Below are 57,671 nucleotides of genomic sequence, written 5' to 3'. Positions count from 1 at the left end.
GCAAAGCCGAAGTCGAACTGCAAGGCACGATTGACGAGCTGATTCACTCGGCCGCCATCCTGATCGGTCCGGAGGGCCATCTTCTGCCGGGCACCCATCCGGCACGGTTGAGTTTCGCGCGTCGCGTGCCGATCGGCATCGTGGGCGTGATCGCACCGTGGAACTTTCCGATGCTGCTGGCCATGCGCTCGGTCGCTCCGGCTGTTGCGCTCGGCAATGCGGTCATTCTCAAACCCGATCCCCAAACCCCCATCGTCGGCGGTGCGTTGCTCGCGCGGATGTTCGAACTGGCCGGTCTGCCCGAAGGCGTGTTCTCGGTCGTGAATGGCGGCGCCGATGTGGGCGAGGCACTGGTCACGGCCGAGGGCGTGCGCATGATCACGTTCACCGGTTCGACGGCCGTGGGACGACGGGTGGGCGAACTGGCGGGCAAGAACCTGAAGAAAGTTGCGCTCGAACTGGGCGGCAAGAGTCCCTTCATCGTGCTCGACGACGCCGATCTGGAGGCCGCGGCTTCCGCAGGCGCGTGGGGCTCTTTTCTGCACCAGGGCCAGATTTGCATGGCGAGCGGTCGTCACATCGTGCAACGCAAGGTCGCCGCTGACTATCTCGCCCTGCTTGCCGCCAAGGCCAAGGCTCTGCCCATTGGCGACCCGTATCGCCAACAGGTCGCCATCGGACCGATTATCAATGACAGGCAGGTCGCGCGCGTTCAACAGATTGTCGACGACTCGGTGGCGGCGGGCGCAGCGCTGCTGGCGGGCGGTACGCACGAAGGCCGCTTTTATCGTCCGACCGTGTTGGGCGATGTGAAACCGGGCATGCCCGCTTACGGGCTCGAAATTTTTGGCCCGGTTGCGCCCGTGGTCATCGTCGACGACGAAGAGGAAGCCATTCGCATTGCCAACGATACCGAGTACGGCCTGTCCGCGGCCGTGCAGACCGGTTCGCTCGAACGTGGCTTGCGTGTTGCGCGACGCATCCGCTCGGGCCTTATGCACATCAATGACCAGACCATCCACGACCATGCCGGCATTCCATTCGGCGGCACAGGCGCGTCCGGTAACGGTTCGCGTTTCGGCAGCCCGACGAACTGGGACGAGTTCACCGAATGGCAATGGATGACCCTCAGCAGCGAGCCGGCTCGCTATCCGTTCTAAGCGGGCGACGGTACTCAATTATCTGATGAGGGATGGAATTCAACATGAACGCAAAACTTGAAACGGTGCAATTGACGGCAGACGACTGGCAGGGATCCGATAAGGGCCGCCAGATTCGCGATGGCGTGCGTGAACTGCTTCCTCTGATTCGCAAGAATGCGCTGGAAGGGGAACAGTTGGGGATGGTGCACCCGGAAACGATGCAGGCGCTGCAAAAGACGGGGCTCTTCCTCGCCTCCGTGCCCACGGAGCTGGGGGGCTATGGCCTGGGCGCGCGCGACCTTGCCGAGATCCTCACTGAAGTCGCACAAGGCGATGGCGGTACGGCCTGGGTCACCATGATTGCGAGTGGCCACACCCGCATTGCGCTCACCCTTCCGGAGCGCGCCATCGCCGAAATTTACGAGCACGCCGCAACATGGCCCGGACCGACCATTGCGGGCGGGTCGCTGTTCTCGGAAAAAATCCAGAAGGCGGAAAAGACTCGCGACGCCATTATTGTCAAAGCAGGCGGTAAATGGATGTTTGCCAGTGGCAGCAAGCATGCTGCATTTGCGGCGGTAGGCATCGATTTCGAAGAAGAAGGCGAGCGCCGTCGCGGCATGGTCCTGCTCACGCGGGATCAGTACGAGATTGTCGACGACTGGCACGTGATGGGCATGAGCGCTTCATCGAGCAACAGCCTGACCACGACCCGGGATATTGAGGTTCCGTTGTACCGCTTCCTTGATCTGTCGAAGTTTCCGGAACGCCTGGGCAGTTTCCGCTCGCGTTACGCCGGATTGGGTTTCCAGTTGAATGCGCTTGGCGTCATGCTGACTGTGCCGCTGGAAATGAACTGCGCGGCGTTGGGCGTGGCGAAAGCCGCCTACGAAGCCTTCATCGCGCAGGCCAAGGCGCGCAAGCCCTTCAATCTTCCTTATGCAAGCGTGGCCGATGCGCCAGCAACACAGATCATCGCGGGCAAGGTCGGCGCGAAGATCCGCGCAGCGCAAGCGCTGCTCATGAAGACCGCCGACAAGATCGACCAGCGTGCCAAAGGCGATGGCAATTTCGAGCCCGCCGAGGAAAGCGAGGCCATCATCGATATGGTGTTCGCGGGCAATCTTTGCGGCGAAGCCATCGACGCCATTCAGTACGCCATCGGTTCCGCAACCGTAAGCGACATGAACCCCATTCAACGCTATGTGCGTGACGTGCGCGTGATTCTGACCCACGGTTCGCTGCGCTTCGATCCGGCGGCGGAGATCAACGGCCGTCACGTCATGGGTCTGCCGCCGTTCTCCGCATTCGCTGGCGGTTTGCCTGGTGTCTCCGCCAAGGCGCCTGAAGATAAATAAGGAGAACGGCAAAGTGACCTACATTCCCACAATCGTCGGTATTGGCGGCACGGCGGCGGCCGGCTCATCAACGGAGCAGGCGGTAGAGCATGTGCTGGCTATCGCACGCCTGCTTGGCTGCCGGACCCAATTGATCGGCAGCGAACAAATGCTGGCCCTGCCGCACTACGGGGCTGCGCCTGAAGCGTTGCCCGAGGCCGCGCGAGCGCTCGTCAAGGCGGTGCGGGCGGCGGATGGTCTGGTGATTGCCAGTCCAGGCTATCACGGGTCGGTGTCTGGACTGGTGAAGAACGCGCTCGACTATATCGAAGAGACCGCGAAAGACCAGCGCGTCTATCTCGACGGACTGCCGGTTGGGTTGATCGCGACGGCGTATGGCGGCCAGGCATCGGTGAATACGCTCCATACGCTGCGTACCATCACGCATGCGCTCAGGGGATGGCCAACGCCTCTGGGCGTGGCCATCAACAGCAGCACACGGCCTTTTCAAAACGGCAAATGCGTCGATGAAGTCACCGAAAGGCAACTGGCCATGCTTGGCCAGCAGATCGTACAGTTTGCGATTCAAAGGGCGGCAAGCGTGACAAACGCGCCAGGCGATCTGGCGAGTATCGGCTGATGAGCGGGGCACGAGCGATGTGGAAATGGACCGTGCTTCTGGCGGGAATCAGTGCGCTGGGTCCGCTGACAACCGATACGTACTTCCCGTACTTTCCGGAGTTGAGCGCGGCCTTCGGCGTGTCGCTCGAATCGATTCAGACGACGCTGACGTTCTACCTCATCGGCTTTGCGCTGATGATGCCATTTCAAGGCTCGATCTCCGATGTCATCGGCCGCAGGAGGACGATTCTGGTTGCGCTGGCAACGTTTATCGGCGCAACGCTGGTGTGTGCGGGCGCGCCGACCTTCGAGCTGCTCTGTTTCGCGCGCCTCGCTCAGGGCGTGTCGGCGGGTGTCGGCGTGACCATCATTCCTGCTTTGGTGCAGGAGCGCTTCCCTGCCGCCGAGGCGAGGCGGCAGATGGCGCATGTGTCGATGATGTTCGCGCTTGCACCGGCTGTCGCACCGGCTTTCGGCGGCTGGCTTGCGCTGCGCTTTACGTGGCCCGCGTGCTTCGTCTTTCTCGCGGTAATCGCATTAGCGATGCTGGTTTTCAGCCTGCGCTCGCTTGAGGAATCTTTACCGGTCGAGCAGCGCAAGCGCTGGGAATGGCACCGCATCGTGCTTGCTCCGTGGGCGCTGCTTGGGGAGCGTGACTTTTTGCTACGTGCCGTAGAGCGCACTTGCGCGACAGGCGGATTGCTGTTTTATGTGGCGTCGGCTCCGGACTATGTCCTGAATGTGCTGGAGTTGCCGAAGACGCAATTCATCTGGCTGTTCCTGCCGGTAGTGGTCGGACTGGTCAGCGGCTCGTTCGCAGCAGGACGATGGGCTTTTCGCATGTCGAGCACATCACAGATGCGTACGGGCCGGACCATATTGATGGGTGCCGCCGCGCTGAACGTGGTGTTTGCGTGGCTCCTTCCCGCACAGCTCCCGTGGGCGGTGATTTTCTGTGGCGTCTATGCCTTTGGTGTGGCCATCTTCTTACCCAGTTCGACCTACGACATTCTCGAGCGCTATGGCAACGAACGGGGCAATGCATCGTCGATGCTGGGCTTTGTTCAATCGGTGGCTTTTGCAGCGATTTCAGCCTGCGCGCCATTAGTCGTTTTTGGTAGTGCGTTGCGGTACGCGCTCGCCATGCTCTTCGCGATAGGTGTCGCGGTGTTTCTGTCTCGAATGATGTTCGTTCAAAAACGTCCCCTTGTTTGACCGTATCGCCATTAGTAATTTAACAAAACATAAAAATGAATATTGGAGACAAACGTGAGGTTGCTTACCAAAGCCGTTCTATGTTCATTGATGGGCGCCGCCATGCTGCCCGCGTTAACTGAGGCACAAACGTCCACCACGGCAGCAAGCGATCCCGAGGGAACGCTAGCACAATTGCCGGTTAATGCAATTGGATCACCGCCTTCGCCTTTATCGCCGCCGTTGGCACCCTCGCCCCCGGCGGGGTTCAATGGTCCGCTCAGCAGCGTGGGGCAGGCTCTGGACAATCACGGCATCGACCTTGGACTGGTTTTCCTGTCGCCATACGTGAACAGCTTGAGCACCGGTACGTCACCCGGCCATTCCGCGATTTTCGGCGGATTGAATTTCGTGGCGAAAGTCGATCTGGAAAAAGCTGTTGGTATTCCCAATACGACGATTAACTTTCACGAGGTATTAAATCAACCTTCTTACAATACGGATAAATATCTGCTTCAAACCGCAGCAGCCTATCAACCGTTTCCGGTTCAAACGAATAATGCCGATCTAGTCCGCTTCACGTTGTCACACGACTTTTTCGACAAGAGACTGCACGTCGAATACGGGCGGATGAACACGAGCCAGGATTTTCTGGTCGGCACAATGTGCAGCCAGTGTCTGATGGGGGCATTGTCCATGACGGTGTTCACGCCAGGTCTGACGAAGTCAGTCTGGGGGGCGCACACCACCTTCGACCTGACGCCGCAATGGCATCTTGGCCTGGGGATTGTCGAGGACAACATGGCCAACTGGCAGAACCATTCGGGTTGGGACTGGAGCACGAGTACCCGCACCGGCTGGATCATTTTCGCCAATGCCATGTACGAAGATACGTTCGCAGATACCCGGTATCCCGCGAAGGCGGAATTCGGCCTGTTCCGCAATACCTCGCCCTATAAGGACCCCTTGTACAACACGGACGGTTCCAGCCAGGCGCTCAACTCCACGGGCGATCCGCTGATGCATACCAGCGGCAACTGGGGCCTCTATGCGCAGGGGCGCAAGGTCGTCTGGCGTGAGAGCGGCGGCGGTCCGGTGCCGCGAAATCTCGCAGTCTATGGCGGCGCGCTGGTTGCCCCACCGTCGTACAACGCTTATCCTCTGGAAGCCTATACCGGTGTCGAATATGGCGGCTTTTTCGACAACCCCGTCGCCCTCGTGGGCTCGACATTGCGATGGATTCATTTGAGCGGCGACCGCGCGCTTTACGAAACCGAGTCGCGTCAAGCCTATACCACGATGCTTAACGCCATGTCGGGTGGCGCGGTGCCGATCAGCACCGAACCCACCCATCGGGACAACTTTGCGATCGACGTGCATACCCAATACGGCATCTTGCCCGGCGTGATGGTGGGCGCGTCAGCACAATATGTGATTCATCCCAATCAGGTGATTCCACTACCGGCGACGACGCCGCAACGAAGCGGATGGATTGTGGGAGCGTTTTTGCTCGTGGATCTTGGCCGACTCGCGGGGCTGTCGAAATGACTATCGAAGCCCGCGCGATTGCAGATAAAGGAAACACCATGAATAACCGTGCCACATCTTCACTGGTCGGCGGATTCGCCGCACTGGTCCTGATGCTGTTTAGCGCCATGTCTTTGTTCGTGAGCTTTTTCGCTCTTTTTCTAGGCCCGGTGTCGAGAGATCTCAGCTGGAGTCTGGTGACATTTCCGCAAGGCATGCTGACGTACTCCATTGCCTATTCGCTGGTCGCACCTTTCTCCGGACGCTTGTCCGATCAGGTGAGCGCGTTGCTTGCATTCGTTCTGGGGTGCCTGTGCACGGCCGCGGGTCTGGTGAGCCTGTCGTTCATGACTGGTTCGACCTGGCAATTGGTCGGCAGCGCGACGCTTCTTGGCCTAGGTGGAACACTGGTGGGGCCGCCTACGCTTGCCCGCCGGGTATCGATGTATTTCGAAAAGCGGCGGGGCGTGGCAATGGGCATTATCTTCGGTGCGGGGCCCATGCTGGCCGCAGGCGCACTCAGCCCGCTCATCTCGTCCACGGTTGCCGAACTCGGCTGGCGGACGACCTACCGAGGCATGGCCGTCGCGTGCGTGGTGGCTTCGCTTTTGATGGTCCTGGTGCTGAAACTCGTGCCGCCTGGTGAAGATGCCTCAGGTGAAGAGGATTGCAAAATGGCTCCCGGTCTTGGCGTGCGTGCGGCAGTGGGGCAACGGACTTTCTGGATCATTCTTGCAGTCAGCATCCTCATGACTTGCAGCTTTGGGGGTGTGACGAGCCATCTTGTCGCGATTGCCACGGAGAGCGGGCAGTCTGCTGCGTTTGGGGCGACGCTGATGTCCGCGGCCTTCTTGAGCGGCGTTGCTGGCCCCGTGCTGTCGGGTCTACTCGCCGACTGGTTGAATGGACCGAAGGCATTCCTGCCGTTCCTCGGCGCGGCGCTGATCGGTTACGCCATGCTGTCGTTTCAGGTGGAGGGCGCGGCGATGATGGCGGCCGCAGGTTTGATTGGTATTGGTTTTAGCGCATGGTCGGGACAAACGGCGCTGCTCATCACCCGCTATTTCGGCTTGCGAGCACCGGGTGCGATCGATGCTCTGGTATTTGCATCGGGTAGTATTTTCCTGGGATTAGGCCCCGTGTTACTGGGTGTCCTGCATCGCAGTCAAGGCAACTACCACTTTGCGCTGAATCTCTGCCTGGGATTCCTGGTGATTGCTTTTGCGCTGGTGTCGTTGCTTGGACCGTTCGCCTCGTTCCAGCAGTTGTCCGCGCAAGCATCCAATGAAGCCGAAGACGGCGCCTCGCGTGGCGATGAGGCTGAGATGATGAGTGCTTCGCGATAAGTGGCTTCTGATACCTGTCGCTAGCTGCCCAGAACGAGTGCCGTTGTCGATCGCAGTGATAGACGCGGCACTCATTCGAGCGGCCCTTCAAATGAGGCGAAATCGCGCTCTGTGGAGGAGCGTAACGCTCACCGCATCCCCCCGCTGGCGATGATGTGTTCCCCCGTCAGCCACTTCGCGTCCTCCGACGCCAGAAACACCGCAATCGACGCAATGTCGTCCGGACTGCCCACGCGCCCAAGCGGCGTCTGGCTCACCGCTGAGCTTTCGAATTCCGAGCCGATCACTCCGGCGCTCTGTGCGCCTTCCGTCACGATCACACCCGGATTGATCGTATTCACGCGAATCTTGCGCGGCCCAAGCTCGCGGGCGAGTGAGCCGGTGATGGCATCGACCGCGCCCTTCGTGCCGCTATAGACGGCTGTGGTGGGAGGCGTGAGCGTCGATACAACCGAACTCACGTTGATGATGCTTGCGCCTTCACCAAGATGTCCGACGGCCGCCTGTGTGGTGAGCAGAACACCCAGCACGTTGATGTCGAACTGCCTGCGGTATTGCGCTTCCGTGAACGCTTCGATGGGCGCGAACTCGTAGACCCCGGAGTTGTTGACGAGGATGTCGAGACGGCCATACGTCTCGATCGCCGCATCGACGATACCTTTTGCGTCAGCGGCCTTCGACACGTCGCCACCCACGGCAACCGCCTTTCCACCGGCCGTGGTGATGTCGGACACGACGGCGTCCGCGCCGGTCTTGCTGCTCGCGTAGTTCACGACGACCGACGCCCCTTCTGCTGCGAGCGCCTTCGCGATGGCGGCGCCGATGCCTTTCGATGCGCCGGTTACAACGGCGACTTTCCCTGCAAGCTTGCCCATGATATCGACCTCAGTGTGAATGACAGCGTTAATAGGATGCAGCGTCTGTGCGTTAGCCCGGCCAGGCCGAATGGCGGATCACGGAACAAAAATTCCCGCGATGGAAATGCGGTTCCTTGTCGGCGATAACGTCGGCTTTCACATTGCCGAAGGTGGTCTCCGGTTTGTGTTTGATGCCGTCGTAGAACGCCTGAATGATGTCTTCCTTGAAATGCGGCGGGCGCGGGTGCGCGTGCGTCACGGCCTCGCGTTCTTCGTCGGAAAACTCGTGGTAGGTGAGTCCGAGCACATCCATCTCGACGCCCGCCGTCACCAGCGCGACGATCGGGTGCATATGGCGCGGAATTCCCGGCGTGGTGTGCAACGCGATGGCCGTCCAGACGAGATCGATATCGGCCGCCGTGATGCCCCGGGCCGACAGAAAGTCGCGGGCGGCGTTGGCCCCGTCGACTTCGAATCGCTCCGTGGCGCTGCTGTAGGCAGTGGCGAGGCCCACGTCATGAAACATGGCCCCGGCGTACAACAGTTCCGGATCGAACTTCAATCCGCGTCGCGTACCCTCCAGGGCGCCGAACAGATACACCCGGCTCGAATGATGAAAGAGCAGCGGGCTGGAGGTGTCGCGCACGAATTCGGTTATTTGCCGCGCAAGCTGACTGTCGGGCACAGCGATAGATGACATTGCGGTTCTCCTTCGAGTGTTGAACGGTCGTGCTGCATGGCCGTGTGCGAATGGGCTGCTACTTCGCTGCCGCTACCGCTCCTAGCTTCGCTAAAGCCTCGCGAACGCCCGCGCCGTAGGCAGGGTCCGCCTTCGAGCAGTTGAGGATGTGGCGTTCCTGGATAGGCGCGTCAACACTGGCCATCTGGCGAGCCGTGTTGTCGAACAGCAGTTGTTGCTGGGCGTGGCTCATCAAACGAAACAGATCGCCGGGTTGCGCGAAGTGATCCACGTCCACGCGATGGTCCCAATGCGCGGCGTCGCCTTCGATGCGCAGTGCCGGCTCATGAAGGCCGGGCCTTACTTCCCACTCGCCGGTACTGTTCGGGAAGTAAGACGGCGTGCCGCCGAGGTTGTCGTCGGTGCGCATGGCGCCGTCGCGGTGATAGCTATGGACGGGGCACTTCGGTGCGTTGACGGGGATATGGTTGAAGTTCACGCCTAGCCGATACCGCTGGGTGTCGCCGTAGGAGAAAAGGCGCGCCTGAAGCATCTTGTCGGGCGAAAAGCCAATGCCTGGGACCACGTTCGCGGGCGAGAAGGCGGCCTGTTCGACCTCGGCGAAGTAGTTGTCGGGGTTGCGATTCAACTCGAGAATACCAACCTCGATCAACGGGAAATCGCCTTTCGGCCAGACCTTGGTGAGATCGAAGGGATTGAACGGCAACGCTCTCGCCTGATCGTCGTCCATCACCTGAATGAAGAGCGTCCAGCGCGGGAAATCGCCGTTTTCGATGCTCTCGTAAAGATCGCGGCCATGCGTCTCGCGGTCTTTGCCTACGAGATTTTCGGCTTCGCTATCAGTCAGATTCGCGATGCCTTGCTGCGTACGGAGGTGAAACTTCACCCACGTCCGGCGATTGTCCGCATCGATGAAGCTGAACGTGTGGCTGCCGAATCCGTGCATATGCCGATAACTGCGCGGAATGCCGCGATCGCTCATGACAATCGTGACCTGGTGAAGCGCTTCCGGCAAAAGCGTCCAGAAGTCCCAGTTGCTGTTGGCGTTGCGCAGACCCGTGCGGGGATCGCGTTTGATCGCGTGGTTCAGGTCGGGAAAGCGCAGCGGGTCGCGGAAAAAGAACACGGGCGTGTTATTGCCCACAATGTCCCAGTTCCCTTCTTCCGTGTAGAACTTCACGGCGAAACCCCGAATGTCACGCTCGGCATCGGCGGCGCCGCGCTCGCCGGCCACGGTGGAAAAGCGCAGGAATACCGGCGTCGTCTTGCCGATTTCCGAAAAGAGTTTCGCCTTGGTGTAGCGCGTGATGTCGTGCGTCACCGTGAAGACGCCATGCGCCCCCGACCCTTTGGCGTGCATGCGCCGTTCGGGAATGACTTCGCGGTCGAAGTGCGCGAGTTTTTCGATCAACCAGATGTCCTGCAACAGCGCGGGTCCGCGTGGGCCGGCCGTTTCGATGTTCAGATTGTCGGCAACGGGCGCACCCGTTGCGTGATCCAGACGCATGGGCGTAACGCGATTTGTCATGCCACGACTCCAGGAGGGTTGTGCGGTACCGGCGCAGCGCTGTGGCGTTCCAGGCTGGCGGACACGCGAAGCTATACGGACAATCAGCGGGCTATTTCTGCCGGCGCGGCGAGGCGAGCCTGTCTCGTTGCGTCGGGCACTCGATCAACGGGTGATGAAGGACAGAGGCATCGATGGGTCGATGTGGATGCAGCGTACCTGTTTGGTGCCGGACCCATCTTGGACAATTCAACGATTCGATGGACGATTCGTGGGCGGCTATCGCGCAGTGACGGCGATGACGCGCAAGCGTCGATAACGACGTTCGCACAAAGCTAGCGTGACCGGTTGTGCAGACGCCAGTCCTTGGGACCGCACCCTTCGAGGCGCGAGAACACGCGCGAAAAATGGCTCTGATCGAAAAAGCCGCAGTCCGATGCGATGGTTGCCAGGCTCGCATCGGTTTCCCGCAATTGGGATTTCGCGCGTTCGATGCGACGCTTGAGCAGCCATTGATGGGGCGTGCTCCCGGTGGTCTGCTTGAAGGCCTCGCTAAAGTAGCTCGTGGAGAGATCGCACTGGCGCGCAAGGTCGAGGATGGAGGGATTGCCGTGCAGGTGGGACGCGAAGAATTCCTCGATGCGTCGCATCTGCCACGGAGCGAGTGCGGCGCGGCGCGATCGGCCTGATGAGTCGGCCCTGCCATAGCGTGTGACGACGTGCTCACAAAAGGCGAGGGCGAGGTAATCGATAAACAGCGAACTCGTCAGATCGGGCTGTTGCACCACGGCCTGTAGCGTGTGTGCAAGACGAAACAGCACCGGATCGCTCGCGCCGAGATTAGGCTGGAGCAGTCCGCCGATGCGCCGCAGCCCTTTTTGCTCGGTGAAGGCTTCGATTGCGCTCTGCGCGAGATAGAGCCGCATGTTATCGAACGGCATGTCGAGCCGGCGCGTCGGACCCGAGCGCAAGTCGAGCAGATAGCAGCAACCGGGTCGACAGGATGTCGAACTATCGACGCTACCGCTTGAATTACGTATGCCCGGATCCGGGCTCGAAATCAGCGGCATCTGAAAGACAAAGGCTTCTTCCGGTTGCGGTGTCAACGAGCGCCCCGGTTGCGGACGGGCGTTCGTCAGGCGCGTGAACGAGATGGGCTGTCCCTGCGAAAAAATGCCTGCTCGAACGGTGGGGGCTTCCCGCAATAAAAACCGCTTGGCGAGGACATCGTCTGGAGAAAGCCGCGCCAGACTGGCAGGACTCTTGTCGTTCATTCATCGCGCCTGTGAGTGCGCTCGCACAGGCGTATGTGCCGTTGCCTGGCGGCGGGTTCAAATGAAAGCAGGCCTAATCTAGCGCAGTTTTGTGACTGCCGCGCGCAAGGTGACGGGGCGTCCGCTAGCGTAAAGCGACGCGCTCAGCAATGGTGCAGCGCTCGCCTGTGCGATCCCAGTATGTGCGCAGAATTCGTTGCGTGCGCCAATAACGGGCGGTCTTTGTCACGTCACGCTTACACCCCGTCCGGGGCTGCGGATTTGGCCGCGGAACGCGAAGACAGGGCCTTCTGTGTCGCAAGCGATGCCGGGTCCCAGCCACCGCCAAGCGCCTTGAACGTCGATATCGCGGCTCGCGCGGATTCCGTTTGAGCTTGTGCGCGCGCGTCGGATGCCTGAAGCAAGGTCTCGTTGGCGTGCAGGACGTCGATGAAACTCGCCGCGCCGCTGCGATACGCCGTCATCGAGGAGTCTTTGGCTTTGGCGAGTGACGATTCCGCGTGCGACAGGGTAGCGGCCTGCGATTCGCGATTCACCAACGACGAGAGCGAGCTTTCAACGTCCTCGGTCGCGCGCAGGACGGCCTGGCGATAGCCCGCCAGTGCTTGCGCGTCCGCGCCCTTTGCCGCCTCGACATCGGCATTGATACGCGCGAAGTCGAACAGGCGCCAGCGCAGTCCCACGAGTCCCGCCGCCTGGCTCGCGCCGCCCGTGAACAAGGTGCCGGCCGCGGCGGACGTCGCGCTGCCAATGAACGCGTTCAGCGAAACCGTTGGATAGTATTCGCTGATCGCCGCCCCAATGCGCGCGTTGGCGGCGGCGAGGCGACGTTCGGCCGCGATCAGATCGGGACGCCGTTGCAGGAGATCGGCCGGCGTGCCCATCTCCGAGAGCGACGGTGCAACCGGGATCAGGGAAGGCGGGCTCAATTCTGCCCGGTGGGTCCCCGGCGGTGCGCCCAACATCACGTCAAGGGAGTTCGACGCCGCATCGAGCGCCGCGTTGAGCACGGGCACGCTTGCCCGCACCTGGTCGAGCGTGCCTTGCGCCTGCTGAACCTGATAGTCGGCGGCCGCGCCCTTCGAATACAGCAGTTTCACGTCAGCGAGCAGCGTCTCCTGCGTCTGCACTTGCCGGGTTGCGATATCCAGACGCGCCTGGAGGCCGCGTATCGTGACGTAGTTATCCGCAGTCTGGGCCGCGACGGCGAGCCGCGTGGCCACGGCCGCTGCCTGCGTGGCGGAGTAATCGGCGAGCGCGGCCTCGCGCTGCCGCCGAAGGCCGCCAAAAATGTCGATTTCCCAACCGGCCTCCAGGTTGGTTTCATATTCGCTGCCCCAGCGCTCGTAACCCGGCGTCGCATTGAGCAACTGGCCCACCGGCGTGTCGACGGACTGGTAGGCCCGTGCCGCCGAGCCCGACGCCGTGGCCGAGGGAAGCAGGGCCGCATTGGCGGTGCCGAGGCGCGCGCGCGCCTGGTCGATTTGCGCGACCGCCTGGGCCAGGTCCAGATTCTGGGCCAGCGCCAGCGCAACGTAGTGCGTGAGCAGCGGGTCGTTGAAGCCTTCCCACCACGCGGGCAGATCGGCTGCCGGCATGGTGGCTGCGGTCGCGGAAGGCGGTTGTGTCACATAGTGCTGCGCCAGTGGCGCATCCGGGCGCTGGTAGTCGGGACCGACCGCGCAGGCGGAAAGGGCGAACACGCCAGCGAGGAGAAAAAGTGGACGACGCGAAAACATGATCATCTCGGGAGGGGGTAATTTGTGACCAATATACAATATGGTCACACGTTGTCAACTATCGGGTGAGGGACTAAGCTTGAGACATGAACAAGCCCATCCTCCCCGTCTCCCCATCCCGCGGTCCCTCGGACCACGAAGTCCGCGCGCAGATCGTCGATGCCGCGATGGAATACTTCAGTCGCTACGGCTACGAAAAGACCACGGTGTCCGACCTTGCGAAGGAAATCGGTTTTTCGAAAGCCTATATCTACAAATTTTTCGACTCGAAACAGGCAATCGGCGAAGTCATTTGCGCGAATCGCCTCGCGGCCATGATTGCCGCAGCCAGTGAAAGCGTCGCAGACGCGCACAGTGCGACGGAGAAATTTCGTCGTATGTTCAAGGCCTTACTAGCGTCGGGAAACCAGCTCTTTTTCCAGGATCGCAAGCTTTACGATATCGCGGCCGTTGCGGCCGCCGCGCCCTGGCCTTCAGTCAAAGGCTATGAGGAACAAATCCGGCAATTGCTTGCCGAGATCGTGCGACTCGGGCGGGAAACCGGTGAATTCGAGCGCAAGACGCCGCTCGACGAAGCCGTCAATGCGATCTTTCTGGTGATGAAGCCGTACTTCAATCCCCTGTTGCTCCAGCACAATCTCGATTCCGCCGAGGAGGCGACGGCCCAACTCACTAGCCTGGTGCTGCGCAGTCTTGCACCCTGAACGCGATAGTGACTATTGACTAATTTGGTCACTAGAACCAGAATGAGGTCTCCTGTTATCTGCAAGGGGCGACCTCATGTTCCGGCATCGTCAATTTGTCTACACACTGAGCCTGGTCTCGCTCGCCCTCGCGGCGTGCGGGGAACGGCATGTCACTGACCCGCGCACCGAGGCGCCGCTCGTGCGCACCAGCGCCGTACAGGCCGCGCCGGGCGCGAGCCGGTCGTTCTCGGGCGTAGTGGGCGCGCGCGTTCAAAGCGATCTGGGTTTCCGGGTTCAGGGAAAGGTCATCGAGCGTCTGGTTGACGCGGGGCAGACGGTCAAGCGCGGCCAGCCCCTGATGCGCATCGATCCGATCGACCTCGGTTTGCAGGCCCGATCGCAGCAGGAACTGGTGGACGCCGCGCAGGCGCGCGCCACGCAGACGGCCGCCGACGAGGCCCGCTATCGCGATCTCGTGGCGGCAGGCGCGGTATCGGCATCGACTTATGAGCAGCTCAAGGCGGCTGCCGATGCCGCCAGGGCGCAACTCGTCGCGGCGAAAGCGCAGGCGGTGCTCGCCAGCAATGCTTCCGGCTATGCGGTCCTCGTGGCGGATGCAGACGGCGTGGTGGTCGAGACGCTGGCGGAACCGGGCCAGGTGGTAGCGCCCGGGCAGATCGTCGTGCGGCTTGCGCATGCCGGCCCCCGCGAGGCCGTCGTGCAACTGCCCGAGACCTTGCGGCCCGCGCCGGGCTCGATCGCGCAGGCGACGCTTTACGGCGCGACCGGGCAGCCGGTGCCCGCCACGTTGCGTCAGCTCTCCGATTCGGCCGACCGGCTGACGCGGACGTACGAGGCCCGATACGTTCTCGAAGGCGCGCTGTCCAACGCGCCGCTGGGCGCCACCGTGACCATCGACCTCGCTGGCGCTGCGGCTCAGAGGCAGGCTGCGCTTGAGGTTCCGGTCGGCGCATTGTTCGATCCGGGCACCGGCACCGGTGTCTGGACCGTGGACCGATCGAAGCTCCGCGCGACCTGGCACAAGGTTCACATCACCGCCTTGAGCGACGACACGGCGACGGTGACCGGCGATCTTCACCAGGGCGACCAGGTCGTCGCACTCGGCGCGCAGTTGATACACGACGGAGAGCCGGTGCGTCTTGCCGATGATGCGCTGGCGGCGGCCTCGGACGCGAGAGCAGGAGCACAGCCATGAGCGGCTTCAATTTGTCGGCGCTTGCGGTGCGCGAGCGCTCGGTCACGCTGTTTCTGATCATCCTGATTTCGATCGCGGGCATCGTTGCCTTTTTCAAACTGGGGCGCGCCGAAGATCCGCCCTTTACCGTCAAATCGATGACGGTCATCACGGCATGGCCGGGCGCGACCGCCCAGGAGATGCAGGACCAGGTCGCCGAGCCACTGGAAAAGCGCATGCAGGAGTTGCGCTGGTATGACCGTACCGAGACCTATACGCGTCCGGGCCTGGCGTTCACCACGGTGACCTTGCTGGACAGCACGCCGCCCGCCGAGGTGCCCGAGGAGTTTTACCAGGCGCGCAAGAAGCTCTCCGACGAAGCGGGCAGCCTACCGCCGGGCGTGATGGGTCCGCTCGTCAATGATGAGTATTCCGATGTAACGTTCGCGCTGTTCGCGCTCAAGGCCAGGGGCGAGCCGCAACGATCCCTCGTGCGCGACGCCGAGGGCTTTCGCCAGCGTCTCCTTCATGTGCCGGGCGTCAAGAAGGTGAACATCATCGGCGAGCAGGCGGAGCGCATCTACGTCTCGTTTTCGCACGACCGGCTCGCGACGCTGGGCGTGACGCCTCAGGATATCTTCGCATCCCTGAATAACCAGAACGTGCTGACGCCGGCCGGTTCGATCGATACGGCGGGTGCGCAGGTTTTCATTCGTGTCGAAGGCGCGTTCGACAAATTGCAGCGGATTCGCGACACGCCGATCGTCGTGCAGGGCCGAACCTTGAAGCTCTCCGATGTGGCGAGCGTCGAGCGCGGTTACGAAGACCCGGCCACCTTCGAGATCCGCAACAACGGCGAACCGGCGCTGCTTCTTGGCGTCGTGATGAGAGATGGCTGGAATGGCCTCAACCTGGGGCAGGCGCTCGATACGGAGGTCGCGTCTATCAATCGCGGCTTGCCGCTGGGGATGAGCCTCACGAAGGTGACCGATCAGGCGGTCAACATCCATTCAGCCATCGACGAGTTCATGGTCAAGTTCTTTGTCGCGCTGCTGGTGGTGATGATCGTCAGCTTCGCCAGCATGGGGTGGCGCGTGGGCATCGTGGTGTCGGCTGCCGTGCCGCTGACGCTCGCAGGCGTCTTTGTCGTCATGGCCGCAACCGGCAAGAGCTTTGACCGCATCACCCTGGGCTCGCTGATCCTCGCGCTGGGCTTGCTCGTCGACGACGCGATCATCGCCATCGAGATGATGGTCGTGAAAATGGAAGAGGGTTATAGCCGCGTTCAGGCGTCGGCCTACGCATGGAGTCACACGGCGGCGCCGATGCTCTCCGGTACGCTCGTCACCGCCGTCGGCTTCATGCCGAACGGCTTCGCCCGTTCGACGGCCGGCGAATATACCAGCAACATGTTCTGGATCGTCGGCATCGCGTTGATCACTTCGTGGATCGTGGCCGTGGTCTTTACGCCTTACCTCGGCGTCAAGCTGTTGCCCAATATCCCGGTGATCGAAGGTGGTCATGGCGCGATCTACAACACGCCTAATTATCAGCGCTTTCGCCAGCTTCTCGTGCGTGTGATCCGGCGCAAGTGGATGGTCGCCGGGATCGTGGTGGCATCGTTCGTGATCGCCGTGATGGGCATGGGGCTCGTGAAAAAGCAGTTCTTCCCGACGTCCGACCGGCCGGAAGTGCTCGTGGAAGTGCAAATGCCCTACGGGACGTCGATCGAGCAGACATCGGCGGCAACGCACAAGGTGGAAGCCTGGCTTGCGAAGCAGCCGGAAGCGAAGATCGTGACCGCCTATATTGGACAGGGCGCGCCGCGTTTCTATCTGGCCATGTCGCCGGAGCTTCCGGATTCGTCGTTCGCGAAAATCGTGATCCGCACGACTGACGAGAAGGAGCGGGAGGCACTCAAATTCCGTCTGCGCAAAGTCATTGCCGAGGGCCTGGTTCCGGGGGCGCAGGTTCGCGTCACCCAGTTGGTGTTCGGCCCTTACTCGCCGTATCCCGTTGCGTTCCGCGTCATGGGTCCAGACGCTCAAACGTTGCGCACCATCGCCGCGCAGGTCGAACAGACCATGCGCGCCAGCCCGATGATGCGAACGGTGAACGCCGACTGGGGGCCGCGCGTGCCCACGGTGCATTTCACGCTCGATCAGGATCGTCTCGGTGCGTTTGGACTGACGTCCAGTTCCGTCGCGCAGCAACTGCAATTCCTGTTGACCGGCATTCCTGTCACGAGCATTCGCGAGGACATTCGTTCTGTAGAAATGATCGCGAGATCGGCTGGCGATATCCGGCTCGATCCGGAGCGCATCGAGGCGTTCACCTTGATCGGCAGCGCGGGGCAGCGCGTACCGCTCTCGCAGATCGGCAAGGTCGAAATCCGGATGGAAGATCCGATCCTTCGCCGCCGCGATCGAACGCCGACGATCACCGTGCGCGGCGACATTGCCGAAGGACTTCAGCCGCCCGATGTATCGACGGCGATGCTCGCGCAACTTCAGCCGATTATCGCGAAGCTTCCGGACGGCTACCGGATCGAGGAGGCCGGGTCCATCGAGGAAGCGGGCAAGGCGACCAAGGCGCTCGCGCCGCTGTTTCCGATCATGATTGCGCTCACGCTGCTCATCATCATTTTCCAGACGCGCTCGATTGCGGCGACCATGATGGTGTTTGCGACCAGCCCGCTGGGCTTGATCGGCGTTGTCCCGACACTGTTGCTGTTCAACCAGCCATTCGGGATCAACGCGCTGGTGGGGCTCATTGCGCTCTCGGGCATCCTGATGCGCAATACGCTGATCCTGATCGGCCAGATCGAGCAGAACGCGCGTGAAGGCATGACGCCTTTCGATGCCGTGGTGGAGGCCACCATCCAGCGCTCGAGACCGGTCGTCCTGACCGCGCTTGCGGCGATGCTTGCCTTCATTCCGCTGACCCATTCCGTGTTCTGGGGCACGTTGGCTTATACGCTGATTGGCGGGACGTTTGCCGGGACGATCCTGACGCTGGTGTTTCTGCCGGCGATGTACTCGATCTGGTTCAGGATCAGGCCCGATGCAGGGGAAAGTCACTCCGCGCTGGAACCGAGCGCCAGCGCGATCACGTAGCGTTATGCGCAGCCGGGCGAGGCGTCTTTCGCCCGGCGATTTGCGCTTGTCCCCGACCGGGCGCGCACTACCTCACACTTACTCAAGATTGGCGTGCCTCTGCGCCATCTCTTCTTCGCCAATTCCCTTCTTGATCTTGAGCTGGCACACCACCGCTTCGCAGAGCAGGAAGAACACCTGTTCGAACAACGTCCGCATCGGCTGAAGGCTCTGACCGTGCTCGCGGTTCACGAGTCCAGCGGGGGCGGGAATGCGTACCGTCACGTCCGCGCTCATCGAACGTCCGCCCGCACGACGTGCTGTAAACAGCGCGACGCGTGCGCCCGCTTGCCGGCCTTGTTCCAGCACCGCCGAGACGCTCCGGGTCTCGCCCGATCCTGAAGCGACGATGATCAGATCCCTGGCCGCGACCGGCGGACAGGGCAATCCGCCCGCCATGTAGGCCTGGAAGCCCAGGTGGTTGAGCCGCATGCAGAACGCCTGCAACAGGATGCCCGACCGGCCCGCGCCCAGGCAGAACACCCGCGGCGCGCGCTCGATTTCGGCGACGAGCGAGTCGAGGTCCGCGGCTTCGACGTCGCGGAGGGAGGCGTGGATTTCACCGAGGATCTCGCCCGTCAGGCTCGGTATCTCCAGTTGCTTCAAGTCGGTCATGGTCGCACTTCATTCCCTTCAGGTTGGCGGAGTTCGGCGGCTGACAAGGTCGGGGCCGGTTCGCGGCGTCGACGTTCAGTGTGGTAGCTCCATCTATTGGGTAAACTATAACATCAAACTTTCTTGATGGTGAAGTTATACCATTTTCATCGGTGCATTCCCTGGGTCGGACAAGCGCAGTCTGCAATGGAAAACGCCGCTATGGCGGTAAATGTGGGCATTTATACGAATATTTTCCCCGCTGACAGGTGCCCTTGATGCGATTTGTTGGTGGTAATCCTAAAACATTGATGTTGCATCCGTAACTTTTTGCGGGTAAAGTGCGCCCATGGTTGAGCGATGCCGCGCAATCGACGCACGGCAAGCGGCTCTCAACTTTGGCGTTCCGGGCCGGCTGGCCAGCTTTGGCGCCATTCCTTGTACACAGATATAAGGCGATCAAGATGGGAGACACACCAATCCTGGAATTGCGCGGGATCGAGAAGCGGTTTCCGGGCGTCATTGCGCTCAAGGACATGGGCTTCTCGGTGCGCAAGGGTTCGGTCCACGTGATCTGCGGCGAGAACGGAGCGGGCAAGTCGACGCTCATGAAAATCGTCAGCGGCATCTACCAGCCCGACGCAGGCGAGATCTTCGTCGGCGGCGAAAAGGTTACGATCGACAGCCCGCTGACCGCACGCCGGTTGAAGATTTCGATGGTCACGCAGGAGCTGAACTACATTCCGGAAATGACCGTTGCGCAGTCGCTGTTTCTGGGCGACGAGCCCAGAACCCGCATTGGCTCGATCGACTGGAAGAAGGTCTACCGGGACGCGCGCACGCTCCTGGAACGAGAAGGCCTGCCGTACAGCCCCGACACGAAGCTCAAGGACCTGAGCGTGTCGGACCTGCAAATGCTCGAAATCATGAAGGCGGTGTCGCGCGAAGCGAACATCATCATCTTCGACGAGCCAACCTCGGCCATTACGTCGAAAGAAGTCGATGTGCTCTTCAAGAAGATCGACGAGCTTCGCGCAAAAGGCGCCGGGATCGTTTATATCTCCCATCGTTTCGATGAACTCTACAGGATTGCTGACGATATTTCGGTGATCCGCGACGGCAGCCACGTTGGCACGCGCCCGGCCAGCGAAATCGACATCGACACCATCATCCAGATGATGGTGGGCCGCAAGCTCGACAACGTTTATCCCGAGAAGCCGGCACGCCGCTTCGGCGACACAGCACTAGAAGTCAAGGGTCTCGGCGACGAAACGCGCTTTGCGGATGTCAGCTTCAAGGTGCGCAAAGGCGAAATCATCGGCCTCGCGGGGCTAATGGGCGCGGGCAGAACGGAAGTCGTGCGCACCGTGTTCGGTCTCGATCCGTACACGCAGGGCGAAGTCCGCGTGCACGGCAAACCGGTGCGGATTCGCCACGTTCAGGACGCGATCCGTTTGAAGATCGCCATGCTGTCCGAGGACCGCAAACGCTACGGCATCGTGCCGATGCGCAGCATCACCGAAAACACCGGCCTCGTTTCGCTCGGCAAATTCTTCAAGCGTGGCTATCGGGATGCGAAGGCCGAAAAGCGCCTGATCGACAGTGTCAGCAGCCGCATGAAGGTCAAGGCGCCGAACTTCAATACGCAGATCGGCCTCTTGAGCGGCGGCAACCAGCAGAAGGTGATGCTCGCGAAGTGGATGCTGTGCGATCCCGACATCCTGATTCTGGACGAACCGACGCGCGGCATCGACGTCGGCGCGAAATTCGAAATTTACAAGATCATTTTCGAGCTTGCGCAGGAAGGGCGGGCCGTGGTGGTCATCTCGTCTGAATTGTCGGAATTGATCGCCATTTGCGATCGCATCTACGTGATGGCGAACGGACGCATCAGTGGCGAGTTGCAAGAGGCTGAATTCAGTCAGGAAGGCATCATGCGCCTGGCAACCCTTGGTGGAGACGAAAATTGAACACGGCAACACGTAACCCTCCCGCGCGCTGGACGCTGTTTTCGAATGGCCGTTACAGCATTTACCTGATTCTGGTTGCGATGATTGTGGTGAGTTCGATCATCAGCCCGGTTTTTCTTTCTACTACTAACTTCCTGAATATCTCTCGCCAGATTTCGATTACGACGATTCTGGCATTCGGGCAAACGCTGCTCATCATCTGCGGACTCATCGACCTCTCGGCGGGTTCCGTGCTTGCCTTGTCGGGGCTGCTTTCCGTGATGTTCTACAAGGCGACGGGCATGTTCGTGCCGTCGATGATCGTCGGCATTGCGATTGGCTCGGCATGCGGCCTGGTGAACGGCTGGATTGTCACGCGCTTCAATACGCCGGCGTTTATCGCGACGCTGGCGATGCAGACGGCGGCACGCGGCGGCGCGTTGATGTTGACGAGCGGACAGAACATCTACGAACTGGACAAGTTCACCGGCTGGGGGCAGGGCTCGGTGCTCGGTGTGCCGTCGCCGGTCATCTTCCTCGTCCTGATTGCCTTGCTGACCTGGTATGTGCTGAATCACACGCGTCTTGGCCGCTATATCTACGCCATTGGCGGCAATCAGGAAGCCGCGCGCGCTTCGGGCATCCGCATCACCCGCATCAAGATGGCCGCGTTTCTGCTCAACGGCGCGCTCGTGGGTCTGGCAGGCGTGCTCTATATGTCGCGCGTCAACGCCGGTCTGCCCAACGCGGGCATCGGTTTCGAATTCGACGCCATGACGGCGGCCATCATCGGCGGCACGAGTTTCTCGGGCGGTATCGGCACGGCGATCGGCACGCTGGCGGGCGCCTTCATCATGGGCTTCCTCGGCAACATCATGAACCTGCTGGGTGTGCAGTCGTACCTCCAGCAGATTATCAAGGGCGGCATCATCGTCCTCGCCGTCGCTTACGACATCTCGTCGAAGCATGGCAAGAAAAAGAAAGCGGCGAAAAGCGGTCAGGCCGACAAGGCCAGGGCCGTCGCCGGTTGAGCGCGTCATCGTTTTTTCTACTCACAAGAAGCCTGCATAACGTCTAATCTGAAGGAGACAAAAAAATGAAGCTGAAGAAACTGATGGTCTGCGCGATGGCGCTGGGTGTATTTGCCGCAAGCGGCGCGGCCATTGCGCAGAACGCGAAATACCGGGTCGCCTATCTTGCGCGCGCGCAGAGCGATTCATTCGCGGCGTGGCTGGCGAATTCGATGGTCAAGGAAGCGAAGAAGTACCCCGATATTTCGTTGACGGTATTCGACGGTCAAAGCCAGAACTCGGTGATGCAATCGAATATCGAGAACGCGGTCACGAACAAGTACGACCTGGTCATCATTCAGCCGTACGACCCGGCCGTGCAACTGGGGCCGGTCAAGTCCGCGATGGCCGCGGGCGTCAAGTTCGTTGCGACCAATCCGAAGTTCTCGGACGACTCGGTGCCGTCGGTCGATTCGAGCCCGTATCTGCTGGGCCAGGTCAACGCGCAACTGGCGCTCAAGCAGGTGCCGAAGAACGCGAAAGTGGTGGTGCTGCTCGGGCCTCCGGGCAACCCGCACTCGCTGGGCCGTCGCGATGCATGGCAGAAGGAGTTTTTCGCCAAGCGCCCGGACGTGAAAATCGTCGCCGAGCAGACGGCGAACTGGAACAAGGACGAGGCGATGCAGTTGATGGAGGACTGGATTCAGGCCAATCCCAAGATCGATGCGGTCATTTCGATGAACGACAACATGGCGGCCGGCGCGGTGGAAGCGCTTAAGGGCTCAGGCATGCAGCCGTTCCCGCTGGTGTATGGCACCGATGGCACGGCCGAAGCCTGCCTGCTCATCAAGGACGGCAAGATGACGTCGACGGCCCTGCAAAGCGCGGACGAACTGGCCGTGAAGTCCATGAAAATGGCGCATGACATCCTCACCCATCAGAAGACCGACCTTCACGAAGTCGAAGGCACCGTGCTGTACACGAAGCAGAACGTGAACGAATGCATCGCGCTTCACAAGAAGCTGGGCGACATCAAGTAACGGTCGAGCATCGGCCGACCGCACCCTCTACTGAAAGGAATGGATATGAAAGCGCTGGTTCTCGAGGAAAAAGACAAGCTACAGATTCGCGACATCGCCATCGAAGAAGCGCTGGGACCCGACGACGTTCGCATCAAGATTGCCAATGTCGGCGTTTGCGGCAGCGACGTGCACTACTACAAGCATGGCCGTATCGGCGATTTCATTGTGAACGAACCGATGGTCCTCGGGCATGAAGCGAGCGGTGTAATTGCCGAGGTAGGCCGTGCCGTGAAGAATCTGAAGGTCGGCGACCGCGTGGCGATGGAGCCCGGCATCTTCGACCCGAATTCGCCGCAAGCCATGCAAGGCAACTATCACCTCGATCCGGGCATCCGCTTCTGGGCCACGCCGCCGATTCACGGCGTGCTGCGCGAATCGGTCGTGCATCCGGCCAGCCTCACGTTCAAGCTGCCGGACAACGTCAGCCTGGAAGAGGCCGTGCTGGCCGAGCCGCTGACCTCCGGCACGCACGTCGCCCGCAAGGTGGGCATTGCGCCGGGCGACACCGCCATCGTGACGGGCGCGGGCACGATCGGCTCGTTGATGGCGCTTGCGCTGCTTGCGTCTGGCGCTAGCCGCGTCATCATCACCGACGTGAAGCAGGAGAAGCTCGATTTTCTGTCCGAGCATTACGGCGATCGGCTCATCACCTGCAACGTCGCGAAACACGACCTGAAAGCGTTCGTCGACCAGCACTTCCCGCACGGCGCGGATCTGTTCGTCGATTGCAGCGGCAACGCGAAAGCCATCGCCGCCGCGCCGCATTGTCTGCGCCCGGCAGGCAAGCTCGTGTTTGTCGGCATGCCGCAGGATCTCGTGCCGATGGACATCGTCGCGATGCAGGTCAAGGAAATCGAAACGGTCGGAATCTTCCGTTATGCGAACGATTACGAGCGCTCGATCGCGCTGATCGCGTCCGGCCAGATCAACGTCAAGCCATTGATTTCGCGCCGCTACGCGTTCAAGGACAGTATCGAGGCGTTCGATCTTGCCGCGTCCGCGCAGCCGGACGTCATCAAGGTTCTTATCGAACTCGAATAACATCAATCATCAACAGGAAATAGAGGTCTCGAATGTATCTCGGCATCGACTGCGGAACACAAGGTACGAAAGTCGTTTTGCTAGACCCTGAAAGCGGCGCCCTCGTGGCCCGCGGTCATGCCAGCCATCCCATCATTTCGGAAGCCAACGGCCGCCGGGAGCAAAAGGCGGAGTGGTGGATCACGGCGTTGCGCCAGGCGCTCAAGCAACTCTTTGCGCAAACGTCGCGCAGTCCCGCCGATGTCTCGGCAATCGCGGTTTCTGGTCAGCAGCATGGACTCGTCATGCTGGATGGCAAGGGCGAGGTGGTGCGCGACGTCAAGTTGTGGAACGACACGGAAACCACCGAGGCGAACGAAAAGCTCTTTCACGCGGCTGGCGGCGAGCGCAGCATTCGCAAGCTGATCGGCACGACGATTCCCGTGGGCTTTACCGCGTCGAAGGTCGCGTGGGTGCGCGAGCACGAGCCGCAAACGTGGGAGCGGGTGGAGCATGTGCTGCTGCCGCACGACTACGTCAACTTCTGGCTGACCGGTGAGTACGCAACCGATGCGGGCGAGGCTTCAGGGACGGGCTATTTCGACGTGGCGTCGCGTACGTGGTCGAAGCCCATGACCGGGCTGATCGATCCGACCGGGCGGCTAGAACGCGCATTGCCGCGCATCGTGTCGCCGCTGGAAGCGATCGGCACGCTGAGAGCCGAAGTGGCCTCGGAGTTCGGCTTCTTGCCGGGCACGCTGGTGGCGTGCGGCTCCGGCGACAACGTCATGGGCGCGCTGGGCACGGGCAACGTTGCCGCCGGGCGCGCAACGCTGGGTCTCGGCACGTCAGGTGTATTGAATCTCCACGCCGACAAGCTGACCGATACCGTCGATCCCAGCATCTACGTTTTCTGCGGGCTGGACGGCGGCTGGTTGCCGACGATCGCGACGATGAACGCCACGTCCACGACGACGTTGCTCCAGCAACTATTCGAGGTCGAGATCGCCGAGGTCGAAAGCCTGATCGCATCGGCGAATCCGGGCGCGGGCGGCGTGCGCATGTTCCCGTATTTCAGCGGCGAGCGTATTCCCGCGTTGCCGCGCGCACGCGGCGTCATCAAGGGTTTGTCGGCGGATAACATGACACGCGCCAACCTGATGCGCGCCGGCGCGGAAGCGGTCGCGTTCGGTTTGAAGTGGGGCTATGAACTGCTTTCGCAGAGCTTCGAGCGCGCGCAGCAGTTTCGCCTGACCGGCGGCGGCGCCAACAGCGCGGCGTGGCGCCAGATTCTCGCCGACGTATTCGATATCGACGTCATTCGCGTCAAGTGCGACGAAGGCGGCGCGTATGCCGCGGCGCTTCTGGCGCTCACGGTGCATCAGCGCGCGAGCGGCGCGAACGTCACGCTTTACGACGTATGCGAGCGCTACGTCGAACTGGACGATACGCGCGTGGCGCAACCGCGTCGTGAAGTCGCCGAGCGCTACAAGGCATTGTTTGCCGCGTTCACGGACACCATCGCGAACGAAGACTTCGAGGCGAACTGACCGTGGATATCGCCTGGCAACAATCGTGTCTTATTGCGCCGTCGCTCATCACGTTCGATCTCTGCAATCTCGAACGCGAGGTGCAGGGTATCGCTGCGGCCGGGTTGGACGTGGTGCATCTGGATGTGCTCGACGGGCATTTCAGCCCGAGCATGCCGCTAGGCATCGAGACGATCGCGCAACTGCGCAAGAAGACCGACCTTGCGTTCGATGTGCACGTCATGGCTACGCGGCACGATTACTTTATCGACGCGCTGCTGAAGATCGGCGTGCAGCAACTGACGTTCCAGATCGAATCGGAGCCGCACGTCGACCGCATGCTCGGTTACATCAGGTCGGCCGGTGTGCGGGCGGGTGTGGCATTGAAGCCATCTACGCCGCTCTCTGTGCTCGACTACGTGCTGGAGCGTTGCGACACCGTTCTGCTGATGCTGACCAATCCTGGCTATGCGGGCGTGCCCGGAGAGTCGCAGGTGCCGTACGCGCAGCGCAAGATTCGGGCGCTACGCGAGATGATTCGCGAACGTGGCCTCAACACCGCGATTGAAATCGATGGCCGCGTATCGAAGGACACCATTCGCCAGTTCGCGCCTTCGACGGTGGACATGTTCGTCGCCGGGAGCCAGTGCATTTCCCGCGAGTCGCCCGCAACGGGCCTTGCCGAACTTGCCGAACTACGCCGCAGCGTGACCACAACGACTTCGGCCGCCGCGGGCGCATAAGCAGCCGCCTCGCGCCTCACTCCTCACTCCGCGATGACGACCTTGAGGCCTTTGGCTTCGAGGTCGAACCGGTAACGCTCGGGCACGCCGGTATCCGTGATGACCCTGTCGAACTCGTCGACATCGGCGAAGCTGCACGTCGACACCTTGCCGAACTTGGACGAATCCACCAGAAGGATGCGTTCGACACTGCATCGCATGGCGGCCTGCTTCCACGAGCAGTCTTCGACATAGCTACAGGTCAGGCCGTGCTTCAGCTCATAGCCCGTTGCGCCGATAAACGCCTTGTTCGCGCGGTATCGCTGCATGGCCTGTACGGCGTCGGGACCGGAAAACGTGTACGACTTCGTCGACAGCACGCCGCCAAGCGAAATCACGGTCGTTTCCTCGCGCCGCGCCAGCACGTTGATGGTGTTCAGGCTGTAACAGATGAAGGTGTAGGCGCCATCGGCGGGCAGGCACTCCGCGAGTTGCTGGACGGTCGTGCCCGAATCGAGGATGACGACGTCTCCCGGCGTGAGCAGCTTGCTGGCCGCGAGCGCGATGCGCCGCTTTTCCTCGGCATGCTGGCCGCGTTCGGTCTGGGCGTTGTAGCTCGCGACCGTGCTGCCGTTCTCGAGCGACGCCACGCCGCCGTAGACCGCCCGCAGCTTGCCCGCGTCAGCCAGGTCGCGCACATCGCGGCGTATGGTCATCTCCGACACATCCAGCGCCTTGGCCAGATCGCCAATGCTCATGAAATGTCGGGAATCGAGCATCCCAAGGATTTGGTCGGATCGTTGCTCTTTGCTCGCCATAGATAGGGGAATGTGTGCGCAGCGCCCAGGGGGAACCCAGGCGCAGACGGGTTCGATATGTGTTCGACGTCGAACATTTTACCTCAATTACAACGCTTACGAGCCAGTCCAGGCGGCAAATGGTTCGAGTTCCAACAGAAGGCGACAGGGTGGTTCCCGTTGCCGGGCGGGAAATACGAAGGGCCAGACAGCACCGGGGCTCGCAATTCCGGCGCGAACATCCGCGGAAAATCCGTTTTCTCCCAGGTTTACCCCTGATTCTCAAACATTGATTAATGTTCATAGTTCTAACATGAAGTTGAAACTATAACTTTTGTGGGTTAGCATGTGGTCGATGTAGAACATTTGACGGTGAACCTGCGAACACGCAGACGCTGCCGAGCGACAAGGAAAAGTCGTAGCGCCTGGCGCGGGTTCGCCCTATCAGGAGACAAACATGAGCAGTCTTGAATCGCCTGGGACAACAAAGCGCCCGGTGCGCTTACCGCCCGAAGCCGGGATTGCGGCCGTGTTCTTCGTGGTCATGCTCGGCGGCTTCATTGCCACGCCGAACTTCCTCACCGTGTCGAACATGATGGTGCTGTTGCTCAACGGCGCCGTGATTGGCTTTCTGTGTCTGGGGCAGTCGTTCGTGCTCTTGACCGGCGGCATCGACCTTTCCTGCGGCTCCATCGTCGCGATGACCTGCGTCGTTGCCGCGCTGCTCATGCAGAGCCTGGGGCTGCCGTGGCAACTTGCCGTTCCGCTCGTGCTGGTGATTGGCGCGCTGGCCGGCATGGTGAACGGCTGGATCATCGAACGCACGGGCGTGCCGCCGTTCATCGTCACGTTCGCGACGATGGGCGTCGCGGCGTCTATCCCGCAGATCATCACCGGTGCGGAATCCATTCGCGTCACGCAAATCGGCTACGCGCTGATCGGCCAGTCGAGACCCTTCGGCGTGCCGTTCCCGGTGCTGGCGCTGCTGGTGGCGATTGTCCTCGCCGCGCTACTCCTGAAACGCACCGTCACGGGCACGCATATCTATGCGGTCGGCGGCAATGCCGATGCCGCGCGCCTGTCCGGCATCAGCGTTCCGCGCGTCACCTTGTTCGTGTATTCGATCTCGGGCCTGTGCGCCGCGTGCGGCGGGCTCATCTACGGTTCGCGCCTCATGACGGGCTATCCCACGGCCGGGCGCGGCGACGAATTGTTCTTCTCGATTGCGGGCGCCGTCGTCGGCGGCGTGAGCCTGTTCGGCGGCAGCGGCAGCATCGTGGGCGCGATGATCGGCGCGATGATGATTGCGGCCATCTCGAACCTGATGAACGTGCTCAACGTCAGCGCTTACTGGCAGCCGCTCGTGATCGGTTTGATCATTCTGATCGGTGTGACGCTGGATACGATGCGTTCGAACAAGCGCCTCAGCTTCCCCTGGCTCAAGGCCCGTAAAGAGCGGAAGTTCGCCCAACACCCCGACTCCTTGAAAAGCACGTCCTGACAGGTGAATAGCATGCGCAACGAAAAAATTCTGGTTCTCGGCATCCTCGCTGCGGCGCTCGCGCTGGCTCTTGCCGGCTGTAATCGGCAACCCGAGGTCAACGCCGCAAGCGGCAAGAAAACGCTCGGCGTGGTGCTGCCGAATCTCACGAATCCCTACTACGTCGCCATGAAGAAAAGCTTCGAGGAGAGCGGCGCGGCGAAGGGGATGAACGTCGAAGTCTCGATTGCCGACAACGACGACGCGCGCGAACTCTCCGAAGTGCAGAGCTTCGTCCAGAAGAAGGTGGATGCCGTCGCGGTGAACTGCGTGAGTTCGGGCCCGTGCGTATCGGTGATTGCCGAGTTGAACAAGGCGAACATTCCGGCGTTCGCCATCAACATCCTGCCGGATGCCGATGGGATGAAACAGCAAGGCGCGCACGTCGTGCAGGGCGTGCAGACCGACCAGAAGGCTGGCGGCGTGTTTATCGGCCAGCAGCTTGTGAAGGACCTGGGTGCGAAGGGCAATGCGGTCATCGGCATCGTTGGCGAGCCCACCTCCATTGCGGCCAACGCGCGTGACGACGGCTTTAAAGAGGCGATCGCCTCCAACCCGAATCTGAAGGTCGTCGCACTGGTCAACGGCAAGGTCGAAGAGACGACGTCGTTGAAGGTCACCACGGAGATGCTGCAAGGCAATCCCAACATGACCATCGTCTATTCCGATACGGAGCCTTCGGCGCTGGGCGCGCTCGCCGCCATCAACCAGCTTGGCCTCAAGGACAAGGTGAAGCTCTACGCATTCGTCGACAAGGAAGGCGTGAAGCAGATCCAGTCGGGCGATGTGCTGCGCGCGGGTGCGATCCAGGAGCCGGTGCGCCTGGCGTCCCTGCTGGTCGACAGCGTGGGCGACCAGCTTTCCGGCAAACAGACGACCGCGATGGTCAACAGCCCGCCGCTGCTCGTCAACAAGGACAACGCCGGTCAGGTCGTTGGTCAGGCCTACTGATTTTCGTGTGGGCGTGCAACGCCACGCCATCTCGTTTCGCCTGTGAGGCGTGAACGTATTGGGAATGAGCGATGAGCAATAGCAACCGACGGTATCGGGCACGTGACATCAAGGTCTCCTTTGCGGGAGTGCCGGTATTGCGAGGTGTCGACTTCGACGTGGTGCCAGGTGAGATTCACGGCTTGTTCGGCCACAACGGCGCAGGCAAGTCCACGTTGCTCAAGATCCTGGCGGGCGTGAACCGGCCGGACGCCGGCGAACTGCTCATTGGCGACGAATCCATCGCATTGTCATCGCCGCGCGATGCCCTGCATCAGGGGATCGCCTGCGTGTATCAGGAGCTTCGTCTTATCCCCGGCATGACGGTCTGGCAGAACATCTTTCTGGGTCGCGAGCTGAGAAAGAACGCTTGGCTCGACGAAGTGGCAATGAAGAACCACACCCGTCAGGTGTTGGACGAGTACAAGCTGAAGATCGATCCGCTGAGCCTGGTTCGCGATTTGTCGCATCCCGACAAGCAGATGCTGGAAGTGGTCGCGAACCTGGACCGCGATGCGCGCTTTCTCCTTCTCGACGAGCCGACCACAGCGCTCGAAGGCGCGCAGGCCGATGCGCTGCTCAAATCGGTTCAACGCATTGCGCGCGAGAAGCAGATTGGCGTGGTGCTCGTTTCGCACAAGCTGGACGAAGTGCTCGGTGTGTGCGATGAAGCCACGGTCATGTGCGGCGGTAAGGTGATCTATCACGCGACGCACAACATCGCGAAGCAGGACATCGTCGACGCGATTGTCGGCGACGCCGCGCCTTCGATGGATGAGGGCGAGCGTACGTCGAAGACGGATGTCGATAAGCGCGCCGCGCCGTATCTGGATGTGCGCAATCTGTCGACGTCCCGCTTGCGCGATGTGTCGTTGCAGGCGTGGCCGGGAGAAATCGTCGGTATCTACGGACTGGCTGGCGCAGGGCGCACGCGGTTCTGCCGCACGCTGTTCGGTCTGGAGGAGGTGACGAGCGGCGAGGTCTTGATTGCAGGAAAGCCCTATCGCGCGCGCAGCCCGGCAAATGCGATCAGCAAGGGCGTGGGTTACCTGACCGAAGAGCGCAAGAAAGACGGCATCGTGCCGCTGATGTCCAGTTTCTCGAATGCGACGCTGCCCATTCTTCGGCGTTTCAGGAAGCGGGCGCTCGTGAACCATCGCGCGGCCGCGCAAAGCGCGAACCAGATTCTGGTCGAGATGAACACGCGCGGGAATCTGCGTGGGCCGATCAAATCGCTGTCCGGCGGCAATCAGCAGAAGGTGCTGCTTGCGCGAGTCATCGGCCAGGACGCGAAGCTCGTGCTGCTCGACGAGCCGACCAAGGGCGTCGACATAGGCGCGAAAGCCGATATCTACGCGATTATCCGGCGCATGGCCGCAGAAGGGCGTTGTGTCGTCGTGGTGTCGAGCGAGGAAGAAGAACTCCTGGAGATTGCCGACCGCGTGCTCGTGTTCCACCACGGGCATTGCGATGGCGTCTCCGTGCAGGGCGAGGCGCTAAGTATCGCGGGCTTGCGCAAGGCTGCGTGGAGCGGCAATACGCAAGCGCTCGCCTAGCTTCACCGCCCGAGTATCTCCACCAGCAATTCCCGCAGCCAACGATTCCCGGCGTCGCCGTCGTAGAGTTCATGCCAGTGAATGGTGGACTCGAAGCGCGGCAGTTCGATCGGCAGCGGATAAATGACGAATTGCCCCGATTCGTTGAACGCTTCGGCGACGCCGCGCGGCAGCGTCACCATCCAGTCGGTACGTCGAAGAATGTCCGGCGTCACGTTGAAGTGCGAGACGCGCAAGGCGATGCGCCGATGCAAGCCCCCTTGACGCAGCGATTCCTCGATCAGGACATGGCTGCGATCCGCCGACGCGACCGCCACATGGGACATCTCCTGAAACTGCGCCGCGGAAATCCGCCGCGCAGGCAGCCCCCGGCGCTTACGCGTCATGCACGCGTATTCCTCGTTGAACAGCAGCGCGTGCTTCGTCGTCGCCTTCAACGACGGCAAATTGCCGATCGCGAAATCCAGCCTGCCTAGACGCATACGCTCTTCCACTTCCGTGAGCAGCACGGCTTCGGCCGCGATGTGCACGTCGGGCGCGATGGTCTGAAGCCGCTCGCAGATAGCCGGAAGAAAAACCTGTTCGCCCACGTCCGACATCGAAATGCGGAATTCACGCGTGCTCGTGGCGGGATCGAACGGCTCGCTCTGGCGCAACGCCTCGCGCGCGGCGGCGAGCGCGATGCCGACCGGGTCCTTGAGCCGCTGCGCGAACGAGGTTGGCACCATCCCATCAGGTGTCCGAACAAAAAGTGGATCGTCGAACAAGGCTCGCAATCGCCCTAATGCATAGCTTGTCGCTGGCTGCGACAAGCCGAGACGGTTGCCCGCCTGCGTGAGACTGCGCTCTTCGAGCACCGCCTGAAACACGCGAAAGAGATTCAGATCGACCTTATTAAAATCCGCCATATTTATGCCGCCCATATTATTTATGAATTTGACGGATAGTATAGGCAAACCTAGACTCGATCGCACCCACATATCCCCCAAGGTGTTTGATCGTATGAATACGCAGGTCGATCCACTGCTCGCGGCCGCGCCGCACATCGCGCCGCATCGCACGCTTCCCGCCCTGTTGAAGCAGCGCGTGGCGCGCAATGGCGAAGCGCCCCTTTTTTCCGACCGCAGCACGAGCTGGAATGCGCGCGAGGCGCTCGACGCCGCCGCGCGGCGCGCGGGTGCGCTGAGCGCCCACGGCGTGTGTCGCGGAGACCGCGTCGCGATTCTGTGTTCGAACCGCATTGAATTCATGGAGACGGTGCTGGGCTGCGCGTGGCTTGGCGCGGTGGCGGTGCCTATTAACACGGCTTCGCGCGGCATGCAGTTGCAGCACATCCTCGCCAATTCCGGTGCGCGTTTGCTGGTTGCCGAAGCGGCGCTACTCGACGCCGTGTTCGCACTGTCCCCGCAAGCGCTTGCATTGGAGGCGATCTGGGCGATTGGCGCGACTGGGCCAGTCGATGCGGGTGCAACGGCCTATGCCGTGAGCGACTTTCCGCCGCCGGGCGCAGCGCTCGAAGCCGTTGCGCTGGACGATGGCGATCCGTTCGCCATTCTCTATACGTCCGGGACCTCGGGTTTGTCGAAAGGCGTCGTGTGTCCGCACGCGCAGTTCTACTGGTGGGGCACCCATACGGGCGGCGATCTCGAAGTGCGCGCGGGCGATGTGCTCTATACCTGCCTGCCGCTGTTTCACACCAACGCGCTCAATAGCTTTTTTCAGGCGCTGATGCACGACGCGCAATTGATTGTCGATCGGCGATTCTCGGCGAGCGGCTTTTTCGACGCATTGATCGAGACGCGCGCGACAGTCACCTTCGTACTCGGCGCGATGGTGCCGATTCTCCTCTCGCGGCCGCAGTCGCCCAAGGAGCGCGAGCATCGTGTGCGTGTCGCGCTCGCGCCGGCTGTGCCCGCGCAATTCCAGAGCACGTTTACCGAGCGCAGCGGCATTGGCCTGATCGACGGCTATGGATCGACCGAAACGAATTCGGTGATCGGCGGCAAGCTGGCGGAGCGTCGTGAGGGCTATATGGGCAAGCTCGCTGCGGGATTTCACGCGCGTGTCGTCGATGCGCACGATCAGCCGGTGGCCGACGGCGAAGCGGGCGAGCTCATCTTGCGCGCCGACGAGGCATGGGCGTTCGCAAGTGGTTATTTCGGCATGCCGGAGAAGACCGTCGAGGCATGGCGCAATCTTTGGTTCCACACCGGCGACCGCGTGGTGCGCGATGCCAATGGCTATTTTCGATTCGTCGATCGCCTCAAGGACGTGATCCGCCGACGCGGCGAAAACATCTCGTCGTTCGAAGTCGAGCAGGTTTTGCTGAGCCACCCCGCAATCGAACTGGCCGCGGTATTCGCGGTGCAGTCCGCACTTGCAGAAGACGAAGTGATGGCCGCGATCGTGCTGCGCGAAGGCGAAGTGCTCGACGCGCTCGACCTCGTGCGCTTTTGCGAGCCACGTTTGCCGTACTTCGCGGTGCCGCGTTTCCTGGACTTCCGCGATGGTCTGCCCAAAACGGAGAACGGCAAGATCCAGAAATACCGTCTGCGCGAAACCGGCGTGACCGCCACCACCTGGGATCTGGAGACCTCGGGTTATCGCCTGAAACGCGCGTAAGCGGCCCAACTCAGAACAACGTTCGCCGTGCGGCGAATTCCCTGCAATTCCATCGAAATACTCAGTGCACCCGCTGCACACCAGGAGCCACAGATGGCAAGTCTGCAATCCCTGTCCCACCCGGACTCGCACGCCGAAGGCGCTTCGAGCGCGTCCGCGGCGCACGTCGACGACAAATCGCTCAAGCGCATCGTGCTCGCCTCGGTGGCCGGCAATGCGCTCGAATGGTATGACTTCTTCCTCTACAGCACCGCCGCCGCGCTCGTGTTTGGCGAGCTGTTCTTTCCGAAGGGCACCGATCCGCTCGTCGGCACGCTCGGGGCTTTTGCGGGCTTTGCGGTCGGCTTCGCGGCGCGTCCGTTGGGCGGCGTCGTGTTTGGTTATGTTGGCGACCGCTATGGGCGCAAGGGCGCGCTGGTGTGGACGCTGTCGATCATGGGCGCCGCAACGTTTCTGATCGGCGCGCTGCCGACCTATGCGCAGGTCGGCGTATGGGCGCCCGCGCTGCTGCTCGTGCTGCGCGTGTTGCAGGGCGTGGCGGCCGGTGGCGAGTGGGGCGGCGGCGTGCTGATGATCAGCGAGTCCGCACCGCCGGAAAAGCGCGGCTTCTATGCTTCGCTCAGCCAGATTGGCGTGGGCGGCGGGTTCGTGCTCTCCGCGGCAATTTTCTTCGTTGTACAGACGTTGCCGAAAGACGCCTTCATGAGCTGGGGCTGGCGTGTGCCGTTCCTGCTGTCGATCCTCATTTTCGGCGTGGGCGTCTATATTCGCTCGCGCCTGCCGGAAAGCGCGGAATTCGCGCAGAACCAGGCCGAGGGCAAGCACGCGGGCATGCCGCTCGTCGAAGTGATCCGCAAGCATCCGCGCGAAATCCTGCTGGCGATGGGCCTGCGCGTGGCCGAGAACGGCGGCTCGTACATCATCCTTGCGTTTTCGCTCGCCTACGGCAAGTTCATCGGCGTATCGAATCAGGTGATGCTCGGCGGCGTCATCGTATCGATGAGTGTAGAACTCCTGACGATGCTGCTGTGGGGGAAGTTGTCGGATCGCATTGGCCGTCGCCCCGTCTATTTTATCGGCGCGGCCGGGCTCGTGGTGATCGCGTTTCCGTTCTTCTGGCTGATCGACAGTCATGTGGCGGCGCTCGTCTGGCTGGCCTTCCTGCTCGGCAATGCGGTCTGCCACGGCGCGATGGTCGGCACGCAGCCCAGTCTGATGAGCGAACTCTTCAGCACCGAAGTGCGCTACACGGGCATGGCGCTCGGTCATGAAGTGGCTGCGGTCTTCGCAGGCGGCCTCGCACCGATGCTGGCGACGGCGCTCCTCGCGCACTACCACGCCGCGTGGCCGGTCGCGCTCATGATGATGGCGATGGGGCTGATCACCGTTGTCGCGCTGGCCTTCACGCGCGAGACCGTCAAGCGCCGCGCACACGCATGAGGACCGCTACGATGACCTCCAGCAATTTCGACGGCGTGGCGATTGCCGGTGCGGTTGAGTTGCCGTACAGCCGTCAACCCGGCGACGGCAACACGGGCGACCTGCTCGCGCGTGCGTTCGGTCTGTTGCTCGAACGTGCGGGCGTGTCGCCCAAACAGGTCGACGGTTTGGGTGTCGCGTCGTTCACGCTCGGCCCCGATCATGCGATCGATATGGCCTGGCGGCTTGGCCTGAGCCCGCGCTGGTGCATGGACGATTGCCACGGCGGCGCGAGCGGCATCAACCTGCTGCAACATGCGATCCGCGCGATCCAGCATGGCGATGCGAACGTCATCGCCCTGGTCGCGGGCGACCGCTTCGAGCCAGCGGACTTTCGCCAACTGGTCGAGCACTACAACCTCACGACGCGCACCTGGCTACGCCCCTTGCAGAACGGCGGCCCGAATAGCGTATTCGCCATGCTCACGCGTCGTCATGCGCGGCGCTACGGTCTCACGCGCAGCGATTACGGCGCGGTGTGCGTCGCGCAGCGCGCGTGGGCCACGCAGAATCCGCAAGCGGTCTATCGCACGCCGATGACGCTCGGCGACTACCTCGATGCACCGCTTATCGCCGATCCGCTCGGACGCTTCGATTGCGTGCCGGTGGTGAGTGGCGCGAACGCGATCCTGCTTACGCGCGATGATTTCGCAGGCGCAACGCCGACGGTGCGCGTGCGTGCGCTCCAATGCCTCTACAACGCCGACCATCAGGAAGGGGACGGTCTGCAAACGCCATTGTCAAGGATTGCAGACGATCTCTGGCAGCAAGCCGGTTTCGGTCCCGGCGACGTCGATGTTGTTTCGGTGTACGACGATTATCCGGTGATGACACTCGTGCAGCTAGCCGATCTAGGCTTCGCGCCCGATGGCGATCTGCGCGCGCTCATCACGCGCATCGGCTCGCGCGCGCTCGCGCTCAACACGTCGGGCGGGCAGCTTTCCGCCGGGCAGGCGGGGGCGGCGGGCGGCATGCACGGGCTTGTGGAGGCGATCACGCAGTTGCGCGGCGAAGCCGGCGAACGGCAGGTGGCGAATGCGTCGCGCGCCGTCGTGAGCGGCTATGGAATGGTCGAGTACCGCTTCGGCATGTGTGCAAACGCGGTCGTGCTGGAGCGGACATGAACGACACCACGACGACACTCGATGTTCACCAATGTACGCAATGCGGCAAGACGCTGTTCCCCGCGCGCTACTTTTGCCCGGCCTGCGGTGGTGCGAACTGGCGGCGGTACGTCGCGCAAACCGGCACGGTGATGGAAACCACGATCGTGCGCCATCGTGCGGGAGCGCCGGGCGCAGCGCCGTTGTATCTGGCCACGGTCCACACGGATGCCGGCCCAGCTGTGATTGCATGCAGCGCCACGCCGCTCGCCGACAAAACGCGTGTGAGCCTGATGGTCGATGCCGCGCATCGCATCGTCGCTAGCGCGCTCGACACCCCTGAACCTTCTGGAGATCGATATGCCGATCAATGAATGCGTCGCCTTCGTGACCGGTGCGAACGGCGGCCTGGGCGACGCCTTCGTGCGCACGCTCCTCGCACGCGGCGCGGCAAAGGTCTATGCCGCGGCGCGATGCGTCGACACGCTGAGCCACGACGATCCACGCGTCGTCCCCGTCGAACTGGACGTCACCGATACCGCCCAGGTGCAGCGCGCCGCCGCGCTGGCCAGCGACACGACGCTGCTAGTCAACAACGCTGGCTTGAACCGTCTGCAACCGGCGCTGGCCTGCACGGAGGCCGACGCCGCGCGCGCCGAAATGGAAGTCAACTACTTCGCACCACTCGCCATGATCCGCGCGTTTTCGCCCGCGATGCAAGAGGGCAGCGCGATCGTCAACGTGCTGTCGATTCTCGCGCGCGTCACGCTGCCGTCGATGGCGACGCTATGCGCCTCCAAAGCCGCCGCGCTGCGCATGTCGGAAGGCGTGCGCGCCGAGCTGGCGCCGCGCGGTATTCGCGTGATGTCGGTGCTGCCTGGCGCGATCGACACGGCCATGAGCCGCGACTTTCCGCCGCCGAAGCTCATGCCGCGCGAAGTCGTCGACGCGGTGTTGAACGCGCTCGATGGCGAGGCGAGCGAAATCTATGTCGGCGAGATGGCCGCACAGATCGCCAAGGGCCTCGCGAACGATCGGCACGCGACGCAACGTCAACTGGCGGGCGCGGTTTGAGCGACCACCTTTTCCAGAACTCATGAAATCATGGAGCGCAACGTGAGCGGTACATTCATCGATATTCCGTCGAACGACGGTCAAACATTCTCCGCCTACCTCGCGACACCTCAGCAAGGTTCCGGGCCCGGCATCGTGCTGTTGCAGGAAATATTCGGCATTAACGGCTACATGCGCAGCATGGCCGATCTGCTCGCCGAAGAAGGCTACGTGGTGCTCGTGCCGGATCTCTTCTGGCGCATGAAACCGGGCGTGAACCTCGCCTACGAAGGCGCGGATCTCGAACAGGCGCTGCAATACAACACCCAGCTCGATCTCGATCTCGCCGTGCAGGATGTGTCGGCCACGATGGCGGCGCTACGCGGACTCAAGCAACAGGTGGGCAAGATTGGCGCCGTGGGTTTTTGTCTGGGCGGCAAACTCGCGATGCTCACCGCTGCGCGCACCGATATCGATTGCGCGGTCAGCTATTACGGCGTGGGCCTCGACGCCTTTCTCGACGAGATTGCGTCGATCCGTTGCCCGATGGCCTTTCATTTCGCGGCCAACGATAGCCTCTGTCCGCCGCCTGTACGCGAACGGATTCAGGCAGCAATGTCGCGCAATCCGCTGATCGACCAGTATGTCTATTCCGATTGCGATCACGCCTTCGCGACGCCGGAGCGCGCGTCCTACGACAAGCCCGCAGCCATCATGGCGTGGTCGCGCACGATCGCGCTGCTACGCAAGGTGCTGGGCCCCGTCTACGATTTGAACACGCTGTGGGAGGCGCATTGCTACCACGAGTTCGCCACGCGCGACGTCGACGCCATCATGCCGACGATGGTCGCGCAGCCCTACGTGAACCATGTCCCGACCATGACGGGCGGCGTGGGTCACGACCAGCTCAAGCGCTTCTACAAGTATCACTTTGTCGATGCGAATCCGCAGGACACGCGTCTGATCCCCTTGTCGCGCACGATTGGCGCAGACCGCATCGTCGACGAGTTCGTCTTTTGCGCGACGCATGATCGCGAAATCGACTGGTTGCTGCCGGGCCTCGCTCCCACCGGGCAGTACTTCGAAATTCCGATGCTCGCCGTCGTGTGCTTCCGGGGCGACAAACTCTATAACGAGCACATCTATTGGGATCAGGCGTCGCTGCTGGTGCAGATTGGCGTGCTTGACCCAACGGGCTTGCCCATTGCCGGTGTGGTGACGGCGAAGAAGATGGTCGACGAACGACTGCCCAGCAACACGCTGATGAAGAACTGGACGTCGAGCGAAGGCAAGCCCATCTAAACCCGCGTATCCGCCCGACCGAGCTTTACGGCATCAGGCGTTCGGCCCGCATTGGCCGAACGCTCCGATAACGATTGTTGCCCAACCCCACTGGAGATCTCATGAAAAAGTTTTCTGCCATATCGTTAGGAATGCTATTCGCTGCGCAGGCCGCACACGCGCAAAGCAGTGTCACCATTTACGGCATCATCGACGACGGCCTGACGTGGTCGAGCAATCAGGGCGGCCACAGCGCATGGCAGATGCAGGCGGGGATTTCGCAAGGCAACCGGTGGGGCTTGCGGGGGACAGAGGATCTGGGCGATCAATGGTCCGCGCTGTTCAGACTGGAAAACGGCTTCAATGGCAACACGGGCACGGCGGGGCAGGGTGGCCGGATGTTCGGGCGACTCGCCTATGTCGGTTTGTCGAACACCCGTTACGGCACGATCACGCTCGGGCGCCAGGGCGAGGCGATCGGAGACTACATCGGGCCGTTCACGGCAAACGGATCGCTGGCCGGAGGCATCCTGTTCGCGCATCCCGGCGATATGGACAACGTGGGCATCGACTATCACCTGAACAACGCCGTCAAGTACGTGTCGCCCACGATCGGCGGATTGTCCGCGATGGCGCTGTACAGCTTTGGCGGCGTGGCGGGGGACTTCTCGCGCAACAGTGCGAAGTCGTTCGCGCTTCAGTACGCGTATGGCGGCTTGCAACTCGCCGCGGCCTACACGACGATCAACGATCCCGCCGATGCCGTGACCGAAGGCCTATGGACCGCGTCGAACACCGTCAACGGCAACTATGGGGCGGCCGCCGGGCAATACTCGGTGGCGGGTGTCGGTGCGGCTTACACATTCGGCGCGGTGCGCGTGAGCGCCGACTGGACGCATACCCGTTTTGGCGATCTCGATGCATCGCTCGGCGCGAAGATTGGCGGTCACGTGACATTCGACACCGGCGAACTGGTCGGCAGCTATTTCGTCACGCCCACGTTGCAACTCGGCACGGCCTTCAGCTATACGAGCGGCAATGTCTCCGCGACGGGGCAGACGCCGCACTACGCCGAGGCGGACGCGAGCGTCGACTACTTTCTGTCCAAGAACACCGACGTCTACGCCAGCGCCACCTGGGTGCATGCGGGTGGCGGCGCGGTGGCCGATCTTGCGCCCGTGTTGTCGGCGTCGAGTTCGGCGAATCAGGTTGCGCTGCGCGTCGGCATGCGCAAGAAGTTTTGAGGCGCTTGCAAAGAGCGGATCGTTAAGCTGCGTGAGTTGGATAGCGACGGGATGCCCGTCGATATCCAATCGCTTGCTCGAACTATCGTTTGAGGGAACCCACTGCGGTTCGGATACGCCGGAGTGCCTCCGTCAATACGACTTCCGATGTCGCCGTCGAAATCCGAAAGAACGGCGAGAGACCATACGCCGTTCCCGGCACCGCAGCGACGTGGGCTTCTTCCAGCAGGAAGCGGGTGAAGTCCTGGTCGTCGGCAATGCGCTCACCATGCCGCGTGTGGCTTCCGATGAAGTCCGCACAGCCGATGTAGGCATAGAAGGCGCCTTCCGGCGGAGCCAGTGTCAATCCCGGTATGCTACGGACTCCTTCGGTAACCAGATCGCGCCGGGATTCGAATGCCTGCCGGAAGCGTTCGACTTCCTCCTGCGGACCTTCCAGGGCGGCTTGCGCAGCGCACTGGGCGACCGTGCAAACCGAGGTGCACGACTGGCTTTGCACCGTGGCCATCGCCTTGATCAAATCGCGTGGTCCCGCGGCGTAGCCCACGCGCCAGCCGGTCATCGCATAGGCCTTGGATACGCCATTGACGATCAGGCTGCGCTCACGCAGTTCCGGGCACGCGTGACCGAACGACACAAAGCGACGGCGATCGAAGCGGATATGCTCGTAGATCTCGTCGGAGAGAATCAGAACGTGCGGATGTTTGTTGAGGACGGCGCCGAGCGCCTGCAATTGCGCTTCGCTGTAGACCGCGCCGGACGGATTGCCAGGCGAGTTCAGGAAGAGCCACTTTGTCCTGGGCGTGATGGCCGCTTCCAGCACTTCCGGCGTCAAACGGAAGCCGTTTTCTGCGGTGCAAGCCGGCGTCACGGCGACGCCGTCTAGCAGTTTGACCATCTCCGGATAGGAGACGAAGTAGGGCGCGGGCAAGATGACCTCATCGCCTTCATTCAACGTTGCCAGCAGCGCGTTGAAGATGATCTGCTTGGCACCGTTGGCCACAGCGATCTCGTCGATCGCGTATTCGAGGCCGTTTTCGCGTTTTAACTTCTGCACCACGGCGCGGCGAAGTTCCGGCGTGCCAAGCGAAGGGGTATAGAGCATACGTCCTTCACGTGCCGCTTTGAACGCGGCTTCGGTCACGTGGAGGGGTGCCGCGAAATCGGGCTCGCCGAGACCCAGGTCGATCACATCGACACCGGTTGCGGCCAGTTCCCTGGCGGCCTGGGAAACGGCCATCGAGGCCGAGGGCTTCACCGTTGACAGCCGTTTGGCGATGCGGGTCATGCGCAGGCCTCCTTTGCAGTGCTCTTTTGCGCCGCGAGCGCAGCCGCGCGCATTTGCGACAGGGTTTGGCGTGGCGTAAGCGCTTCAGCCGAAATGTTGAGATCGAGGACCGCGCCACTGCTGGATGCCATCGCGCGTTCAAAAGCGGCCGCGAAGTCGGCGGTGGTCTCCACGCGTTCGGCATGGAAGCCATAGGCCCTGGCGAGCGCGACGAAATCGGGGTTCGTCATCGTCGTTCCCGAAACGCGCGCAGGATAGTGGCGTTCCTGATGGGCGCGGATCGTGCCGTAAATGCCGTTGTTCAGGATGAGCACGATCGGCTGGGCGCCCGCCTGCAAGGCTGTCGCGAGTTCCGTGCAGTTCATCTGGAAGTCGCCGTCGCCTGCGAAGCACACGACCGTGCGCTCAGGGAATGCAATGCGCGCGGCTACCGCTGCGGGCAGCCCGTAGCCCATCGCGCCCGATTGAGGCGCAAGCAAACGGGCTTTCGGCCCGAACTTGAAGAACTTGTTCGGCCAGACGGTGAAATTGCCCGCGCCGTTTGTGAGGATCACGTCCTCGGGCAGACGCTTGCGCAACCAGGCGCTTACCTCGACCATGTCGACGGGCGAAGGTTGGCTCGGTGCGTCAAAGGACGCTTCGTAGGCCACTCGGGCCGTTTCCAGCCAGTCGCTCCAGTTGCCCCTGACGGGCTGCACTGCACGTGCGAACGCATTGGGACCCGCGTGAATGCCAATGGCCGGCTGATAGATCTTGCCGATCTCCAGATCCGAACCGTGTACGTGGATGAGCGTCTGTTTGGGCGCGGGCGCGCTAAGCAGCGTGTAGCCATCGGTCGTCATCTCGCCGAAGCGGACGTTCACGGCCAGGATCACATCGGCCTCGGTCATGAGACGGCGCACGTGTGCAGGCATGCCGACCCCAGCCTCGCCACAGAACACCGGCGAAAAATTGTCGAACTGGTCCTGATAGCGGAAGGCTGCCACCACGGGAATGCCGGAGCCTTCGGCGAAGCGTTGCAGCGCGGCGCGGCCCGACTCGCTCCAGTTGCAGCCGCCCATCAATAGCAGCGGGCGCTTTGCCTTCGCCAGCAGTGCTTCGGCATCGCGCAGCGCGTCGGCTTCGGGGGCGGCCTCGGCGATATGGGCTGGCGCCTTGATGGGCGCGACGTCGGTGCGGGACGTCAGCATGTCTTCGGGAAGCGCGATCACCACCGGTCCAGGGCGGCCTGTGGTGGCCGTCTTCCAGGCACGCGCGAGGATCTCGGGAATCCGTTCGACGTCGTCGATCTCGACGGCCCATTTGGCCATCGTGCCGAACACCGCGCGATAGTCGATCTCCTGGAAGGCCTCGCGGCCCTTCATGTCGGTGCCGACCTGGCCGACGAACAGCAGCATGGGCGCGCTGTCCTGCATGGCGGTATGCACGCCGATCGACGCATTGGTGACGCCGGGGCCGCGCGTGACGAAGCAGATGCCTGGGCTGCCCGTGAGCTTGCCGTAGGCCGCCGCCATGAATGCCGCGCCGCCTTCATTGCGGCAGAGGACGAAATCCAGGCGCTCGGCCGTATCGTGGAGTGCATCGAGTACAGCGAGATAGCTTTCGCCTGGGATACCGAAGCTTTTGCTGGCTCCAAGTGCGATCAGACTTTCGACCAGGAGCTGGCCGCCATTGCGTGTCATCGTAATTTCCTAATCGTTAGCGAAGTTCGTGCCGGGCGTGTGAAGAACCGCGCCGGGGTTCATCAATTGCGCTGGATCGATGGCCTGCTTGATTGCCGCCATCAGCGCGCGCTCTGGCGTCGCGCGCAGGGCGTCGGCCAGCGACACCTTGGCGCGCCCGAGGCCGTGTTCCGCGGCGAAGCTGCCGCCCAGCGCGCTGGCTAGCGCGCCGATTTCGCGGCCAAGCTCCGGCGCCAGGTCGCCGAATCCCGGAGCGTTGAGCGGCGGGCTCAGGTTGAAGTGGGTATTGCCGTCACCAAGGTGGCCAAAAGGATTGACGCGTACACCAGGAAGCATGTGCTCGCACAATTCGCAGGCTTGCGCGATAAAGCGGTCCAGCAGGCCGGGAGGCACGGAAACGTCGTGCTTCAACTGCGGGCCTTCGAGGCGCTGGCCTTCGGGCTGTTCCTCGCGCAAGCGCCAGAGCGCGGCGCGCTGGGTTTCGTTGACCGCCAGGACGCCGTCCAGCACCTCGCCGGTTTCCAGCCCTGCGGTCAGCGTCGCTTCAAAAAGCGCATCGAGCGGCACGAGCGGAGAACCCGCCGTCATTTCCACGAGCAGATACCACGGAGCGCGTTCGGTCAGCGGATACGTCAGGCCATGCACATGGCGCAGCGCCATGTCGAGGCCAAGGTCGCAGAAGAACTCCAGCCCGCTGATGAATTCGCCTGCGTCGGCCCGCAGGCGCTTGCCGAATGCGAGCAGAGAGGGAACGTCAGGCAGGGCGAGCAGCGCCGTGGCGCGGATGCGGGGAGCCGGGTAGAGCTTCAGCACCGCGCGGGTCACGACACCCAGGGTGCCTTCGGCGCCGCAGAACAGACGCCGCAACTGGTAGCCCGCGTTGTCCTTCTGCACGGCGCGCAGGCCGTTCCAGATCTGGCCGTCGGGCAACACCACTTCGAGGCCAAGGACAAGGTCCTGCATCATCCCGTACCGCAACGCATGACTGCCGCCCGCGTTGGTCGCGATCAGGCCGCCGATCTGTGCGGAGCCTTCCGCGCCGAGATGCATCGGGAAAATCAGCCCGTCTTCGGCGAGTGTCTCGTGCAATGCGGCAAGCACGACGCCCGCTTCCACCTCGATGCTCGCGGCGGCGGGGTCGGGGCGCGCGATCTTCGTCATGCGCGAGAGCGACAGGATGACGCCGCCGGGCTGTTCCAGCACAGCGCCGCCGCACAGACCGGTATTGCCGCCTTGTGGCGTGACGGGTACGCCGGCCGCATGGCAGGCGGCCACAACCGCTGCGACCTGTTCCGTCGATGCGGGGCGGGCCACGCCTAGCGGCGTCGCGCCGTAGCGGTCGAGCCAGTCGCGGCTGTAGGCGTTGGCATCCGCGCCGCTGAGCCAGCCCTGTGGGCCAAGCAGCGCGGCCAATGTGGCCGCGAGGTGGGTGTTCGTGCTCACGACATCACCCCGCGAAAACGTAAGCCGTCTTGACGGTCGTGTAGAAGTCCATCGCCAGCGTTCCTTGCTCGCGCGGTCCCAGGCTGGAGGCCTTGCGGCCGCCAAACGGCACGTGATAGTCCACGCCGGCCGTGGGCAGATTCACCATCACCATGCCGGCGGCCGCGTTGCGTCGAAACGCCGTGGCGTGCTTGAGCGACGTGGTGCAGATGCCAGCGGAGAGACCAAACGGCGTGTCGTTGGCAACGGCCAGCGCTTCATCGAAATCGGCGACTTCGATCACTGATGCGCAGGGGCCGAAGATCTCCTCGCGCGAGGAGCGCATGTCGTTGCGCGCGCCGATGAACAACGCCGGACGCTGGAACCAGCCTTCGCGGTCGAGTGGCTCGCCGCCACGCACCTCGCAACCTTCGCGCGCGGCCAGCGCCACGTAATCGAGATTGCCCTTCAGTTGCGCCTGCGAGACGACGGGACCGATCTGCGTGTTTTCGTCGAGCGGGTCGCCGATGCGAAGCGCGGCACGCGCTTCATCGAGCGCGGCGACAAAGGCGTCGTGAATTCCCTTCTGGACGATGAGGCGCGACGAAGCCGTGCAACGCTGCCCGGTCGAATAGAACGCGCCATTCAGGCAGGCCTTCACGGCCATGTCGAGATCGGCATCGTCGAGCACCACCATCGGGTTCTTGCCGCCCATCTCCAGCTGAACCTTCTTGAGGCCTTCCGCGCAGCCCAATGCGATCTGCCTGCCGACCTGTTCCGAACCGGTGAAGGAGACGGCGGCGACGTCCGGATGATCGACCATCGCGCGACCAAGCGTGGAACCCGAGCCCATCACGAGATTGAAGACGCCTGGCGGGCAGCCCGCCTCGACGAGAATCTGCGCCAGAACGTGCGCGCAGGCGGGAGTGAGATCGGCGGGCTTGAGGACGACGGCATTGCCCGCGGCGAGGGCGGGCGCGGTCTTCCATGCCGGAATCGCAATCGGGAAGTTCCACGGCGTGATGAGCCCGACTACGCCGAGTGGGCCGCGCGTCACGTCGACTTCTACGCCTGTACGGGTCGAATCGATCTTCTGGCCTGCCAGGCGCAGCGCCTCGCCAGCGAAGAAGTGAAAGATATGGCCTGCCCGCGTGGCCTCGCCGGTCGCCTCGGCCAACGACTTGCCTTCCTCGCGTGCCAGCAGCCGGCCGATTTCGGCCGCACGCGCGAGGATGAGGCTACCCACGCGTGTGAGCACATCGGCGCGTGCCTGAGGGCCAGCGGCTGCCCAGCCTGGTTGCGCAGCGCGTGCCGCCGCCACGGCCGCGTGGAGATCGTCGCGCCCGCCGCGGGCATACAGCCCGATTAGTTCGCTCGGGCGGGAAGGGTTGCGATTCTCGGACACCTCGATGCCCTCAGTCCATTCGCCGCCGATGAGATTGCGATGTAGGTTTTCCACCCGTTTGCCCTTTAATTGGTGTCGGTCATCCGCGACAGACCGTGTGCGCAGATGTCATGAGAGTTAACACCTATGCCGTATGACGTATTATGACTCTAGCACAGGGCGCGCGCGTTTGTACACGTTCCCGGGAGTGGGGTTAACCGGGAGGCAAGCGTTTCGATGTGTGGTGGAAGATAGGGATTGGTGTTGTTTTTAAAGGGTTTAATCGACTGATAATGGCTCTGGTCGAGCCAGGCCATGATGGTGTTCGAAGCAAAGGGCGTGGTGCCGTCGAACCCACGCGGCATAAGGATTTCGAGGTTTTTTCCTCGTATTTTGCACAGTTCGTGACACTGTCGTGTGCGTAAAACCCCTTATTTTTGACTCGTTGACATATGACGTCTCACCTAATATTTTTCGTTCATTCGAGGTTCACTGCACGACGCACGCGATAGCTCGACTCATCCGTGCCCTCGAGATCGCGATGTTTTCAGCCGTTCCGGAAAACGTCACGCCCGCACCACGGGCAAACGTAGTTCAACGAGTTATTTCAACCGACCTGGATAGGCAGAGGTATGTCATGAAAGATCCGCTTGCACTCAAGGGCACCACGCTGGCTGTTTCCTTGACGATGAGCGCCGTTTTCTTCAGCCCGGCGGCACACGCCGGCGACGTCGTGATTGGTTTCGCTGCGCCGCTAACCGGCGCATCCGCTCACTACGGCGTCGACCTCAAACGCGGTGCAGAGCTTGCGCTCGACGACGCGAACGCGCAGAAGCTCGTGATTGGCGGCCAGCCGGTCCATTTCGTGCTCGATGCGGAAGACGATCAGGCCGATCCGCGTATGGGCTCGCAAGTGGCACAGAAGATGGCCGACTCGAAGGTGTCGGGCGTCGTCGGTCACTTCAATTCCGGTACGACGCTGCCCGCTTCGCGCATCTACAACACGGCCGGCATTCCGATGGTCTCGCCGACCGCGACCAATCCGACGCTGACCTCGCAAGGCTTCGCCAACGTGTTCCGTGTCGTCAACTCCGACGCGCAAATGGGACAGCTTGCGGGTCACTCCGCGGTACAGGCGCTCAAGGGCAAGAGCATCGCGGTGATCGACGACCGCACGGCATTCGGACAGGGCATGGCCGACGAATTCGTGAAGGGTGTCGAGCAGGCGGGCGGCAAGGTGGTCGATCGCGAGTTTTCGAACGACAAGGCGGTGGACTTCAAGTCGCAGCTCACGCGCATGAAGTCGTTCAATCCCGATGTGGTCTTCTGGGGCGGGCTGGACCAGCAGGCCGGCATGCTCGTGAAGCAGATGCGTCAGCTCGGCATGCGCGCCACGCTGCTTGGCGGCGGCAGCTTCGAGAACGAGACGTTCCTGCAGGTGGCGGGCGCGAGCGCGAATGGCTCGGTTTCGTGGGACTACGGTGTGCCGCTGTCGAAGATGAAACAGGGCGCGGACTTCAACAACAAGATGAAGGCGAAGTACAACGAAGGCGTGGTGGCCTATGCGCCGGCCGCCTATGACGCCACGTGGGTGTTGATCAACGCCATGAAGAAGGCCAATTCGACCGATCCGAAGGTCTACGGTCCGCTGATCAAATCGGTGGCGTTCACGGGTATTTCGGGGAATATCGCCTTTATGCCCAATGGCGACATGAAGGATCCGGCGGCAACGTTCTACAAGGTCGTCGACGGCAAGTGGGTCCCTCAGGCAGTGGCCTACGGCGAAAAGGTCGAGCCGCTCCAGAACTGATCGCAGCCTGAAGGTCGGGACGGTGTGAGGCCTCGCACCGTCGCAGACCGCTATTCATTACCACAACAATTCAATCCGTAAAACAAAGGTTTGGGGAATTTAATGAGGAATACGTATAAAGTCGCAACGCTTGCCTCCGCACTCTGTGTCGCCGCGCACGCCAACGCACAAAGCACGGTCACGCTCTATGGCATCGTCGATACCGGGTTCATGTACGTCCACAACAGCGCCGGTCAATCGACCCAGATCATGATGGCGAGCGGCACGGAGTCAGGCTCGCGCTGGGGCTTGAAGGGTAGCGAGGATCTGGGTGGCGGGCTTGCCACGATTTTCCAGATCGAGAATGGATTCAGCTCGACGTCGGGCGCGCTGGGGCAGGGCGGCAAGCTGTTTGGACGTCAGGCCTATGTCGGGCTTTCCCAGGCTAACGGGTGGGGTACGGTCACGCTGGGCCGCCAATATGATCCGCTGATCGATCTGGTTCAGCCGGTGCAGGGCGACTGGTATCTGGGCGGCTTTTTCACGTCGCCTGGCGACGTCGATAACGCCGACAACAGCCAGCGCATCAATAACGCGGTGAAGTGGGCCAGCCCGACGTGGGCCGGTCTGCAATTGTCCGCGATGTATTCGTTCGGCGGCGTGGCGGGGGCAACGGGCTCAGGCCAGACGTACAGCGGTGCGCTTGCGTGGAGTGCGGGCAGGCTAGCCCTTGCCGGCGGGTATCTGCATATCGACAACGGCAATGCAGTCGCTTCGACGCGCGGCACGAGTTCATCCGACTCGTTCTTCAACAGCAGCGTCAATGCCGCTTACGCGTCGGCGCGCTCGATCAACATCGCGCGGGCTGGCGGTCATTACACGATCGGGTCGGTCATTCTGGGGGGCTACTACAGCTACTCCGAATATTCGCCGGATGCGTCGTCGACGTTCACGCGTTCGGAGAAGTATCACAACGGCTCGGTGTATGCAGTCTGGCAAATCACCCCGGCGTTGCTCACGGAAGCGGGCTACAACTATATGCGCTCGCTAGGCGATTCGTCGGCGAAATATAACCAGTTCAGCCTCGGTGCCGACTACAACCTGAGCAAGCGCACCGACGTTTATGGCGTCATCTCGTACGCGCATGCGAGCGGGACCAATGGCGCGGGGGCCGCACAGGCCGTGATCGGTTCGATGGATATCGACTCGGGCAAGAGTTCGCAGGCGATTGCCACGATTGGGCTGCGCCACAAGTTCTGATTGACTTCGGGTGATGTGTCAGTCGCTGCTTTCCGGGCCAAAGCATCGGCCTGGAGCAGCGACTCTGACTTTGCGCAGTCCGTTATTCGGCGCGCGTGCTGGACAGGTTGTGATACCGCTCGAGGCTTTCGTTCAAATGACGACGCATGGCGCGTCGTGCGGCGGCCTCGTCCTGCCGTTCGATGGCGTCGAGAATGTCCGCGTGTTCGCGCTGGATCTTGCGGATATAGGTCTTGCGCTCTTTCGCGTTGGCCTTCGCGTGCTTGAGGCGAAGATCGATCGTGATTTCCTGCCCGAGCGTGCGCAGGATGGAGGCGAAATGCGGATTCTTGGAACAGGTGGCGATGGCCAGATGAAACTCGAAGTCCGCACGCGCGCATTCGGCATCGTCTTCCGCCGACACGACTTCGAGTCGTGCATAGACTTCCTTGAGCGAGCGAAGATCCGCAGCGGTACGACGTTGTGCCGCGTAAGCCGCGCATTCCGTTTCCACGCCGATACGCAATTCGAGCACGTGCATCGAATTGTTGAGCGTCGTACCGTCAATGAAATCGGGTTCTGCCGACTGGCTGCTGCTTTCGGCAACAAAGACGCCCACGCCATGACGCGAGACGAGACGCCGCCCGAGTTTGAGCGAAGCCACGGCCTCGCGCACCACGGTGCGGCTCACGCCAAATTCATTGCAGAGTTCGGGTTCGGTGGGAAGCTTGGAGCCGGGGGTGTACTCGCCACGGTCCATCTTGTCGTTCAGTGCCTGAATGACCAGCTCTGTCAGGCTGCGCCGCTTTCCCGAGGTAGCGGCATTTTTCAGTAGGGTTTCAGCGTCCAGAGTCATTCCAGGTGCACAGCGAATCAGGGGAGCGCTGCAATTGACGGATGCAGACTTACCGCGCGGCGCGGTAATCGTTTGTCTGACCTGCGCCGTATGACATATTACGACTTTACCACAGTCGGGAATCGTGGGTTGCCGCCCCCAATATTGTTCGGGGGCGGCACGAGACCGCTTAGGCGTAGATGTAACCGCCGCTGACGATCACGTTTTCACCGGTGGCGTAGGTGTTGCGCGCACTCGCCATCATGACGACCCACTGCGCGATTTCTTCGGGCTCCGCTGCGCGGCCAAGCGGATTCGCGCTGGCGAGTTCGCCGAGAAAGCCCAGTTTCTTCGCGCGATCGGTGGCGAAGCCAGCGGGCGCCACGGAGTTCACGAGGATGCCGTCTTGCGCGACTTCCTGCGCGAACGATTTCGTGAGGCTGACCACGGCTGCCTTGGTCGCCGCGTAGTGCGCGTTTTGCGGATGCGCCTTGAACGCGTCGACGGACGTGATGTTGACGATACGGCCCGCAACATGCGCTTCGACCTTCGGACGGCTGCGCATGTGTTCGATCGCGGCCACCATCATGTGATAGGTGCCCTTGATGTTGACGGCGTTTTCCAGATCCCACTCGTCGTCGGTGATCTCGAGAATGGGGCGGCGCGGATAGATCGCGGCGCTATTGATGAGGCTATCCACGCGGCCCAGCGATTCGAGCGCATGCGCGAACACGGCCTGTGCCGTATCCTTGCGCGTGATGTCGCCCTCGGCGCCGAAAACCTGATGGCCTTCCGCCCGCAAATTCGCGACGGTTTCGTCGAGCAGGGGGCCGTTCTTGTCGATCAGCGCAATGCGTTCCGCGCCTTCGGCCAGCATCAGTTTGGCGACGGCGAGACCCAGGCCGGATGCGCCGCCAACGATAACGACTCGTTGATTCTTCATGATTCGAGTATCCCGTTTCAGTAAGGAGTTTCAGTCGACCGAGACGATCTGCGATCCGCCGGCAGCCTGGTCAGTGGGAAAGACTTCCATGCGCGACACGTCCACGGCTTCGGGCAGGGTGAGCGCCGTTGCGATCAGTTCCGCGATGTTCTCGGGTTGGATCGAGCGATACGCGTCGTAGAGCTTCTCGTTCGCACCCTGTTCGCCGAGCGCCGTACGATAGAGATTGGTCTGCACGCGGCCCGGGGCGATCTCCGTCACGCGCACTTTCGTGCCAAGCAGATCGCAACGTAGTGAATCGCAGAACATGCTGATCGCAGCCTTCGTAGCGCCGTAGACGGCCGTATTAGGATGCGGAAAGCGGCCCGCGCTCGATCCGACGAAGAACAGATGTCCGCGCTTGCGTGCGACCATGCCTTTGAGCGCGAGTTGAGCGACGCGCAGCGGCGCGCGCAGATTCACGTCGATCATTGCGTCGATATCGGCGGGATCGGTATCGCTGAACTTTGCGATGGCCGGCAGCAGACCGGCGTTGTTCACGACCACGTCGATTTCTGTGCTATCGAACAGTTCGTGCAGCGACGACGTGTCCTTCAGGTCGACCGCAACCGGAATGACGTGGCACTCAAGCGCGAGCGCTTCCAGCGCTTTGGCGTCGCGTCCCAGCGCGTAGACCCGCAGGCCCGCATTCACGAGACGTTGGGCGATGGCGCGTCCGATGCCGCTGGACGCACCCGTCACCAGAGCGGTCTTGTAGGGTAGGGAACTCATGTTGACGACTTTCCGCTAATTTCAATCGATGTTTCGAGGGCGATGGACAGAGCCATCAGATCACGCCTTCTTCTAGGAAGGGCTTGTTCTCGACCACGCGCTCATAGCCGAGCGGGGCGAGATCGAGCGAACGATAGCCGCCATAGACGATCAGCTCGCTCAAGCCGCGGCCGATTGCGGGCGACTGTTGCAGGCCGTGACCGCTGAAGCCGTTCGCGAACAGAAAATTCTTCACCTCGGCATGCGGGCCGACAATCGCATTGTGATCGAGCATGCAGAAGTCGTAGTGACCGGCCCACGAATTGACGACCTTGATCGCTTCGAAGGCGGGAATACGTTCTGCGAGCGCGGGCCAGATGACTTCTTCGAACTCCGAATGGTTGACTTCGAAGTCGTTGACGTCGGCGAGAGGATCGGGGTCTGGGTAGCAGCCCGTGAGGTAATACTTGCCTTCGGGGCGAAAAAAGATGCCCGTCGTGTCGATGGTGAGCGGCACGATACCTTCGAGCGGCGTACGGCAGTCGAAGACGAACAGCGAACGCTTGCGCGGCTCGACGGGGATGTCGAGGCCCGCGAGGCGCGCCATCGCCGGGCCGCGCGTGCCGGCTGCGTTGACCATCAGCCCGCAGCCAATGGTTTCGCCGCTCTTGAGGACGACGCCGGTGATGGTCGAGCCTTCGCGCAGGACATCGACCGCTTCGTTCTCGATGTACTCGATTCCGAGCGAACGCGCCTTCTTGCGCATGCCTTGCAGCAGTCCGTAGCTGTCGAACCAGCCTTCGCCCGACTGCCCATAGACGCCGTTGACTAGGCCTTCCATGTTGAGCCACGGAAAGCGCGCCTTCAGCTTCTCCGGGTCGAGCAGCACGACGTCGGCGCCGCACGCCTGCTGGGTGGCGCAATTGCGCTCGAACATCGGCGCGCCGGTTGCATCGCCCAGATACAGGTAGCCGTTTTCCTTGAAGCCGAGTTCGGGCGCGTCGCCATTCACCGCTACGCGGTCGTGAAAGTTGCGGATGAATTCCGTGCCGAACTGCGAAATCTGGATGTTCAGCGGATTAGAGAATTGATGACGGATCGAGGCGCTCGACAGCGCGGTCGCCGACTTCGCATACGACCAGTCGCGTTCGATCACCAGAACCGAGCCGTTGAAGTCAGGGTTCTCCGCGAGGAAGTACGCCGTCGCGCTGCCTACGACTGCGCCGCCTACGATCACCACATCGTAGTGAGACTTGAGTGCGTGCTGTGCCATCTCAGTGTGTTTCCAGATAGATCGGTGAGGAAGCGGCGTTCAGTTCGATTTCGGATCTTCGAAGTGGCCATCGGCTGCAAACTGGCCGCCTTGAAAGCGCACGGCCGGATTACGCGGATCGCCCACTTCCGTGTTTGCATAGACTTCCGCGCGATAGGCATCGGCGGAATCCTTCGGGCGGTAGCCGAGGTAGGCAGCCTGCGTGTTGTCCCAGAAGTTCGCGCTGTTGTTCGAGTTGCCATACACGATCATGTGACCGACGCTCGGCGTCATGATCGACTGCACGCACATATGCGAGAAGTCTTCATACGAGAGCCAGGTCGCGAGCATGCGGCGATCGACCGGCTTCGGGAAGCACGAACCGATGCGCAGACAGACCGATTCGATACCGAACTTGTCGAAGTAATAGCGCGAGAGGTTTTCAACAAACGTCTTGCTCACGCCGTAGAGACTATCGGGGCGTTGTGGAGCGTTCGCATCGATCGTCTGCGTGCATTCGTAAAAGCCGATGGCATGCACGGAGCTTGCGTAGATCACACGCTTCACGCCCGCCTGGCGTGCGCCTTCGTAGATGTTGTAGCTGCCGACGATATTCGAATCGAGAATCACCTGGAACGTATTCTCGCGCGGCGCGCCGCCCATGTGGATGACCATGTCCACGCCCTTGAGCATCTCGAACACGGCGTCGCGATCCGCGAGGTCGCAAATGAAGTGCTTTTCGTTTTCGCGCACTTCGCCAAGCGAATGACGCCCGTTCAGGCTGAGCGTCTCGGCATACGGACGCAGGCTCTCGCGCAGCACGGAGCCCAGCGCGCCGCCGGCGCCCGTGATCAGGATGTTCTTGAACGGCGGTTTGGTGATGTCGGTCATACGTGGCTCCTTACTGGTGATTCTGGGGATTCGATGCCGAAAGCGCGTCGAGCGTGAGACCGTAGTCTTCGCGCAGTTGCGCTTCGGAAATGTATTCGTTGCGGATGTCGCGCAGCAGCGCGTCGTGCTTGCGTTGCGCGGGCGCGCCCACACCGCCGCCGCCCGGCAGCGAGAGCGTAACGCGCTCGTGTTCGGCGACGAATTGCGTGCCTTTGCCCTTCATGCGCGTGCCGTCGGAAAGCGTGACTTCACCGGCTGCGCCTTCCTTGCCGCCCGACTGGCCGCGCGCGGGGTGATCGATGCGGTCGAACATGGCGTTGAAGCGGAATTGATAGCCCTCGCGCGGGCCGATCTCGACGATCTGGCCCAGGCCGCCGCGATGCTCGCCCGCGCCGCCCGAACCCGAGCGCATTTCCTTGCGCCAGACCACGATCGGGCCGACCTGTTCGGTGGCTTCGACCGACATGGCGTGCACGCCGCTCGGGAACGCCGTGGCCGAGAGGCCGTCGAGCTCCGCGCGTGCACCCGTGCCGCCGCTGTTGAACATCAGGATTTCGCTGCCTTTGAGGCCCGAATCTTCGCGCACGGGACGCGCGCTCACATGCAGATTCCAGAGTGCACCCGCGCCTTCGGCAGGGACCTGGTTCGGCAGGATCTTGTTGAGCGCGCCAAGTACGAGGTCAGGCACGAAGTGGCCCAGCACGTGACGCACGGCAACCGGGCTCGGGCGCTGCGCATTGAGAATGCAGCCCGCGGGTGCCTGGACGCGGAACGGCTCGAGCGAGGCCGCATTGTTCGGCACTTCGGGCGCGATGATGCACTTGAGGCCGTAGCACGCGTAAGCCTTCGCATACAGCAGCGGCACATTGATGCCGTACGGGCTCGACGGCGACGTGCCCGCGAAATCGGCGAGCAGGTGATCGTCGGCGACCGTGAGCGTGACGTTGAGCTTGACCGGCGTGTCGTAGCCGTCGAGCGTCATCTCGTTCGTCTGCACGGCCTTGGGCAGCGCCGCAATGCGTTCGAGTGTGGCCTCGCGGCTGCGCGCAAGAATGAATTCGCCAATCCCTTCGACGTCCTTGAGATTGAACTCCTTGAGCATTTCGAGGAGGCGCTTGTGACCCGTCTCGTTGCACGAGGCGAGGGCGTAGAGATCGCCCACGACCTTGTCGGCTTCGCGCACGTTGTTGCGCAGGATGTTCACGAAATCGCGATTCACTTCGCCGCGCTCGATCAGCTTCATGATCGGCACAAACAGGCCTTCTTCGTAGATCTCGCGCGAGTCGGGGCCGAAGCCGCGACCACCGATATCCACGACGTGCGCCGTGCTCGCGAAATAGCCGATCAGTTCGCCATTGTGAAACGACGGCGACACCACGGTGAAATCGTGCAGGTGGCCCGTGCCTTTCCACGGATCGTTGGTCAGGTACACGTCGCCTTCATACATGCGCTCGACGCCGATGTCGTTCATGAAGTGCTCGACGGCTTCGGCCATCGTGTTCACGTGACCCGGCGTGCCGGTGACGGCCTGCGCGAGCATGCGGCCCTGCTTGTCGAAGATGCCGGCGGACAGATCGCCTGCTTCGCGCACGCTGGTGCTGAACGCGGTGCGAATGAGCGCCAGGGCCTGTTCTTCCACGACGGAGATCAGGCGGTTCCACATGACCTGCATGTGAATCGTATCGAGGTTGCTGAGAGACATGCGTTACTCCTGATTGGCCTTGGCGGCAGTCAATTCTTTGGCGACGACGAGCAGGCAGCCATCGGGCTGGACCATTGCATCGAAAGAGGAGGTGATGAGCGTCGACGTTTCTGGCTCGACGATGATCGCCGGTCCCGTCACGCTTTCACCGACCTTGAGCGAGCCGCGCTCGACGATCGCCGCTTCGACGAAGCGATGCAGCGCGGCGTCGAAGATCTGGCGGGTTTTCGGCGCTACCACGGCGTCGCGCGAGGTGACCAGCTTCAGGCGCTCGACCGGCGGCAGCGGCGAGCTGGCCTTCACGGCCCAGCTCACGATCTCGATGTCGAGTCCGTCGATCGGGCGGCCGAAATACTGCGTATAGGCGCGCGTGAAGGCCTGCGCGAACGTGGTTTTGTCTTCGGCGGTGAAGCGGCGATACGGGAAGGCCACAGGAATTTCCCAACCCTGGCCGACGTAGCGCATGAAGGCTTTCACTTCGACTTCGGGTTCGGCATCGCCCGAACCCTGGCGTGCGAAGCGCAGCGCCTCTTCGCTCAGTTCGCCGACGATGTCGTTGAGCACATCGGCGTCGAACGTATTGAAACGCATCGTCGCGCTGCGCACGCTTTCATAGCCGAACGGCGCACGCAGGAAACCGATCGCCGAGCCCACACCCGCGCCAGGCGGCACGATGAACTTCTTGATGCCGCTCTTTTCGCACAGGCGCGCAGCGTGCAGGGGACCCGCGCCACCGAACGTGATCATCGTGTAGTCGCTGATGTCCTTGCCGCTTTCCACGGCATGCACGCGCGCCGCGTTGCTCATGTTTTCGTCCACCACCTCGGCGACGCCGTAAGCGGTTTCCGCAGGGCTCAGATTGATCGAGCCGCCCACCTTCGCCACCATCGCGCTGGCCGCGTGATCGGTCGAGAGGGGGATGCTGCCGCCCGCGAAGTTGGCGGGGTCCAGGCGCCCGAGCAGCAGGTCGGCATCCGTGACGGTCGGCTGGTCGCCGCCGCGCTGGTAACACGCCGGGCCCGGCTCCGAAGCCGCGCTGTGCGGACCGACGCGAATCTGGCGCATCACGTCGAGCGAGGCGATGGAGCCGCCGCCCGCGCCGATCTCGACCATCTCCACGACCGGGATCGAAATGGGCATCCCGCTGCCTTTCTTGAAGCGGTACGTGCGTGCGACTTCGAACGTGTTCGCTGTTTTCGGCGTGAGGTCGTCGATCAGGCAGATCTTGGCGGTGGTGCCGCCCATGTCGAACGACAGCACCGTGTTCAGGTCGTAGCGAGCCGCAATATGTGCCGCGAAGATCGCGCCGCCTGCGGGACCGGATTCGACGAGGCGCACGGGGAATTCCGAAGCGCTTTCGATCGACACGATGCCGCCGCCCGAGTGAATGATGAAGATCGGACAGACGGCGCCCGCTTCGCGCACCTTGTCGAGCAGGCGGTCGAGATACGACTTCATGATCGGGCGAACATAGGCGTTCGCGCAGACCGTGTTGAAGCGCTCGAACTCGCGGATCTGCGGCGAGACTTCGCTGGAAATCGACACGGAAACATGCGGCAGACGCTTTTCCAGCGCATTGCGCATCATGCGCTCGTGCGCGCCATTCACATAGGCGTGAATGAAGCCGACCGCCACGCTTTCGTAACCGCCTTGCTCGATGCGATCGACGATTGCGTCGATCTGCGCTTCGGTAGGCGCGAGCAGCACGCCGCCTTGCGCGTCGACACGCTCGGCGAGCGTGAAGCGGTCGCAGCGCTCGATGAGCGGCGGCGGCAGCTTGATATTCAGATCGTATTGCTCGAAGCGGTTCTCCGTGCGCATCTCGATCGTGTCGCGAAAGCCTTCCGTGGTGATGAAGGCGGTCTTTGCGCCGCGCCGCTCGATCAGCGCGTTGGTCGCGAGTGTCGTGCCGTGGATGATCACGCCGATATCTTTCAGCGCGATGCCGGCCTTGTCCGCCACGATGCCCACACCCTTGATGATGGCGCGCTCCGGCGCCGTGTAATCCGTGAGCACCTTGGTGGAAAAGAGCTCCCCACCCAATTCCAGTGCGACGTCGGTGAAGGTTCCACCGATGTCCACACCCACTCTTGCCTTGTCGTGACTCGCCACCGTGACTCTCCTGTTCATAACCCTATCCAGCGTGGACATGTTATCCACGAATTCCTCACAACAAACGCCTTCGAGGCGCCGTTTTCCATCCCTCTACCGGTCAGTCCGGGCAGTCGTTGCTGCGACGTTTTGACGGGTTTTTTGTTTCGTTGACATATGATGAGTGACGTCTTACAGTGCTGTCAACACGAACAAATTAAATTGCTGGGAAGAACGGCCGGGCTGCTCGGTTTGGGGTCTTGCAAGCCGTTGTTTTTATGGTGATTTTCTGGATTTTTGTTAGGCGCGGAGTCAGGCCGGGGAAGCGCTCTCAGTGTAAACGCCTATAGGTCGAAATTCTGATGGATTTTACTTTTCACCGGAATTTTCTGAATTTGTAGTCCTAATTTTTCGCGCAAGGTATCGCGCCTTTTGGTGCTTAGGGTTCGCAAGCATTCGAACCATGCTTGTGTGGCCGGGCTACCCCAATCGAATGGGGTCTAGGGGAGTGTGTCGGTGGATATATTCGTTCAGCAGATTCTCAATGGTCTT

46 protein-coding genes (1 of these 46 running past the window's edge) are annotated in these 57,671 nt (G+C 62.0%); 27 read left to right on the top strand and 19 right to left on the bottom strand.

Annotation, left to right across the window (positions count from 1 at the left end; all coding sequences use genetic code 11):
• The 6 genes in view from U5782_RS32315 to U5782_RS32290 are tightly spaced (at most 54 nt apart) and all read left to right on the top strand, a layout consistent with a single transcriptional unit that may run on beyond the window.
• Positions 1-1,160, top strand: the 3' portion of a protein-coding gene (locus tag U5782_RS32315; protein ID WP_415914441.1) for an aldehyde dehydrogenase family protein. The gene continues 334 nt to the left of window position 1, outside the view; 1,160 of the gene's 1,494 nt are visible here — the last part of the coding sequence; its start codon lies off the left edge, out of view; the stop codon is at positions 1,158-1,160.
• Positions 1,161-1,204: 44 nt separating this feature from the next.
• Entirely contained in the window at positions 1,205-2,500 is a 1,296-nt protein-coding gene (locus U5782_RS32310; protein ID WP_322047944.1) for an acyl-CoA dehydrogenase family protein, read from the top strand.
• Between the two features lie 13 nt (positions 2,501-2,513).
• Entirely contained in the window at positions 2,514-3,119 is a 606-nt protein-coding gene (locus tag U5782_RS32305; protein WP_322047943.1) for an NADPH-dependent FMN reductase, read from the top strand.
• 17 nt (positions 3,120-3,136) lie between these two features.
• Positions 3,137-4,315, top strand: a complete 1,179-nt coding sequence (locus U5782_RS32300) for a multidrug effflux MFS transporter (RefSeq protein WP_322047942.1) — start codon at positions 3,137-3,139, stop codon at positions 4,313-4,315.
• A gap of 54 nt (positions 4,316-4,369) precedes the next feature.
• Positions 4,370-5,842, top strand: coding sequence for a carbohydrate porin (locus U5782_RS32295; protein WP_322047941.1), 1,473 nt, complete (start codon positions 4,370-4,372; stop codon positions 5,840-5,842).
• Entirely contained in the window at positions 5,839-7,167 is a 1,329-nt protein-coding gene (locus tag U5782_RS32290; RefSeq protein ID WP_322047940.1) for an MFS transporter, read from the top strand. The genes U5782_RS32295 and U5782_RS32290 overlap by 4 nt, the downstream gene beginning before the upstream one ends.
• A 128-nt stretch (positions 7,168-7,295) precedes the next feature.
• Here U5782_RS32290 and U5782_RS32285 read toward each other — a convergent pair whose 3' ends face one another.
• The 5 genes from U5782_RS32285 to U5782_RS32265 all read right to left on the bottom strand — a co-directional run bounded on the left by U5782_RS32285 (position 7,296) and on the right by U5782_RS32265 (position 13,244).
• A complete protein-coding gene (locus tag U5782_RS32285) occupies positions 7,296-8,042 on the bottom strand; it encodes a glucose 1-dehydrogenase (protein ID WP_322047939.1) in 747 nt (248 codons plus the stop codon).
• 52 nt (positions 8,043-8,094) lie between these two features.
• Positions 8,095-8,724 (bottom strand): HD domain-containing protein, encoded by a 630-nt coding sequence (locus U5782_RS32280; RefSeq protein ID WP_322047938.1) that lies wholly within the window; start codon positions 8,722-8,724, stop codon positions 8,095-8,097.
• 58 nt (positions 8,725-8,782) lie between these two features.
• Positions 8,783-10,252, bottom strand: a complete 1,470-nt coding sequence (locus U5782_RS32275) for a catalase (protein ID WP_322047937.1) — start codon at positions 10,250-10,252, stop codon at positions 8,783-8,785.
• 314 nt (positions 10,253-10,566) lie between these two features.
• Positions 10,567-11,505, bottom strand: coding sequence for an AraC family transcriptional regulator (locus tag U5782_RS32270; RefSeq protein WP_322047936.1), 939 nt, complete (start codon positions 11,503-11,505; stop codon positions 10,567-10,569).
• Between the two features lie 236 nt (positions 11,506-11,741).
• Positions 11,742-13,244 (bottom strand): efflux transporter outer membrane subunit, encoded by a 1,503-nt coding sequence (locus tag U5782_RS32265; protein ID WP_322047935.1) that lies wholly within the window; start codon positions 13,242-13,244, stop codon positions 11,742-11,744.
• An 86-nt stretch (positions 13,245-13,330) separates the two neighbouring features.
• Here U5782_RS32265 and U5782_RS32260 point away from each other — a divergent pair, with 86 nt between their 5' ends.
• From U5782_RS32260 to U5782_RS32250, 3 genes are all read left to right on the top strand, one after another.
• Positions 13,331-13,948 (top strand): TetR/AcrR family transcriptional regulator, encoded by a 618-nt coding sequence (locus U5782_RS32260; protein ID WP_322047934.1) that lies wholly within the window; start codon positions 13,331-13,333, stop codon positions 13,946-13,948.
• Positions 13,949-14,024: 76 nt separating this feature from the next.
• Complete coding sequence (locus U5782_RS32255) at positions 14,025-15,146, top strand: efflux RND transporter periplasmic adaptor subunit (RefSeq protein WP_322047933.1); 1,122 nt, start codon at positions 14,025-14,027, stop codon at positions 15,144-15,146.
• Positions 15,143-18,241: an efflux RND transporter permease subunit gene (locus tag U5782_RS32250; protein ID WP_322047932.1), complete on the top strand. Its 3,099-nt coding sequence runs from the start codon at positions 15,143-15,145 to the stop codon at positions 18,239-18,241. Before U5782_RS32255 ends, U5782_RS32250 begins: the two co-directional genes overlap by 4 nt.
• A gap of 78 nt (positions 18,242-18,319) precedes the next feature.
• Here the strand turns inward: U5782_RS32250 and hxlB are convergent, their stop codons facing one another.
• Positions 18,320-18,895, bottom strand: coding sequence for a 6-phospho-3-hexuloisomerase (hxlB, locus tag U5782_RS32245; RefSeq protein WP_322047931.1), 576 nt, complete (start codon positions 18,893-18,895; stop codon positions 18,320-18,322).
• Between the two features lie 443 nt (positions 18,896-19,338).
• Here hxlB and U5782_RS32240 point away from each other — a divergent pair, with 443 nt between their 5' ends.
• From U5782_RS32240 to U5782_RS32215, 6 genes are all read left to right on the top strand, one after another.
• Positions 19,339-20,844, top strand: coding sequence for a sugar ABC transporter ATP-binding protein (locus U5782_RS32240; protein WP_322047930.1), 1,506 nt, complete (start codon positions 19,339-19,341; stop codon positions 20,842-20,844).
• A complete protein-coding gene (locus U5782_RS32235; RefSeq protein ID WP_322047929.1) occupies positions 20,841-21,854 on the top strand; it encodes an ABC transporter permease in 1,014 nt (337 codons plus the stop codon). Before U5782_RS32240 ends, U5782_RS32235 begins: the two co-directional genes overlap by 4 nt.
• A 65-nt stretch (positions 21,855-21,919) precedes the next feature.
• Positions 21,920-22,873: a sugar ABC transporter substrate-binding protein gene (locus tag U5782_RS32230; RefSeq protein WP_322047928.1), complete on the top strand. Its 954-nt coding sequence runs from the start codon at positions 21,920-21,922 to the stop codon at positions 22,871-22,873.
• A 45-nt stretch (positions 22,874-22,918) separates the two neighbouring features.
• Positions 22,919-23,956: an NAD(P)-dependent alcohol dehydrogenase gene (locus U5782_RS32225; RefSeq protein ID WP_322047927.1), complete on the top strand. Its 1,038-nt coding sequence runs from the start codon at positions 22,919-22,921 to the stop codon at positions 23,954-23,956.
• A 32-nt stretch (positions 23,957-23,988) separates the two neighbouring features.
• Positions 23,989-25,485 (top strand): xylulokinase, encoded by a 1,497-nt coding sequence (xylB, locus tag U5782_RS32220; RefSeq protein ID WP_322047926.1) that lies wholly within the window; start codon positions 23,989-23,991, stop codon positions 25,483-25,485.
• Positions 25,486-25,487: 2 nt separating this feature from the next.
• On the top strand, positions 25,488-26,207 hold the full coding sequence (locus tag U5782_RS32215) for a ribulose-phosphate 3-epimerase (protein ID WP_322047925.1): 720 nt from the start codon (positions 25,488-25,490) through the stop codon (positions 26,205-26,207).
• A gap of 23 nt (positions 26,208-26,230) precedes the next feature.
• On the opposite strand, the gene U5782_RS32210 is transcribed toward U5782_RS32215, so the two are convergent.
• Entirely contained in the window at positions 26,231-27,004 is a 774-nt protein-coding gene (locus U5782_RS32210) for a DeoR/GlpR family DNA-binding transcription regulator (RefSeq protein ID WP_322047924.1), read from the bottom strand.
• Between the two features lie 436 nt (positions 27,005-27,440).
• Between U5782_RS32210 and U5782_RS32205 the strand changes: the two genes are divergently transcribed.
• The 3 genes from U5782_RS32205 to U5782_RS32195 all read left to right on the top strand — a co-directional run bounded on the left by U5782_RS32205 (position 27,441) and on the right by U5782_RS32195 (position 31,069).
• Complete coding sequence (locus U5782_RS32205) at positions 27,441-28,484, top strand: ABC transporter permease (RefSeq protein ID WP_322047923.1); 1,044 nt, start codon at positions 27,441-27,443, stop codon at positions 28,482-28,484.
• A gap of 12 nt (positions 28,485-28,496) precedes the next feature.
• Complete coding sequence (locus U5782_RS32200; protein ID WP_322047922.1) at positions 28,497-29,474, top strand: substrate-binding domain-containing protein; 978 nt, start codon at positions 28,497-28,499, stop codon at positions 29,472-29,474.
• A gap of 71 nt (positions 29,475-29,545) precedes the next feature.
• Positions 29,546-31,069, top strand: a complete 1,524-nt coding sequence (locus U5782_RS32195; RefSeq protein ID WP_322047921.1) for a sugar ABC transporter ATP-binding protein — start codon at positions 29,546-29,548, stop codon at positions 31,067-31,069.
• A gap of 2 nt (positions 31,070-31,071) precedes the next feature.
• Here the strand turns inward: U5782_RS32195 and U5782_RS32190 are convergent, their stop codons facing one another.
• Entirely contained in the window at positions 31,072-31,977 is a 906-nt protein-coding gene (locus tag U5782_RS32190) for a LysR family transcriptional regulator (protein ID WP_322047920.1), read from the bottom strand.
• Between the two features lie 94 nt (positions 31,978-32,071).
• Here U5782_RS32190 and U5782_RS32185 point away from each other — a divergent pair, with 94 nt between their 5' ends.
• The 7 genes from U5782_RS32185 (at position 32,072) to U5782_RS32155 (ending at position 39,851) form a co-directional block, all read left to right on the top strand.
• Positions 32,072-33,691 (top strand): ATP-dependent acyl-CoA ligase, encoded by a 1,620-nt coding sequence (locus U5782_RS32185; RefSeq protein ID WP_322047919.1) that lies wholly within the window; start codon positions 32,072-32,074, stop codon positions 33,689-33,691.
• Between the two features lie 93 nt (positions 33,692-33,784).
• Complete coding sequence (locus U5782_RS32180) at positions 33,785-35,131, top strand: MFS transporter (protein WP_322047918.1); 1,347 nt, start codon at positions 33,785-33,787, stop codon at positions 35,129-35,131.
• Between the two features lie 11 nt (positions 35,132-35,142).
• Positions 35,143-36,294, top strand: a complete 1,152-nt coding sequence (locus tag U5782_RS32175; RefSeq protein WP_322047917.1) for a thiolase family protein — start codon at positions 35,143-35,145, stop codon at positions 36,292-36,294.
• Complete coding sequence (locus U5782_RS32170) at positions 36,291-36,647, top strand: Zn-ribbon domain-containing OB-fold protein (protein WP_322047916.1); 357 nt, start codon at positions 36,291-36,293, stop codon at positions 36,645-36,647. The genes U5782_RS32175 and U5782_RS32170 overlap by 4 nt, the downstream gene beginning before the upstream one ends.
• The gene (locus tag U5782_RS32165) at positions 36,634-37,347 is read left to right on the top strand and encodes an SDR family oxidoreductase (protein ID WP_322047915.1); all 714 of its coding nucleotides are present in this window, start codon (positions 36,634-36,636) and stop codon (positions 37,345-37,347) included. The genes U5782_RS32170 and U5782_RS32165 overlap by 14 nt, the downstream gene beginning before the upstream one ends.
• Positions 37,348-37,389: 42 nt before the next feature.
• Positions 37,390-38,628, top strand: coding sequence for a dienelactone hydrolase family protein (locus U5782_RS32160; RefSeq protein ID WP_322047914.1), 1,239 nt, complete (start codon positions 37,390-37,392; stop codon positions 38,626-38,628).
• A 101-nt stretch (positions 38,629-38,729) separates the two neighbouring features.
• Positions 38,730-39,851, top strand: a complete 1,122-nt coding sequence (locus U5782_RS32155) for a porin (protein ID WP_322047913.1) — start codon at positions 38,730-38,732, stop codon at positions 39,849-39,851.
• Positions 39,852-39,933: 82 nt separating this feature from the next.
• Here U5782_RS32155 and U5782_RS32150 read toward each other — a convergent pair whose 3' ends face one another.
• The 4 genes from U5782_RS32150 to U5782_RS32135 are packed head-to-tail and all read right to left on the bottom strand — an operon-like array spanning position 39,934 to position 45,702.
• Positions 39,934-41,139 carry a pyridoxal phosphate-dependent aminotransferase gene (locus U5782_RS32150; protein ID WP_322047912.1) on the bottom strand — a complete coding sequence of 402 codons (1,206 nt, stop codon included), beginning with the start codon at positions 41,137-41,139 and terminating at the stop codon, positions 39,934-39,936.
• The gene (locus U5782_RS32145; protein ID WP_322047911.1) at positions 41,136-42,821 is read right to left on the bottom strand and encodes a thiamine pyrophosphate-binding protein; all 1,686 of its coding nucleotides are present in this window, start codon (positions 42,819-42,821) and stop codon (positions 41,136-41,138) included. The genes U5782_RS32150 and U5782_RS32145 overlap by 4 nt, the downstream gene beginning before the upstream one ends.
• A gap of 9 nt (positions 42,822-42,830) precedes the next feature.
• Positions 42,831-44,264 (bottom strand): FAD-binding oxidoreductase, encoded by a 1,434-nt coding sequence (locus tag U5782_RS32140; protein WP_322047910.1) that lies wholly within the window; start codon positions 44,262-44,264, stop codon positions 42,831-42,833.
• A 4-nt stretch (positions 44,265-44,268) separates the two neighbouring features.
• Positions 44,269-45,702 carry an aldehyde dehydrogenase family protein gene (locus U5782_RS32135; protein WP_322047909.1) on the bottom strand — a complete coding sequence of 478 codons (1,434 nt, stop codon included), beginning with the start codon at positions 45,700-45,702 and terminating at the stop codon, positions 44,269-44,271.
• Positions 45,703-46,264: 562 nt separating this feature from the next.
• Between U5782_RS32135 and U5782_RS32130 the strand changes: the two genes are divergently transcribed.
• Entirely contained in the window at positions 46,265-47,437 is a 1,173-nt protein-coding gene (locus tag U5782_RS32130) for a branched-chain amino acid ABC transporter substrate-binding protein (protein ID WP_415914440.1), read from the top strand.
• Between the two features lie 102 nt (positions 47,438-47,539).
• Positions 47,540-48,676, top strand: a complete 1,137-nt coding sequence (locus tag U5782_RS32125; protein ID WP_322047908.1) for a porin — start codon at positions 47,540-47,542, stop codon at positions 48,674-48,676.
• Positions 48,677-48,758: 82 nt separating this feature from the next.
• Here the strand turns inward: U5782_RS32125 and U5782_RS32120 are convergent, their stop codons facing one another.
• The 7 genes from U5782_RS32120 to U5782_RS32090 form a co-directional block, all read right to left on the bottom strand.
• Positions 48,759-49,511, bottom strand: coding sequence for a FadR/GntR family transcriptional regulator (locus tag U5782_RS32120; RefSeq protein WP_322047907.1), 753 nt, complete (start codon positions 49,509-49,511; stop codon positions 48,759-48,761).
• 169 nt (positions 49,512-49,680) lie between these two features.
• Positions 49,681-50,433 carry an SDR family oxidoreductase gene (locus U5782_RS32115; protein WP_322047906.1) on the bottom strand — a complete coding sequence of 251 codons (753 nt, stop codon included), beginning with the start codon at positions 50,431-50,433 and terminating at the stop codon, positions 49,681-49,683.
• A 30-nt stretch (positions 50,434-50,463) separates the two neighbouring features.
• Complete coding sequence (locus U5782_RS32110; protein WP_322047905.1) at positions 50,464-51,204, bottom strand: SDR family oxidoreductase; 741 nt, start codon at positions 51,202-51,204, stop codon at positions 50,464-50,466.
• A 55-nt stretch (positions 51,205-51,259) separates the two neighbouring features.
• Positions 51,260-52,456, bottom strand: a complete 1,197-nt coding sequence (locus U5782_RS32105) for an FAD-dependent oxidoreductase (RefSeq protein WP_322047904.1) — start codon at positions 52,454-52,456, stop codon at positions 51,260-51,262.
• Between the two features lie 39 nt (positions 52,457-52,495).
• Positions 52,496-53,326: an NAD(P)-dependent oxidoreductase gene (locus U5782_RS32100; RefSeq protein ID WP_322047903.1), complete on the bottom strand. Its 831-nt coding sequence runs from the start codon at positions 53,324-53,326 to the stop codon at positions 52,496-52,498.
• A 10-nt stretch (positions 53,327-53,336) separates the two neighbouring features.
• Positions 53,337-55,028 (bottom strand): hydantoinase B/oxoprolinase family protein, encoded by a 1,692-nt coding sequence (locus tag U5782_RS32095; protein ID WP_322047902.1) that lies wholly within the window; start codon positions 55,026-55,028, stop codon positions 53,337-53,339.
• A 3-nt stretch (positions 55,029-55,031) separates the two neighbouring features.
• Positions 55,032-57,158 (bottom strand): hydantoinase/oxoprolinase family protein, encoded by a 2,127-nt coding sequence (locus U5782_RS32090; protein WP_322047901.1) that lies wholly within the window; start codon positions 57,156-57,158, stop codon positions 55,032-55,034.
• Positions 57,159-57,671 lie beyond the last annotated feature (513 nt).

This window comes from Paraburkholderia sp. J67 (genome assembly GCF_905220265.1).
Taxonomy (GTDB): domain Bacteria; phylum Pseudomonadota; class Gammaproteobacteria; order Burkholderiales; family Burkholderiaceae; genus Paraburkholderia.
Note: the sequence above shows the minus strand (reverse complement) of the source record. Positions and strands in the feature narration are given on the sequence as shown.

What these genes read in the sequence shown, in the direction of transcription:
- U5782_RS32310 (WP_322047944.1), top strand. Translation starts at nt 1,205, where the DNA reads ATGAACGCAAAACTTGAAACGGTGCAATTGACGGCAGACGACTGGCAG.
- U5782_RS32300 (WP_322047942.1), top strand. Translation starts at nt 3,137, where the DNA reads ATGTGGAAATGGACCGTGCTTCTGGCGGGAATCAGTGCGCTGGGTCCG.
- U5782_RS32290 (WP_322047940.1), top strand. Translation starts at nt 5,839, where the DNA reads ATGACTATCGAAGCCCGCGCGATTGCAGATAAAGGAAACACCATGAAT.
- U5782_RS32285 (WP_322047939.1), bottom strand. Translation starts at nt 8,042, where the DNA reads ATGGGCAAGCTTGCAGGGAAAGTCGCCGTTGTAACCGGCGCATCGAAA.
- U5782_RS32280 (WP_322047938.1), bottom strand. Translation starts at nt 8,724, where the DNA reads ATGTCATCTATCGCTGTGCCCGACAGTCAGCTTGCGCGGCAAATAACC.
- U5782_RS32275 (WP_322047937.1), bottom strand. Translation starts at nt 10,252, where the DNA reads ATGACAAATCGCGTTACGCCCATGCGTCTGGATCACGCAACGGGTGCG.
- U5782_RS32270 (WP_322047936.1), bottom strand. Translation starts at nt 11,505, where the DNA reads ATGAACGACAAGAGTCCTGCCAGTCTGGCGCGGCTTTCTCCAGACGAT.
- U5782_RS32265 (WP_322047935.1), bottom strand. Translation starts at nt 13,244, where the DNA reads ATGTTTTCGCGTCGTCCACTTTTTCTCCTCGCTGGCGTGTTCGCCCTT.
- U5782_RS32260 (WP_322047934.1), top strand. Translation starts at nt 13,331, where the DNA reads ATGAACAAGCCCATCCTCCCCGTCTCCCCATCCCGCGGTCCCTCGGAC.
- U5782_RS32255 (WP_322047933.1), top strand. Translation starts at nt 14,025, where the DNA reads ATGTTCCGGCATCGTCAATTTGTCTACACACTGAGCCTGGTCTCGCTC.
- U5782_RS32250 (WP_322047932.1), top strand. Translation starts at nt 15,143, where the DNA reads ATGAGCGGCTTCAATTTGTCGGCGCTTGCGGTGCGCGAGCGCTCGGTC.
- hxlB (WP_322047931.1), bottom strand. Translation starts at nt 18,895, where the DNA reads ATGACCGACTTGAAGCAACTGGAGATACCGAGCCTGACGGGCGAGATC.
- U5782_RS32240 (WP_322047930.1), top strand. Translation starts at nt 19,339, where the DNA reads ATGGGAGACACACCAATCCTGGAATTGCGCGGGATCGAGAAGCGGTTT.
- U5782_RS32230 (WP_322047928.1), top strand. Translation starts at nt 21,920, where the DNA reads ATGAAGCTGAAGAAACTGATGGTCTGCGCGATGGCGCTGGGTGTATTT.
- U5782_RS32225 (WP_322047927.1), top strand. Translation starts at nt 22,919, where the DNA reads ATGAAAGCGCTGGTTCTCGAGGAAAAAGACAAGCTACAGATTCGCGAC.
- xylB (WP_322047926.1), top strand. Translation starts at nt 23,989, where the DNA reads ATGTATCTCGGCATCGACTGCGGAACACAAGGTACGAAAGTCGTTTTG.
- U5782_RS32210 (WP_322047924.1), bottom strand. Translation starts at nt 27,004, where the DNA reads ATGGCGAGCAAAGAGCAACGATCCGACCAAATCCTTGGGATGCTCGAT.
- U5782_RS32205 (WP_322047923.1), top strand. Translation starts at nt 27,441, where the DNA reads ATGAGCAGTCTTGAATCGCCTGGGACAACAAAGCGCCCGGTGCGCTTA.
- U5782_RS32200 (WP_322047922.1), top strand. Translation starts at nt 28,497, where the DNA reads ATGCGCAACGAAAAAATTCTGGTTCTCGGCATCCTCGCTGCGGCGCTC.
- U5782_RS32195 (WP_322047921.1), top strand. Translation starts at nt 29,546, where the DNA reads ATGAGCAATAGCAACCGACGGTATCGGGCACGTGACATCAAGGTCTCC.
- U5782_RS32190 (WP_322047920.1), bottom strand. Translation starts at nt 31,977, where the DNA reads ATGGCGGATTTTAATAAGGTCGATCTGAATCTCTTTCGCGTGTTTCAG.
- U5782_RS32185 (WP_322047919.1), top strand. Translation starts at nt 32,072, where the DNA reads ATGAATACGCAGGTCGATCCACTGCTCGCGGCCGCGCCGCACATCGCG.
- U5782_RS32180 (WP_322047918.1), top strand. Translation starts at nt 33,785, where the DNA reads ATGGCAAGTCTGCAATCCCTGTCCCACCCGGACTCGCACGCCGAAGGC.
- U5782_RS32175 (WP_322047917.1), top strand. Translation starts at nt 35,143, where the DNA reads ATGACCTCCAGCAATTTCGACGGCGTGGCGATTGCCGGTGCGGTTGAG.
- U5782_RS32170 (WP_322047916.1), top strand. Translation starts at nt 36,291, where the DNA reads ATGAACGACACCACGACGACACTCGATGTTCACCAATGTACGCAATGC.
- U5782_RS32165 (WP_322047915.1), top strand. Translation starts at nt 36,634, where the DNA reads ATGCCGATCAATGAATGCGTCGCCTTCGTGACCGGTGCGAACGGCGGC.
- U5782_RS32155 (WP_322047913.1), top strand. Translation starts at nt 38,730, where the DNA reads ATGAAAAAGTTTTCTGCCATATCGTTAGGAATGCTATTCGCTGCGCAG.
- U5782_RS32150 (WP_322047912.1), bottom strand. Translation starts at nt 41,139, where the DNA reads ATGACCCGCATCGCCAAACGGCTGTCAACGGTGAAGCCCTCGGCCTCG.
- U5782_RS32145 (WP_322047911.1), bottom strand. Translation starts at nt 42,821, where the DNA reads ATGACACGCAATGGCGGCCAGCTCCTGGTCGAAAGTCTGATCGCACTT.
- U5782_RS32130 (WP_415914440.1), top strand. Translation starts at nt 46,265, where the DNA reads ATGAAAGATCCGCTTGCACTCAAGGGCACCACGCTGGCTGTTTCCTTG.
- U5782_RS32125 (WP_322047908.1), top strand. Translation starts at nt 47,540, where the DNA reads ATGAGGAATACGTATAAAGTCGCAACGCTTGCCTCCGCACTCTGTGTC.
- U5782_RS32120 (WP_322047907.1), bottom strand. Translation starts at nt 49,511, where the DNA reads ATGACTCTGGACGCTGAAACCCTACTGAAAAATGCCGCTACCTCGGGA.
- U5782_RS32115 (WP_322047906.1), bottom strand. Translation starts at nt 50,433, where the DNA reads ATGAAGAATCAACGAGTCGTTATCGTTGGCGGCGCATCCGGCCTGGGT.
- U5782_RS32110 (WP_322047905.1), bottom strand. Translation starts at nt 51,204, where the DNA reads ATGAGTTCCCTACCCTACAAGACCGCTCTGGTGACGGGTGCGTCCAGC.
- U5782_RS32105 (WP_322047904.1), bottom strand. Translation starts at nt 52,456, where the DNA reads ATGGCACAGCACGCACTCAAGTCTCACTACGATGTGGTGATCGTAGGC.
- U5782_RS32100 (WP_322047903.1), bottom strand. Translation starts at nt 53,326, where the DNA reads ATGACCGACATCACCAAACCGCCGTTCAAGAACATCCTGATCACGGGC.
- U5782_RS32095 (WP_322047902.1), bottom strand. Translation starts at nt 55,028, where the DNA reads ATGTCTCTCAGCAACCTCGATACGATTCACATGCAGGTCATGTGGAAC.
- U5782_RS32090 (WP_322047901.1), bottom strand. Translation starts at nt 57,158, where the DNA reads ATGAACAGGAGAGTCACGGTGGCGAGTCACGACAAGGCAAGAGTGGGT.